The 56156-nt window shown below is 39.4% G+C and carries 69 protein-coding genes and 3 pseudogenes (1 of these 72 running past the window's edge); 8 read left to right on the forward strand and 64 right to left on the reverse strand.

Annotated elements, in window-relative coordinates; translation table 11 throughout:
• Together QM911_RS04590 and pbp2a are read right to left on the reverse strand one after the other, a co-directional pair.
• Positions 1–193: pseudogene (locus QM911_RS04590) on the reverse strand (sigma-70 family RNA polymerase sigma factor); the annotation flags it as partial.
• A 171-nt stretch (positions 194–364) separates the two neighbouring features.
• A complete protein-coding gene (pbp2a, locus tag QM911_RS04595) occupies positions 365–2590 on the reverse strand; it encodes a penicillin-binding protein PBP2A (protein WP_414313260.1) in 2226 nt (741 codons plus the stop codon).
• Between the two features lie 88 nt (positions 2591–2678).
• Here pbp2a and QM911_RS04600 point away from each other — a divergent pair, with 88 nt between their 5' ends.
• Complete coding sequence (locus QM911_RS04600; protein ID WP_414313261.1) at positions 2679–3554, forward strand: RluA family pseudouridine synthase; 876 nt, start codon at positions 2679–2681, stop codon at positions 3552–3554.
• A gap of 74 nt (positions 3555–3628) precedes the next feature.
• On the opposite strand, the gene gap is transcribed toward QM911_RS04600, so the two are convergent.
• The 52 genes and pseudogenes from gap to mnmA form a co-directional block, all read right to left on the reverse strand.
• Positions 3629–4639 carry a type I glyceraldehyde-3-phosphate dehydrogenase gene (gene gap, locus QM911_RS04605; RefSeq protein WP_000260668.1) on the reverse strand — a complete coding sequence of 337 codons (1011 nt, stop codon included), beginning with the start codon at positions 4637–4639 and terminating at the stop codon, positions 3629–3631.
• Positions 4640–4908: 269 nt separating this feature from the next.
• A complete protein-coding gene (gene adhE, locus QM911_RS04610) occupies positions 4909–7560 on the reverse strand; it encodes a bifunctional acetaldehyde-CoA/alcohol dehydrogenase (RefSeq protein ID WP_316108500.1) in 2652 nt (883 codons plus the stop codon).
• Between the two features lie 300 nt (positions 7561–7860).
• Positions 7861–8274, reverse strand: coding sequence for an MORN repeat-containing protein (locus QM911_RS04615; RefSeq protein ID WP_049504892.1), 414 nt, complete (start codon positions 8272–8274; stop codon positions 7861–7863).
• Positions 8249–8704 (reverse strand): low molecular weight protein-tyrosine-phosphatase, encoded by a 456-nt coding sequence (locus QM911_RS04620; RefSeq protein ID WP_414313293.1) that lies wholly within the window; start codon positions 8702–8704, stop codon positions 8249–8251. Before QM911_RS04620 ends, QM911_RS04615 begins: the two co-directional genes overlap by 26 nt.
• A 48-nt stretch (positions 8705–8752) precedes the next feature.
• Positions 8753–9073, reverse strand: coding sequence for a preprotein translocase subunit YajC (yajC, locus tag QM911_RS04625; protein WP_414313262.1), 321 nt, complete (start codon positions 9071–9073; stop codon positions 8753–8755).
• A gap of 116 nt (positions 9074–9189) precedes the next feature.
• Positions 9190–11166, reverse strand: coding sequence for a transketolase (gene tkt / locus QM911_RS04630; protein ID WP_414313263.1), 1977 nt, complete (start codon positions 11164–11166; stop codon positions 9190–9192).
• Positions 11167–11284: 118 nt separating this feature from the next.
• Positions 11285–11908, reverse strand: a complete 624-nt coding sequence (locus QM911_RS04635; RefSeq protein WP_414313264.1) for an HI_0552 family protein — start codon at positions 11906–11908, stop codon at positions 11285–11287.
• A 55-nt stretch (positions 11909–11963) separates the two neighbouring features.
• Positions 11964–12941 (reverse strand): RNA-binding cell elongation regulator Jag/EloR, encoded by a 978-nt coding sequence (jag, locus tag QM911_RS04640; protein ID WP_414313265.1) that lies wholly within the window; start codon positions 12939–12941, stop codon positions 11964–11966.
• Positions 12913–13789 (reverse strand): annotated as a pseudogene (locus tag QM911_RS04645) (YidC/Oxa1 family membrane protein insertase). Before QM911_RS04645 ends, jag begins: the two are co-directional and overlap by 29 nt.
• On the reverse strand, positions 13764–14135 hold the full coding sequence (gene rnpA, locus QM911_RS04650; protein WP_414313266.1) for a ribonuclease P protein component: 372 nt from the start codon (positions 14133–14135) through the stop codon (positions 13764–13766). Before rnpA ends, QM911_RS04645 begins: the two are co-directional and overlap by 26 nt.
• A gap of 329 nt (positions 14136–14464) precedes the next feature.
• The gene (locus QM911_RS04655; RefSeq protein WP_414313267.1) at positions 14465–15802 is read right to left on the reverse strand and encodes a PFL family protein; all 1338 of its coding nucleotides are present in this window, start codon (positions 15800–15802) and stop codon (positions 14465–14467) included.
• Between the two features lie 9 nt (positions 15803–15811).
• A complete protein-coding gene (locus QM911_RS04660; RefSeq protein ID WP_000644115.1) occupies positions 15812–16078 on the reverse strand; it encodes an ACT domain-containing protein in 267 nt (88 codons plus the stop codon).
• 465 nt (positions 16079–16543) lie between these two features.
• Complete coding sequence (rplQ, locus tag QM911_RS04665; RefSeq protein WP_000331493.1) at positions 16544–16930, reverse strand: 50S ribosomal protein L17; 387 nt, start codon at positions 16928–16930, stop codon at positions 16544–16546.
• A gap of 11 nt (positions 16931–16941) precedes the next feature.
• The gene (locus QM911_RS04670; protein WP_000568996.1) at positions 16942–17877 is read right to left on the reverse strand and encodes a DNA-directed RNA polymerase subunit alpha; all 936 of its coding nucleotides are present in this window, start codon (positions 17875–17877) and stop codon (positions 16942–16944) included.
• 42 nt (positions 17878–17919) lie between these two features.
• Positions 17920–18303, reverse strand: a complete 384-nt coding sequence (gene rpsK, locus QM911_RS04675; protein ID WP_001118385.1) for a 30S ribosomal protein S11 — start codon at positions 18301–18303, stop codon at positions 17920–17922.
• Positions 18304–18320: 17 nt separating this feature from the next.
• Positions 18321–18686, reverse strand: a complete 366-nt coding sequence (rpsM, locus tag QM911_RS04680) for a 30S ribosomal protein S13 (RefSeq protein ID WP_000090783.1) — start codon at positions 18684–18686, stop codon at positions 18321–18323.
• Positions 18687–18703: 17 nt separating this feature from the next.
• Positions 18704–18820, reverse strand: a complete 117-nt coding sequence (gene rpmJ, locus QM911_RS04685) for a 50S ribosomal protein L36 (RefSeq protein WP_001808836.1) — start codon at positions 18818–18820, stop codon at positions 18704–18706.
• A gap of 24 nt (positions 18821–18844) precedes the next feature.
• Positions 18845–19063, reverse strand: a complete 219-nt coding sequence (gene infA, locus QM911_RS04690; RefSeq protein WP_001029883.1) for a translation initiation factor IF-1 — start codon at positions 19061–19063, stop codon at positions 18845–18847.
• Positions 19064–19180: 117 nt separating this feature from the next.
• Entirely contained in the window at positions 19181–19819 is a 639-nt protein-coding gene (locus QM911_RS04695; RefSeq protein WP_001050432.1) for an adenylate kinase, read from the reverse strand.
• A 155-nt stretch (positions 19820–19974) separates the two neighbouring features.
• On the reverse strand, positions 19975–21285 hold the full coding sequence (secY, locus tag QM911_RS04700) for a preprotein translocase subunit SecY (protein WP_414313268.1): 1311 nt from the start codon (positions 21283–21285) through the stop codon (positions 19975–19977).
• A gap of 12 nt (positions 21286–21297) precedes the next feature.
• On the reverse strand, positions 21298–21738 hold the full coding sequence (gene rplO, locus QM911_RS04705; RefSeq protein WP_414313269.1) for a 50S ribosomal protein L15: 441 nt from the start codon (positions 21736–21738) through the stop codon (positions 21298–21300).
• A 146-nt stretch (positions 21739–21884) separates the two neighbouring features.
• Entirely contained in the window at positions 21885–22067 is a 183-nt protein-coding gene (rpmD, locus tag QM911_RS04710; protein ID WP_000057243.1) for a 50S ribosomal protein L30, read from the reverse strand.
• Between the two features lie 13 nt (positions 22068–22080).
• Positions 22081–22575, reverse strand: coding sequence for a 30S ribosomal protein S5 (rpsE, locus tag QM911_RS04715; RefSeq protein WP_000874203.1), 495 nt, complete (start codon positions 22573–22575; stop codon positions 22081–22083).
• 17 nt (positions 22576–22592) lie between these two features.
• Positions 22593–22949 (reverse strand): 50S ribosomal protein L18, encoded by a 357-nt coding sequence (rplR, locus tag QM911_RS04720; RefSeq protein WP_000624044.1) that lies wholly within the window; start codon positions 22947–22949, stop codon positions 22593–22595.
• 83 nt (positions 22950–23032) lie between these two features.
• Positions 23033–23569 carry a 50S ribosomal protein L6 gene (gene rplF, locus QM911_RS04725; protein ID WP_000086625.1) on the reverse strand — a complete coding sequence of 179 codons (537 nt, stop codon included), beginning with the start codon at positions 23567–23569 and terminating at the stop codon, positions 23033–23035.
• A gap of 187 nt (positions 23570–23756) precedes the next feature.
• Complete coding sequence (gene rpsH / locus QM911_RS04730) at positions 23757–24155, reverse strand: 30S ribosomal protein S8 (protein ID WP_000245504.1); 399 nt, start codon at positions 24153–24155, stop codon at positions 23757–23759.
• 213 nt (positions 24156–24368) lie between these two features.
• Entirely contained in the window at positions 24369–24554 is a 186-nt protein-coding gene (locus QM911_RS04735) for a type Z 30S ribosomal protein S14 (RefSeq protein WP_001085699.1), read from the reverse strand.
• A gap of 17 nt (positions 24555–24571) precedes the next feature.
• On the reverse strand, positions 24572–25114 hold the full coding sequence (rplE, locus tag QM911_RS04740) for a 50S ribosomal protein L5 (protein ID WP_000013542.1): 543 nt from the start codon (positions 25112–25114) through the stop codon (positions 24572–24574).
• Positions 25115–25137: 23 nt separating this feature from the next.
• Positions 25138–25443 carry a 50S ribosomal protein L24 gene (rplX, locus tag QM911_RS04745; protein ID WP_000497691.1) on the reverse strand — a complete coding sequence of 102 codons (306 nt, stop codon included), beginning with the start codon at positions 25441–25443 and terminating at the stop codon, positions 25138–25140.
• Between the two features lie 177 nt (positions 25444–25620).
• Positions 25621–25989 (reverse strand): 50S ribosomal protein L14, encoded by a 369-nt coding sequence (rplN, locus tag QM911_RS04750; protein WP_000616548.1) that lies wholly within the window; start codon positions 25987–25989, stop codon positions 25621–25623.
• A 25-nt stretch (positions 25990–26014) separates the two neighbouring features.
• Positions 26015–26275 (reverse strand): 30S ribosomal protein S17, encoded by a 261-nt coding sequence (rpsQ, locus tag QM911_RS04755; RefSeq protein WP_000440801.1) that lies wholly within the window; start codon positions 26273–26275, stop codon positions 26015–26017.
• A 24-nt stretch (positions 26276–26299) separates the two neighbouring features.
• Positions 26300–26506, reverse strand: coding sequence for a 50S ribosomal protein L29 (gene rpmC, locus QM911_RS04760; RefSeq protein ID WP_000772918.1), 207 nt, complete (start codon positions 26504–26506; stop codon positions 26300–26302).
• A 9-nt stretch (positions 26507–26515) separates the two neighbouring features.
• Positions 26516–26929, reverse strand: a complete 414-nt coding sequence (gene rplP, locus QM911_RS04765) for a 50S ribosomal protein L16 (RefSeq protein WP_000960948.1) — start codon at positions 26927–26929, stop codon at positions 26516–26518.
• Positions 26930–26932: 3 nt separating this feature from the next.
• Positions 26933–27586: a 30S ribosomal protein S3 gene (rpsC, locus tag QM911_RS04770; protein WP_000529936.1), complete on the reverse strand. Its 654-nt coding sequence runs from the start codon at positions 27584–27586 to the stop codon at positions 26933–26935.
• Between the two features lie 12 nt (positions 27587–27598).
• Positions 27599–27943: a 50S ribosomal protein L22 gene (gene rplV / locus QM911_RS04775; protein ID WP_000818137.1), complete on the reverse strand. Its 345-nt coding sequence runs from the start codon at positions 27941–27943 to the stop codon at positions 27599–27601.
• A gap of 11 nt (positions 27944–27954) precedes the next feature.
• Positions 27955–28236: a 30S ribosomal protein S19 gene (gene rpsS, locus QM911_RS04780; protein WP_000533766.1), complete on the reverse strand. Its 282-nt coding sequence runs from the start codon at positions 28234–28236 to the stop codon at positions 27955–27957.
• A gap of 104 nt (positions 28237–28340) precedes the next feature.
• Positions 28341–29174, reverse strand: a complete 834-nt coding sequence (gene rplB / locus QM911_RS04785) for a 50S ribosomal protein L2 (protein ID WP_000512914.1) — start codon at positions 29172–29174, stop codon at positions 28341–28343.
• A gap of 17 nt (positions 29175–29191) precedes the next feature.
• Positions 29192–29488, reverse strand: a complete 297-nt coding sequence (locus QM911_RS04790) for a 50S ribosomal protein L23 (protein ID WP_001055347.1) — start codon at positions 29486–29488, stop codon at positions 29192–29194.
• Positions 29488–30111: a 50S ribosomal protein L4 gene (gene rplD / locus QM911_RS04795; RefSeq protein ID WP_000024549.1), complete on the reverse strand. Its 624-nt coding sequence runs from the start codon at positions 30109–30111 to the stop codon at positions 29488–29490. Before rplD ends, QM911_RS04790 begins: the two co-directional genes overlap by 1 nt.
• A 24-nt stretch (positions 30112–30135) precedes the next feature.
• Positions 30136–30762 carry a 50S ribosomal protein L3 gene (gene rplC / locus QM911_RS04800; protein WP_004251088.1) on the reverse strand — a complete coding sequence of 209 codons (627 nt, stop codon included), beginning with the start codon at positions 30760–30762 and terminating at the stop codon, positions 30136–30138.
• 82 nt (positions 30763–30844) lie between these two features.
• A complete protein-coding gene (gene rpsJ, locus QM911_RS04805) occupies positions 30845–31153 on the reverse strand; it encodes a 30S ribosomal protein S10 (RefSeq protein WP_001284511.1) in 309 nt (102 codons plus the stop codon).
• 264 nt (positions 31154–31417) lie between these two features.
• Positions 31418–32041, reverse strand: a complete 624-nt coding sequence (locus QM911_RS04810) for a uridine kinase family protein (protein WP_414313270.1) — start codon at positions 32039–32041, stop codon at positions 31418–31420.
• On the reverse strand, positions 32038–32634 hold the full coding sequence (gene nrdG, locus QM911_RS04815) for an anaerobic ribonucleoside-triphosphate reductase activating protein (protein WP_414313271.1): 597 nt from the start codon (positions 32632–32634) through the stop codon (positions 32038–32040). The genes QM911_RS04810 and nrdG overlap by 4 nt, the downstream gene beginning before the upstream one ends.
• 5 nt (positions 32635–32639) lie before the next feature.
• Positions 32640–33140: a GNAT family N-acetyltransferase gene (locus QM911_RS04820; protein WP_414313272.1), complete on the reverse strand. Its 501-nt coding sequence runs from the start codon at positions 33138–33140 to the stop codon at positions 32640–32642.
• A gap of 37 nt (positions 33141–33177) precedes the next feature.
• A complete protein-coding gene (locus tag QM911_RS04825) occupies positions 33178–33318 on the reverse strand; it encodes a hypothetical protein (RefSeq protein ID WP_000521611.1) in 141 nt (46 codons plus the stop codon).
• 11 nt (positions 33319–33329) lie between these two features.
• On the reverse strand, positions 33330–35537 hold the full coding sequence (gene nrdD / locus QM911_RS04830; RefSeq protein ID WP_414313273.1) for an anaerobic ribonucleoside-triphosphate reductase: 2208 nt from the start codon (positions 35535–35537) through the stop codon (positions 33330–33332).
• 118 nt (positions 35538–35655) lie between these two features.
• Positions 35656–37209 (reverse strand): damage-inducible protein CinA, encoded by a 1554-nt coding sequence (locus tag QM911_RS04835; protein WP_414313274.1) that lies wholly within the window; start codon positions 37207–37209, stop codon positions 35656–35658.
• Positions 37210–37253: 44 nt separating this feature from the next.
• Entirely contained in the window at positions 37254–37388 is a 135-nt protein-coding gene (locus QM911_RS04840) for a hypothetical protein (RefSeq protein ID WP_265586415.1), read from the reverse strand.
• 193 nt (positions 37389–37581) lie between these two features.
• Complete coding sequence (mnmG, locus tag QM911_RS04845) at positions 37582–39498, reverse strand: tRNA uridine-5-carboxymethylaminomethyl(34) synthesis enzyme MnmG (protein WP_414313275.1); 1917 nt, start codon at positions 39496–39498, stop codon at positions 37582–37584.
• Positions 39488–39919, reverse strand: coding sequence for an NUDIX hydrolase (locus tag QM911_RS04850; RefSeq protein WP_414313276.1), 432 nt, complete (start codon positions 39917–39919; stop codon positions 39488–39490). The genes mnmG and QM911_RS04850 overlap by 11 nt, the downstream gene beginning before the upstream one ends.
• An 8-nt stretch (positions 39920–39927) precedes the next feature.
• Positions 39928–40383, reverse strand: coding sequence for an NUDIX hydrolase (locus tag QM911_RS04855; protein WP_414313277.1), 456 nt, complete (start codon positions 40381–40383; stop codon positions 39928–39930).
• Positions 40384–40522: 139 nt separating this feature from the next.
• Complete coding sequence (gene mnmA, locus QM911_RS04860; protein ID WP_414313278.1) at positions 40523–41644, reverse strand: tRNA 2-thiouridine(34) synthase MnmA; 1122 nt, start codon at positions 41642–41644, stop codon at positions 40523–40525.
• Between the two features lie 305 nt (positions 41645–41949).
• Here mnmA and QM911_RS04865 point away from each other — a divergent pair, with 305 nt between their 5' ends.
• Positions 41950–42753: a hypothetical protein gene (locus QM911_RS04865; RefSeq protein ID WP_414313279.1), complete on the forward strand. Its 804-nt coding sequence runs from the start codon at positions 41950–41952 to the stop codon at positions 42751–42753.
• Positions 42754–42931: 178 nt separating this feature from the next.
• Here the strand turns inward: QM911_RS04865 and QM911_RS04870 are convergent, their stop codons facing one another.
• The 5 genes from QM911_RS04870 to QM911_RS04890 form a co-directional block, all read right to left on the reverse strand.
• Complete coding sequence (locus QM911_RS04870) at positions 42932–43147, reverse strand: hypothetical protein (RefSeq protein WP_414313280.1); 216 nt, start codon at positions 43145–43147, stop codon at positions 42932–42934.
• 27 nt (positions 43148–43174) lie between these two features.
• The gene (locus QM911_RS04875; RefSeq protein WP_414313281.1) at positions 43175–43408 is read right to left on the reverse strand and encodes a hypothetical protein; all 234 of its coding nucleotides are present in this window, start codon (positions 43406–43408) and stop codon (positions 43175–43177) included.
• Between the two features lie 232 nt (positions 43409–43640).
• The gene (locus tag QM911_RS04880; protein WP_414313282.1) at positions 43641–44969 is read right to left on the reverse strand and encodes an HNH endonuclease signature motif containing protein; all 1329 of its coding nucleotides are present in this window, start codon (positions 44967–44969) and stop codon (positions 43641–43643) included.
• A complete protein-coding gene (locus QM911_RS04885; RefSeq protein WP_414313283.1) occupies positions 44966–46588 on the reverse strand; it encodes an AAA family ATPase in 1623 nt (540 codons plus the stop codon). Before QM911_RS04885 ends, QM911_RS04880 begins: the two co-directional genes overlap by 4 nt.
• 181 nt (positions 46589–46769) lie before the next feature.
• The gene (locus tag QM911_RS04890) at positions 46770–46970 is read right to left on the reverse strand and encodes a DUF5966 family protein (protein WP_414313284.1); all 201 of its coding nucleotides are present in this window, start codon (positions 46968–46970) and stop codon (positions 46770–46772) included.
• A gap of 240 nt (positions 46971–47210) precedes the next feature.
• On the opposite strand from QM911_RS04890, the gene QM911_RS04895 reads away from it, so the two are divergent.
• Both QM911_RS04895 and QM911_RS04900 read left to right on the forward strand, forming a co-directional pair.
• Positions 47211–47528: an IS110 family transposase gene (locus tag QM911_RS04895; protein WP_414313294.1), complete on the forward strand. Its 318-nt coding sequence runs from the start codon at positions 47211–47213 to the stop codon at positions 47526–47528.
• Positions 47529–47713: 185 nt separating this feature from the next.
• Positions 47714–47989, forward strand: a pseudogene (locus tag QM911_RS04900) (IS110 family transposase); the annotation flags it as partial.
• A gap of 196 nt (positions 47990–48185) precedes the next feature.
• Here the strand turns inward: QM911_RS04900 and QM911_RS04905 are convergent.
• On the reverse strand, positions 48186–48824 hold the full coding sequence (locus QM911_RS04905; protein ID WP_414313285.1) for a LysM peptidoglycan-binding domain-containing protein: 639 nt from the start codon (positions 48822–48824) through the stop codon (positions 48186–48188).
• Between the two features lie 241 nt (positions 48825–49065).
• On the opposite strand from QM911_RS04905, the gene sdaAB reads away from it, so the two are divergent.
• From sdaAB to QM911_RS04920, 3 genes are read left to right on the forward strand one after another with little or no spacing between them, the layout of a single operon-like run.
• Entirely contained in the window at positions 49066–49737 is a 672-nt protein-coding gene (gene sdaAB / locus QM911_RS04910; RefSeq protein WP_001191178.1) for an L-serine ammonia-lyase, iron-sulfur-dependent subunit beta, read from the forward strand.
• An 8-nt stretch (positions 49738–49745) separates the two neighbouring features.
• Positions 49746–50618, forward strand: a complete 873-nt coding sequence (gene sdaAA, locus QM911_RS04915; RefSeq protein ID WP_414313286.1) for an L-serine ammonia-lyase, iron-sulfur-dependent, subunit alpha — start codon at positions 49746–49748, stop codon at positions 50616–50618.
• A gap of 23 nt (positions 50619–50641) precedes the next feature.
• A complete protein-coding gene (locus QM911_RS04920) occupies positions 50642–51283 on the forward strand; it encodes an HAD hydrolase-like protein (protein WP_414313287.1) in 642 nt (213 codons plus the stop codon).
• Between the two features lie 87 nt (positions 51284–51370).
• Here the strand turns inward: QM911_RS04920 and QM911_RS04925 are convergent, their stop codons facing one another.
• Both QM911_RS04925 and QM911_RS04930 read right to left on the reverse strand, forming a co-directional pair.
• Positions 51371–51787, reverse strand: coding sequence for a DUF805 domain-containing protein (locus tag QM911_RS04925; RefSeq protein WP_414313288.1), 417 nt, complete (start codon positions 51785–51787; stop codon positions 51371–51373).
• 151 nt (positions 51788–51938) lie between these two features.
• Positions 51939–52364, reverse strand: a complete 426-nt coding sequence (locus QM911_RS04930; RefSeq protein ID WP_414313289.1) for a DUF805 domain-containing protein — start codon at positions 52362–52364, stop codon at positions 51939–51941.
• Between the two features lie 370 nt (positions 52365–52734).
• Between QM911_RS04930 and QM911_RS04935 the strand changes: the two genes are divergently transcribed.
• Positions 52735–53991 (forward strand): ISL3 family transposase, encoded by a 1257-nt coding sequence (locus QM911_RS04935; protein WP_414313295.1) that lies wholly within the window; start codon positions 52735–52737, stop codon positions 53989–53991.
• Positions 53992–54048: 57 nt separating this feature from the next.
• Here QM911_RS04935 and QM911_RS04940 read toward each other — a convergent pair whose 3' ends face one another.
• Positions 54049–55899 carry a polysaccharide biosynthesis protein gene (locus QM911_RS04940; protein WP_414313290.1) on the reverse strand — a complete coding sequence of 617 codons (1851 nt, stop codon included), beginning with the start codon at positions 55897–55899 and terminating at the stop codon, positions 54049–54051.
• A gap of 56 nt (positions 55900–55955) precedes the next feature.
• Positions 55956–56156: the 3' portion of a glycosyltransferase family 2 protein gene (locus tag QM911_RS04945; RefSeq protein WP_414313291.1), read on the reverse strand. The gene runs 834 nt beyond the window's last position; the window shows 201 of its 1035 coding nt (coding positions 835–1035); the start codon falls outside the window, past its right edge; the stop codon is at positions 55956–55958.

Below are 56156 nucleotides of genomic sequence, written 5' to 3' on the forward strand. Positions count from 1 at the left end.
TGCGAAATTTTGTTTTGAAGTAGACGTAAAGTTTCTTTTCTTCTTCCACTAGTTCTGGATGCTGTTCTAGAAGTTCATGGAGACAGATCATGCCTTCTTGGTCCCAATCCTCTTTCTCCCACAGGTGGAGATAGTAGTCTTTTCTACATTTATGAACAATTCCTTTTACCTTCGCATAATACTTTTCAAGCATTTGCTTTCCCCCTTCCTCTACTTGTAGTATAGCAGAGAAAGGGGGAAAGAGGGGCCGTCGTTCCTATCTTGTGCTGTTTTTACTCTCTAATGTTATGGCAGTTGTGAATACTGACAAGTGAGGGTAAAAAAGACAAAGATTTAAATCCTTGCCTTTTACCTTTTAAACGTATTAGCGAAACAGATCTACAATGGTATCCCAGACAGTCTGAGCTTTTTCTTTAATTTTAGCATCCGAAATCGCTCGTCCTGCTTCATCGACCAGATTTTGTGCTCGTCCACGAATATCTGATAGTATATCATCAGACTGTGCACTAGTATCACTGGTAGTTTGTTTAGGTGTATTTTCTGGTGCAATACCATTCATTTTATATGCATTTTCAACAGTAAAGGTGCTACCTGGTGTATATGGTAGGATTGTTTCCGCCATACTTCTAAAAATGTGAGCAGCACCATTCGAAGTCGAACCTGCTAGATAATGATTTTCATCGGTAGTAGGGAAACCAAGCCAATGGCTAATTACTATATCTGGTGTATAACCAATCACCCATTGATCACTGGTATATTCTGGATTAAAGGCTGTCTCTGTTGTTCCTGTTTTTCCTGCCATTACATAATCATCTGGAGACGAACTGATCCCTGTACCATTTGTAAAAGTACCTAACATCATACTGGTCATTTTATCAGCTACCGATTTGTCAACCACTCGTTTTTGAGTATTTTTATGAGTAGCAATCACTTGACCACTAGCATTTTCAATACGGGTGATAAAGTGAGCATCCGGCATGAGTCCTTCATTTGCAAACACTGCGTAGGCTTGGGCCATTTGAAGAGGGTTCGTTTCTACGCCACCACCTAAAGCTACTCCAAGCACACGATCTACATTGCTCATGTTGAGGCCAAACTTTTCACCCGCTTCAAAGGCTTTATCAATTCCAAGTTCTTTAACAGTAGCTACTGCAGGTAAATTTAGAGATTTAGCCAAAGCTTGATACATGGGTACTTCTCGTGATGTCTTGATTCCTGCGTAGTTGTCTACTTTATAATCACCATATTGCATGGTATGATTATCCAACTCCTTATTAAGAGACCAACCCGCTTCAACCGCTGGTGTGTACACTATCAAGGGTTTAATAGTAGACCCTGGACTTCTTTTGGATTGGGTTGCATAGTTAAAATTCCTGAAACCTGTCTTATCATCCCCTGCCACTCGACCAACGACTCCTCGAACTCCACCTGTTTTTGGTTCTAATGCGACACTACCAGACTCTGCATGTGTCCCATCTTCAGCTGTCGGAAAGAGCGAAGTATTTTGATAGATAACCTGCATATTTGCTTGGTAATTTTGATCTAGCTCCGTATAAATTCGATAACCGTTATTAACGATTTCTTCCTCTGTTAGATTATACTTTTCAATAGCTTCATTAACAACTGCATCAAAATAAGAAGGATAACGGTAGTCTGATATTTTCCCTTCATAACTATCTTTCAATTGAGAAGCCATATCAACACTTGCTGCTTCTGCTTCCTTATTTTTATCAAGGTAGCCGGCAGCCACCATATTTTGCAAGACAGTATCTCTTCGATTAGTTGAATGCTCAATAGAATTCAGAGGATTGTACAATTCTGGGCCTTTAAGCATGCCTGCTAAAGTGGCAGCTTCATCAAGATTTAATTCCGATGCCGAAACTCCAAAGTACTTCTTACTAGCATCCTCAACACCCCAAACTCCATTACCGAAGTAGGCATTGTTCAAATACATGGTTAGAATTTCTTTTTTACTGTATTTTTTGGTTAATTCTAAAGCAAGAAAGAATTCTTTAGCCTTTCTCTGAACAGTTTGGTCTTGTGAAAGATAAGCATTTTTCGCTAACTGTTGGGTAATTGTAGAACCACCACCCGAGCGACCAGCTGTTAGGATAGCAAGGAAAAAACGACCATAGTTAATTCCACTATTTTTATAGAAGCTTCTATCTTCTGTCGCAATAACAGCATTCTGCAAATCTTCACTAATTTCCGAAAGTTCAACATAGGTCCCTTTTTGACCTGACAAGGCACCAGCCTCATTCTCTTCTCTGTCAAAAATCACCGTTCGTGTTTTCAAAGCATTCTGCAAGTCTGTAACATTTGTCGATTTAGCCAAGGCAAATAAATAGACCCCAACAAACAAGCTTGCACTTAGTCCAAGAATTAGAAAGATTTTGGTCAAATGATAGCGACGCCAAAATTTTCGAATGGGGCCGACTTGCCCAACTTTCTTTCGCCCACCTCTTGACCGTCTTAAATTAGTCGAGGTATTTTCTTCATTATTAGCTTCGTCGATTTCTATTTCTTCTATTTCAGCTTCTTCTTTTTTAAATAAAGAAAGAAACTTTTCAAATAATGTATCTAATTTCATGCGTTTATTTTATCATCTTCCCCATAGGAAGACAAGAATTTAGCTAGTTTCTCTATCCAAATAATCTATTTTTTGTTACAATATCTGTATGAAATTTACCTTTGTTATCCCTGATTCTCTTCCTGAAATGACTGTCAAAATCTTCTTGGAGGAGCAACTACTCATTCCGAGAAAAATACGGCATTTCTTGAGAATTAAAAAGCACATTCTCATCAATCAAGAAGAAGTACACTGGCATCAAACTGTCAAAGCCGGAGATGAATGTCAACTGATTTTCGATGAGGAAGATTATCCTACAAAAGAAATTGTTTGGGGGAATCCTAATCTTGTCCAAGAAGTTTATCAGGATCAACATTTAATCATCGTTAACAAACCTGAAGGAATGAAAACTCACGGCAATCAACCAGATGAGATTGCTCTTCTCAATCATGTCAGCGCCTATATAGGTCAAACTTGCTATGTCGTTCATAGACTAGACAAAGAAACAAGTGGACTCGTACTATTTGCTAAAAATCCATTCATACTACCCATCCTCAATCGATTATTGGAGAAAAAAGAAATCTCCCGCGAATACTGGGCTCTGGTTGAGGGAAAAATAAGAACTAAAGAGCTTGTCTTTCGAGACAAAATCGGTCGCGATCGTCACGATCGTAGAAAACGGGTGGTGGATTTCAAAAATGGTCAATATGCTGAAACTCATGTAACTCGATTGAAACAATTTCAAAACAAAACTAGTCTTCTTCGTTGTCGATTAAAAACAGGACGTACTCATCAGATTCGAGTGCATCTATCTCACCACGGACATCCAATCCTAGGAGACCCGCTCTACAACCCACACTCAAAAACTAAGAGACTAATGCTTCACGCATTTAAACTATCCTTTGTCCATCCTCTGACCTTAAACAAATTAAGCTTTACTGCGCTATCAGATACATTTGAAAGAGAATTAAACCAAAATGGATGACACTATCATCCATTTTTTCTTATAGATACAAAAAAAAGCAAGACCTGTTGGCCTTGCTTTTATCAACTCAAGAATTATTTAGCGATTTTAGCGAAGTATTCAAGAGTACGTACAAGTTGTGCAGTGTATGACATTTCGTTGTCGTACCATGAAACAACTTTAACCAATTGTTTACCGTCAACGTCAAGAACTTTAGTTTGAGTTGCGTCAAACAATGATCCGTAAGACATACCTACGATATCTGAAGATACGATTGGATCTTCTGTGTAACCGTATGATTCGTTTGAAGCTGCTTTCATAGCTGCGTTCACTTCATCAACAGTAACATTCTTTTCAAGAACAGCTACCAATTCAGTAACTGATCCAGTTGGAGTTGGAACGCGTTGTGCAGATCCGTCAAGTTTACCGTTCAATTCTGGGATTACAAGACCGATAGCTTTAGCAGCACCAGTTGAGTTAGGAACGATGTTTGCTGCACCAGCGCGAGCACGACGAAGGTCACCACCACGGTGTGGTCCGTCAAGGATCATTTGGTCACCAGTGTAAGCGTGGATAGTAGTCATCAATCCTTCTACAACACCAAAGTTGTCTTGAAGAGCTTTAGCCATTGGAGCCAAGCAGTTTGTAGTACATGAAGCACCTGAGATAACTGTTTCAGTACCATCAAGAACATCGTGGTTAGTGTTGAATACAACTGTTTTAACGTCGTTTCCACCAGGAGCAGTGATAACAACTTTCTTAGCTCCACCTGGGTGCAAGTGTTTTTCAGCAGCTGCTTTCTTAGCAAAGAAACCAGTAGCTTCAAGAACGATTTCTACACCGTCGTTAGCCCAGTCGATTTGTTCTGGATCACGTTCAGCAGAAACACGGATGAATTTACCGTTAACTTCAAATCCACCTTCTTTAACTTCCACAGTTCCGTCGAAACGACCTTGAGTTGTGTCATATTTCAACAAGTGTGCAAGCATAACTGGATCTGTAAGGTCGTTGATGCGAGTAACTTCAACACCTTCTACGTTTTGGATACGGCGGAAAGCAAGACGACCGATACGTCCGAAACCGTTAATACCAACTTTAACTACCATTAGTGATTTCCTCCTTATGAAAATCATGAAAATTTTATTGTGAAAAGAGTAACTTGAATCACTACAAATCACCTTTCAACATACCTATTATATAACTATTTGAGTTTAATTGCAAGCGCTGGCCTTGTTTTTCTGATAAGCTTTGGTAATATTTTCATTTCTTTACTTAGCCTTGCAGCCTACTCCAATTCTATGCATTTCTTAATAAAAAATATATTCTCTAAGCATAAAAAAACCGAGGTTTATCCTCGGTTTTGGCTGATAATCAATTATTTACGGCGTCCTGGTCTTTCTTTGTAACCATAGTAAGCATCTTCGATGATTTCTTGCATATGGTCAACCATTGGAAGACGTGGGTTAGCAGGTGAACATTGGTCTTCATAAGCAAGGAAGGCCAATTCACGTGAATGTTCTTTCCATTCTTTTTCATCGATTCCTTGTGCTTTGAAGTTCATTTGGATACCTACGCGCTCACCAAGTTCGTAGACAGCTTTTGCGTATGATTCCACACCTTCTTCTGGAGTAGAAGCTGGAAGGCCAAGCATGCGTGCGATATCTTGGTATTTTTCATCTGCACGGTAGTAGTTGTACTTAGGCCATGTTGCTGTCTTAGCTGGACGTGTACCGTTGTAGCGGATGACGTATGGAAGCAAGATAGCATTTGTACGACCGTGGATTGTGTGGAATTGCGCACCAATCTTGTGAGCCATTGAGTGAGAAATACCTAGGAAGGCATTGGCAAAGGCCATACCAGCGATTGTTGAAGCGTTGTGCATTTTCTCACGTGAGTGGAAGTCTGCATTCTTAACTGAGCTTTCAAGGTTTTCGAATACAAGTTTGATTGCTTGAAGAGCAAGACCATCAGTGTAGTCACTAGCCATTTGTGATACGTAAGCTTCAGTTGCGTGAGTCAATACGTCCATACCAGTGTCAGCAGCAACAAATCCAGGAACTGTCAATACCAAAGCAGGGTCTACGATTGCCACAGTTGGTGTCAATGAGTAGTCAGCGATTGGGTATTTACGGTTGTTTGCTTTATCAGAGATAACGGCAAATGGAGTCACTTCAGATCCTGTACCAGATGTAGTTGGGATCGCGATGAATTTAGTCTTCTTACCAAGCAATGGGAATTTGAAGGCACGTTTACGGATATCCATGAATTTTTGTACAAGGTCACGGAAGTCCACTTCTGGTTGCTCGTAGAAGAGCCACATTACTTTAGCAGCATCCATTGGTGATCCACCACCAAGAGCGATGATTGTATCTGGTTTGAAGGCACGCATGATCTCAGTACCACGTTCAACTGTAGTGATATCTGGATCTGGTTCTACATCTGCAAAGATTTGGTAAACAACCTTATTGCGACGAAGGTCAAGTTGTTCGATGATACGATCAAGGAAGCCAAGCTCTACCATAGCGTGGTCAGTAACGATCATGACACGCTCAACGTCACGACATTTTTGAAGGTATTGAATTGAATCACGTTCAAAGTATGTTTTTGAAGGAAGTTTCATCCATTGCATGTTATTTCTCCGTCTTCCGACTTTTTTGATGTTCAAGAGGTTAATGGCGCTAACGTTATCCCCAACTGAGTTACGTCCGTAAGAACCACATCCGAGTGTCAATGATGGCAAGAAGGCATTGTAAACGTCCCCGATACCACCAAAAGTAGAAGGTGAGTTACAGATAACACGAATAGCTTTAACAGCTTTACCAAATTCTTTAGTCAATTCCTCATCAGCAGTATGGATGGCAGCTGAGTGTCCAAGACCGTTAAACTCAACCATTTGACGAGCTTTAGCAATACCATCTTCACGGCTTTCAGATTTCAAAACTGCGATAACTGGTGACAATTTTTCACGAGTCAATGGCTCATTTTCACCAACTTCTTTACATTCTGCAGCAAGAATGTTTGTTCCTTCTGGAACAGTAAATCCTGCTTGTTCTGCAATCCAAGTTGCTGGTTTACCAACGATGTCAGCGTTCAATTTTGCACCAGCACAGTTTTTGCTGTTAGCTTTTACACCGAAGCAGAACTCTTCAAGAAGTGCTTTTTCTTTTTTGTTTACAAAGTAAGTGTGGTAAGATTTGAACTCTGCTACAAATTCATCGTAAATTTCTTTATCAATGATAACCGCTTGTTCAGATGCACAGACCATACCATTGTCAAATGATTTAGACATTACGATATCGTGAGCAGCCTGGCGGATATTAGCTGATTTTTCAACATAAGCTGGAACGTTTCCGGCACCTACCCCAAGGGCTGGTTTACCACATGAGTATGCCGCTTTAACCATGGCATTACCACCTGTTGCAAGGATTGTTGCAATACCTTCGTGGTTCATCAATGCACTAGTTGCTTCCATAGATGGTTCAGTAATCCACTGTACACAGTTTTCAGGAGCACCTGCTTTAATCGCTGCATCACGAACGATTTGAGCTGCGTGAGCTGATGATTCTTGAGCTGATGGGTGGAATGCAAAGACAATAGGATTACGAGTCTTCAATGAAATCAACGCTTTAAAGATTGCTGTTGAAGTAGGGTTTGTTGTTGGAGTGATCCCACAAACAACACCAACTGGTTCAGCGATAAGAGTCAATCCTGTTACATCATCTTCTTCGATAACACCAACTGTTTTAGTGTGGCGCATGTTGTTTACTACGTGCTCACAAGCAAATAGGTTTTTAGTTGCTTTATCTTCAAATACTCCACGTCCTGTTTCTTCAAAGGCATGTAAAGCCAATTCTCCGTGAGCATCAAGTGCTGCAACTGAAGCTTTTGCTACGATATAATCGACTTGATCTTGGTCAAGTTTACGCATTTCTTCAAGGGCAACTAAAGCTTTTTGCACCAAACCATCGACATGCTTTTCAGCAGCGAGTTTCTTTTCTTCTGGTGTTACAGTTTTTTTATCAGCCATATTTTCCTCCATAGCTTTCAAGGATTGTAAGTCCTTTGTTAATTTTTTCACAAGTTTATTATAACTCTTTTTTAAACGTTTGTAAACAGTTTCATAGACATTTCACAAACTTTTTTTATTTGTTTGTGAAAACAATTTCAAATATACCTACATATGCACTTTTTCACTTAAAGTTTGTGAATTATTCCGTAAAAGTTTTATTTTTCACAAACTTAGTTGTAAAAGAGTCTTGTAAGCCGTTTTTATTTCCATGTAAGCGCTTTCTGCCGTTCTGGAAGAATACCTCCTTCTAGGAGGAGGTTATTGTGCTTGTTGAAATAAACCTTGTTTGAAGTCCCCTTCATAGACTACTTCTTGTTCGGTAGTCAGTTTTCCTTTTCCTTCAGCTTGGCCATTTACAAAGTCTCCCTCATATACCCAACCTGCTTTAGCTTGGTAGGTACCTTTACCATTGAAGGCACCATTGCTAAATTCTCCAGTATAGGTATCACCGTTTGAGAAGGTAACAGTGCCCTGACCATTCATCTTACCACGAACTAGGCTCCCGTCATAAATAATAGCATCGTTATCAAGCTTAAGAACGCCCTGTTTTGGAAGATTGGTCAGAAATACGAGACCTGCACAGACAACAATGACGATCACTGTCGCAATTTCTAAACGGGGACGTGTTAAATAGACACTATATTTTTCATAGAGTTTTTTTAAATTTTCCATGTTCACTCTCATTTTCTAAGCGACTTAACCAAGCCTGGCAACCAGTTAAAACTCGGTCATAAGTTTCTTCAAAATCACCTGTATACCAGGGATCTGGAACGCTTTCAGATGCAAAAGGCTGTATCTTGTATTGTTGTTCTTGTGGACACATCTGACGCAAATCAGCGAGATTAGACTCATCCATCCCAATGATATAGTCAAAATACTCAAAATCTTTTTTAGAAATTTGTTGGGAAGTTTTTGAAATATCATAGGGAACGCCATGACTTCGAAAGATGCCTTGCGTTCCTTTGTGGATTGGATTACCGTGTTCCCAGGAAGAAGTCGCACGACTTTGAATCTCATATTTATCGGTCAGGGATTTCATTACAAATTCCGCCATAGGACTACGACAAATATTGCCAAGACAGACAAAGACAACTTTTTTCATCATTGTTCCTCTCATTTATAGAAAAACGGGAATGCATTCCACCCCGTTTTATTCTTCAATAGCACTGCCTTCTTCGATAACTGCACCTTCAGGTGTGACAGCTTCTTTGACTGGCAAAACTGTTCTAATTGCACCTAATTCGAAAGTCAAGTATACTCCGTCTACATCAAGTACAATCGTTTTGTTTTCAGTATTAACTTCGTCGACTGTACCGTAGAGACCACCGATTGTGATTACTTCGTAGCCTTTTTGAAGTTTGTTGAGGCTCTCCATACGTTTTTCAGCTTGTTTTTTTTGAGAACGTTGCATGAAGAACATCAAGCCGAACATCAAAACAAGCATAATCAAGAATGTTAAATTCCCACCCATTATTTTTTCTCCTTTGTAATTCAGATAAAACTACTATATCAAATTTCACTTGTTTTTACAAGATTGCACCTTGATTTTAGGTCAATAAAAAACCAGAGCAAATGCCCTGATTTTTCTTATTTCAAGTTGTTTACAATTTCAACTAAGTTTTCAACTGTAAATCCATACTCTGCTAAAACTTTTGGTGCTGGGGCAGATGCTCCAAAGGTATTAATACCAAGAACTGCTCCATCAAGACCAACGTATTTATACCAGTTTTGAGTTGCTCCCATTTCGACTGCTACACGGCGACGAACTGCATTTGGTAAGATTTCTTCTTTGTAGGCTGCATCTTGTGCATCAAATACATCTGTAGATGGCATGCTGACTACGCGAACTTTGCCACCTTGACTTGCCAATTCTTTAGCGGCCGCAACAGCAAGATTCACTTCTGAACCTGTTGCAATCAAGATAGTGTCAAAGTCTGCTGCATTTTCATATACAACGTAAGCACCTTTCGCAACCTTGTCAAAGTCTGTTCCTTCCTCAACAGTCAAGTTTTGACGAGTCAAGACGAGAACAGTCGGTGTTTTCTCGCTCTTCACTGCTTGATACCAAGCTGCTTGAGTTTCACGCGCATCTGCTGGACGGAAAACATTGAGGTTTGGAATTGCACGAAGTCCTGCCAAGTGTTCAATCGGCTCATGAGTTGGTCCATCTTCTCCAACAGCGATTGAATCATGGGTGAATACATAAGTTACAGGAAGACCTTGTAGAGCTGACAATCGAATCGCTGCTTTAAGATAGTCTGAGAATACGAAGAATGTTCCACCATAAACACGAAGTCCACCGTGAAGAGCCATTCCGTTCAAGACAGTACCCATAGCAAATTCACGAACACCAAATTGGATGTTACGATTCAAGCGATTTGCATCGTCTTGAAGTCCATCAGTTTTGATGTAAGTCATATTTGAATGAGCAAGGTCAGCTGATCCACCGAGGAAGGTTGGCAATTTAGCAGCTACTACATTCAAAGCATCCTGACTTGAGTTACGAGTAGCTTGAGAGAAGCCATTTTCTAAAGCTGGGAAGTCTTCTGGAGTCACCTCAACTGGATCGCGTCCTTCGATGATTGCTTCCACTTCTGCAGCAAGTTCTGGGTGAGCTTCTTTGTAATCTGCGACTAGTTTTGTCCATGCTTCATATGCTGATGCACCACGGTCTGCAACATTTTCTTTGAAATCAGCATAAACTTCTGCCGGGATTTCAAATGGTTCGTAGTCCCACCCAAGGACTTGGCGAGTTGCAGCAGTTTCGTCTGCACCAAGAGGAGCACCGTGTACAGCGTTAGTCCCTTGTTTGTTTGGAGAACCATAACCAATAACAGTTTTCACTTCGATCAAAGATGGTTTGCCTGAAGCCTTAGCTTCTTCGATAGCTGCATGAATAGCTTCAAGGTCTGTTCCATCTTCTACCAAGGCTGTATGCCAACCGTAGGCATTGTAACGATCGCGAACACTTTCTGTGAATGAATCTTTTGTCTCACCATCCAAGTTGATATCATTTGAATCATAAAGAACAACCAACTTGTCTAGTTTTTGCAAGCCTGCATAAGAAGCAGCTTCGCTTGAGACACCTTCCATCAAGTCACCATCTCCACAGATAACGTAAGTGTAGTGGTCAAAGATGTTATAACCTTCACGGTTGTACTTAGCTGCAAGGAAACGTTCTGCTTGTGCAAAACCTGTCGCAGTCGCAATCCCTTGTCCTAGAGGACCTGTTGTTGCATCAACCCCTACAGTATGCCCAAATTCTGGGTGACCTGGAGTTTTAGAGCCCCACTGACGGAAGTTCTTTACTTCATCCATGCTCACATCTTCAAAACCAGAAAGGTGGAGAAGGGCATAAAGAAGCATTGATCCGTGACCAGCTGAAAGAATGAAACGGTCGCGGTTAATCCAGTTTGGTTGAGCTGGATTGATACGAAGTTCTTTAGTGAATAGGCTGTAGGCCATCGGTGCAGCTCCCATAACCACCCCTGGGTGACCTGAGTTCGCTTTATTGATAGCGTCAATACCTAGAAAACGAATCGCATTAACAGATAGATTTGACATAGAATTTCCTTTCTCTTTGAGGTGATAGGTCTATCACGCATCTTATTTTACTATTATATGAAAAAATATCTAGAATAGCAATAAAACAATTTACTATAAAATGAATCAATGGATTATACTAATTTCTAGTTGCTTGATAGTAAGGTAATAGTTTTTCAAAAGCTTTATCTAATTCATCTAAAAACTTGTCTAGAATTTGTCCGTCTGCCACTGAAACATCTACCTTAACTAAAACTTTTCGGACTTCCTGATAGGATAGTTTTTCTCTTAAAATTTGACGATTTTCCTCAGTAGCCTCCATCTTGTGACTTTCTCCATTTGAGTAGACTAGATAGTAAATTCCGTCTACTACTGGAACTTCTAGGACCTTGGCCTGTTTGTCTAAAGTTTTATCATCCTTCTTACGTTCTATAAAACTCACTTCTAGTGAAACTCCAAAATCAGAAGGGCTTCCATATAAACGAAGAGCCAACATAGGCTCTGTCACTTCTCCCTCACGCTGTAGATAGGCCCAGAAATGCGGTCGCAAACGTTGGGCTTGATTCATCCACTGACTCGTCCCTTGGAGGTCCCATTCTGGATGTCTTTCTTGGAAAGCCTTGGCTAAGTGTGTAAAGACCTTTCTAGCCTCCTGCCCCTTGTTCCTCAAATAAAGCATTTTTTCAGCTTCTTGACCTGCCCTCTCGGGTTTTTGATACTGTAAACCAGAGTAAGCTAGATATTCTCTCATTGTATTCAACATAAGATCAACCTCCCTTGGCTAGCAAAAAATCAGGATGCCCCTGATTTTTCTTTGATTATTCTGTGTCAACCACAACGTAACGATTTGGTTCATCACCTTCTGAATAACTAGTGACACCCTCCATACGTGAAATAATACGATGGATGATTTTACGTTCGCTACTAGACATTGGATCAGTCACCTGACTACGCCCCTCTTCTAGGACACGTGTAGCTAACTTCTGTGCATAGCTCTGCAAGACTTCTGCACGGTGCTCTACATAATCATTAACATTGATGGTAATATAGAAGGTTCTTGAATAGCGGTTATAAAGATAATTTTGTGCTAAGAGCTGAAGAGATTTCAAAACCTTACCATGGTAACCGATAATACGACCCGGTTCATTGGTATCAATTTGCATATTGATAGAACGGCGATTTGAGGTACTTGAAATTGCTCCCTCAACATCCATATCATCAATAATACCTTGAACATAGTTGGTCACTTCTTCAACCACCTGGTCAATATCGTAGGTTGGTTCAATCTTCAAGCCTAGGTTTTCTAAATCATCATTCTGTTCTTTTTCTGCTAGTTCCTGTTCAACTGCTACCTGCTCTTTAGGTTCTTCTGGTAGTAGATCTTTTAGAATGGCAATATGACCAGTCTCCTCTAAAATTGTACTAGCTTCTTTTTCATTTTTTAGAATTTCAGCCTTAACCTCATCAGAGATGCCTTGTCCTTCTTCCTCGATTTTCTTAATTGCCTCTACAACGTGGCCTAAGTCTACTGTTGCCTCACTAACAGTCTTAACGGGTTCGTTCTTGGCATTAACCTCCTTTGGAACTCCCTTCACTGCTTGCTGGTTTGCCTTAACGACAATTGTCTCACTAATAGCATCGATATCCACTTGTGCTGGTTTCTTCCCAAAAAGGCCAAAGAATCCTTTTTTCTCCCTTGCTACGACCTTAATGTGCGCCTTCATTCTAGGAATTCCCATTTCCTTCAATCCCGTCTGGATCGCTTCTTCAACCGTTGAACCTGTAAATAATACCATTACAAGATTCCTCCTTATTTTTACTTTTTCTTTTTCTGTGCTTTCTTGAGAGCTTTTCTCTTCTTGATTTCTAGATCTTTCTTAGCCTGTACTCCCGCCTCACGCTCTGCAATAATCTTGAATGGATTGTTGAGCAGATAGGTTTGGAGCACCTGATAAGCATTGGATACCGCCCAATATAAGGCAACCCCACTTGGTGAATACATGGCAAAGAAGAAAATCATGACTGGCATTGCATACATCATTCCTGTCATGGCGCCATTTTTCTCAACCATGGCCTTATTGGATAACCAGGTGCTAAGGAAAGTAAAGATAGCCGCCAAAATAGGCAAAACGAAAGTCGTATCAACACCACCAAGGTTAATCCATAAGAAATGACCCGTTTTTAGAAATTCTACCCTACTCAAAGCTTGGAACAAGGCCAACAAGACTGGCATTTGGATTAAGATTGGCCAGAGAGAAGCTGACTGTTTGACACCATGTTGCTTGAACAACTGACGCATTTCTTGGTCCAACTTGGTACGGCTCTCCATATCCCGTCCCGGATAACGTTCTCGCAACTCCTTAACCAGTGGTTGTACTTCTTGCATCTTTCTAGATGCCACCATTTGTATCTGAAAGACTGGTAAAAGAACGGTTCTGATTAGAAGGGTAAATAAAATAATCCCCAGACCAATACTTGTATCAAATGATAAAAAGCGAATGGTTTCAGCAAAAAAATAAACAAATTTACTCCAAAAACCTGTTGATTCAGCTGTAATCTCACTCGTCGTACCACTAGCCGTGCAGGCGCTCATCACAAATAAAGCAAGCACCATTAAGCTAGTCAACTGTAATTTCTTTTTCACTCCCATTTCCTTCCTGGTAAATCTTTGATAACTTTAATACGTGAAGTAGATTTTTTTCCATTTCCGCGTAGTCCAAGATCTCAACACCTTTTCGAGCAATCACAACAAAATCTACATTTTCAACCAGCTGATTTTTATGTTCAATCAGAATATGTCGAATTCTTCTTTTGATATGATTCCTCGTGACAGCGTTTCCTAATTTTTTACTGACAGATAGGCCAACTCGAAAATGCTGTTCAGTATTTTCTAATCGATAAATAACAAATTTACGATTAGCAAAACTCTCCCCTTTTTTAAATATTGCACTAAAATCTTTCTCTTTTTTTACACGAAAGCGTTTTTTCAAAATTCAACTCCATCTATTAAAACTACTACTATTATACCATAATTTTTCAAAAAGCCAATCATAGCAAGGTTTTAGCCCATTTTACAGAATGAAAAAACTGGTTTTATCCTTTAAATCATCTTATTTTTGAACAAATTTACAAATTTGAACATGCTACTTTCTTTATTTTCTCTTGAGATAAAACAAAAGTCACCCTTTGGAGTGACTTTTGTAGGAGATTATTATGAAAAAGTTAGGATTTTAATTAAATAAAGTTAGGAGGTCTTTATTTAATGGTTATAGTATACCTGTCTTTCCTTAAACCCAACTTAAAAAGATTCCACTTCTTTTTAATTTTTAAAACTATGAATTGGAGCCGGGATTTGCCCTCCACGTGCAATGAAGTCGACAGACGAGGCACCGTTAACTTTCATGACTGGAGCCGTTCCTAGAAGGCCACCAAATTCAATCATGTCGCCTTCTTTTCCTTTTGGAATAATACGTACAGCAGTTGTTTTCATATTGATGACTCCGATAGCAGCTTCATCCGCAATCATTGCTGCAATTGTTTCTGCAGGTGTATCTTCAGGAATGGCAATCATATCCAAACCAACTGAACAGATAGCTGTCATAGCTTCTAGTTTTTCCAAATTAAGGGAGCCATTTTGCACAGCAGCAATCATCCCCTCGTCCTCAGAAACTGGGATAAAGGCACCAGACAAACCACCAACTTGGTTGCAAGCCATAACTCCACCTTTTTTAACTTGGTCGTTCAAGAGAGCCAAGGCAGCAGTGGTTCCATGAGTCCCAACTGTCTCTAACCCCATTTCCTCAAGGACACGGGCTACAGAATCACCCACTGCTGGAGTTGGAGCCAAACTCAGATCAACAATTCCAAAATCAACTCCAAGTCGCTCACTAGCCATTTGACCGACTAATTGACCAATGCGGGTAATCTTGAAGGCTGTCTTTTTAACAGTTTCAGCAACAACATCAAAGCTCTGACCACGAACCTTTTCTAAGGCACGTTTAACAACACCTGGACCAGAAACACCGACATTGATAATGACATCTGCTTCACCAACCCCATGAAAAGCGCCTGCCATAAAAGGATTGTCCTCTACCGCGTTGGCAAATACAACCAATTTAGCCGCCCCCATATCAGATAAAGAAGCTGTTTCCTTGATAATGCGTCCCATATCCGCTACTGCGGTCATATTGATACCCGATTTAGTCGAACCAATATTTACTGAAGAACACACCTTATCCGTTTCTGCCAAAGCACGAGGAATGGAGTTAATGAGGATTTCATCACCTTTTTGATAACCCTTTTGTACCAAGGCTGAAAAACCACCAATGAAGTCAACACCAATTTTTTTCGCAGCTTTATCCAGTGCTTTAGCTAAGACTACATAATCCGTCGCATCGGTAGTAGCACCAATCAAGGAAATTGGAGTTACTGACACACGTTTATTCACAATAGGAATTCCTAACTCAGCCGCAATTTCATCTCCAACAGCCACTAAATTAGCTGCTTTTGTAGTAATCTTTTCATATATTTTGTCTGCAGCACGATTGATATCTGGATCGATACAGTCCAAAAGGGAAATCCCCATGGTAATGGTTCTAATGTCAAAGTTTTGCTCCTCAATCATTGCGATTGTTTCGGTAACTTGTCTAATATCCATAAATACCTCCTAGATATTGTACATAGCATCAAAAATAGCCGCACTTTGAATATTGATTTTGACATTCAAAGTCTGACCAAAAACCTCAAATTCGTTTCTAAGATGTGTAAAATCTTGTTTTTCATCACTAGATACCACAGCCATCATAGTAAAGAATTCGTCTAAGACTGTTTGTGAGATATCATCAATATTTAAGCCTAATTCAGCAATTTTTGTCGCAACACCTGCAACAATTCCAGATTTATCTTTACCAACAACAGTAATAATAGCTTTCATGATTAAACTCCATTTCTAACACAGAACGATATCCATTTTGGACAAAAATAAAATGAAAAAGGAGGATAGAGTAACTAAATCACTTAATAGTGAATAATTATCCAAGTTGAAACCCTAAAAAAAATCTCTTAGTTGATCTTGTACCAGGCTAATATTTTTTACCAAGTCGCTAGTTTAGAACTTAAAACTGATAATTTATTGGCACATAACCTCTTTATAGAATATTTTTGAGAAAATGAACATTGTTGATTTTCTTTTTCAATAGTATAGCATATTTCTTACTAAAATACTCAAAAACGCCTGCTTACGAAATTGTTCTTAAGTAAAAAACAATTTCGTAAACAAGCGTCTACCTTATCATCTTATGATGAGTGTTCCCGCTAGGACATAAGTCCTAGCGGTAGACCAGAGCTAGACTAAGAGCACAAGACTCCATCATCATAACACTCAACAAAATTGATGATTTTATACTAATTCGATGATCGCCATTGGCGCTGCATCGCCACGACGTGGTTCAGTTTTAAGGATACGAGTGTATCCACCGTTACGCTCAGCATAACGAGGTGCGATTTCTGAGAACAATTTTTGAAGTGCTGTAGTAGAAGTGTACTTATCAGTTGCTTCATCATAGTTTTCAGATGCGATTTCATTACGTACGAAAGCAGCTGCTTGACGACGTGCATGCAAATCACCACGTTTACCTAGAGTAATCATTTTTTCAACAGTTTTACGGATTTCTTTAGCACGAGCTTCAGTTGTCACGATTGATTCGTTGATCAAAAGGTCAGTTGTCAAATCGCGAAGCATTGCTTTACGTTGTGAGCTAGTGCGTCCTAGTTTACGGTAAGCCATTTATTCCTCCTTTATTTATCTTTTAATCCAAGACCCAAATCAATGAGTTTGACTTTCACTTCTTCCAAACTCTTGCGTCCAAGATTTCTTACTTTCATCATCTCTGCTTCAGATTTTTCTGTCAAATCATGCACAGTGTTGATACCGGCACGTTTCAAACAGTTGTATGAACGCACAGACAAGTCAAGTTCCTCAATCGTACGTTCCAAGATACGGTCGTCCGATTCAGTATCAGCTTCTTTCATCACTTCTGCTGACTTAGCAATCTCTGTAAGATTTGTAAACAAATCAAGGTGCTCTGTCAAGATACGTGCTGAAAGCCCTAAAGCATCTTCTGGAATAATTGTTCCATTAGTCAAGATTTCAAGGGTTAATTTGTCGAAACCATCATTGCTACCTACACGAGCAGGTTCAACTTGATAGTTGACTTTTGTAACTGGTGTATAAATAGAATCTACAGCAAGTGTTCCAACTGGTGCATTATCTTTTTTATTTTCATCCGCAGGTACATATCCACGACCACTGTTAACAGTCATTGTCGCTTTTAGAGAAGAACCTTCACCGATTGTAAAGAGATAATGATCTGGATTTACAATTTCAATGTCGCTATCTGTCAAGATATCTCCAGCTGTAATTTCAGCAGGACCTTGCACATCTAGTTCAATGATCTTTTCGTCTTTAACGTAAGATTTTACTGCAATACCTTTGATGTTCAGAATGATTTGCATCACGTCTTCGCGAACACCCGGAACTGTATCAAATTCATGCAATACACCTTCGATATTGATAGATGTTACAGCAGCCCCTGGAAGAGAAGCTAGAAGTACACGACGAAGAGAGTTACCAAGTGTTGTACCGTAACCACGTTCAAGCGGTTCGATTACAAACTTGCCATAATCTTTATTTTCATCAATTTTTGTTATATTTGGTTTTTCAAACTCGATCATTTAGTTACTCCCTCTTAAACGAAAAGCAGTGTAAGGTTATGATTATACACGGCGACGTTTTGGAGGACGAGCACCATTGTGTGGCACTGGAGTCACATCACGAATTGCTGTTACTTCAAGACCAGCGGCAGCAAGAGCACGAATAGCTGACTCACGACCAGAACCTGGACCTTTAACAGTAACTTCAACTGACTTAAGACCGTGTTCTTGTGCAGATTTAGCAGCAGCTTCAGAAGCCATTTGAGCAGCAAATGGTGTAGATTTACGAGAACCTTTGAAACCAAGAGCACCAGCTGATGACCAAGCAATTGCATTACCATGCACATCAGTAATCATAACAATAGTGTTATTAAATGTAGCGTGAATATGAGCAATACCAGATTCGATATTCTTTTTCACACGACGTTTACGTGTTGGTTTAGCCAAGACTTTTACCTCCTATATTATTTTTTCTTACCAGCAATCGCAACAGCTTTACCTTTACGAGTGCGAGCGTTGTTTTTAGTGTTTTGTCCACGGACAGGAAGTCCACGACGGTGACGGATACCACGGTATGAACCGATTTCCATCAAACGTTTGATGTTCAAGTTAACTTCACGACGAAGGTCACCTTCAACTTTAATTGCATCCACTTCACGACGGATAGCATCTTCTTGATCTGGTGTAAGATCGCGAACACGTACATCTTCTGAAATTCCAGCAGCTGCCAAGATTTTCTTAGATGTTGGAAGTCCGATACCGTACACATAAGTCAATGAAATTACTACGCGTTTGTCATTTGGAATGTCAACTCCAGCAATACGAGCCATGTTTTCTCCTTTCTATCTTATCCTTGACGTTGTTTGTGTTTTGGATTTGCTGGGCAAATTACCATAACACGACCATTACGACGAATTACTTTACAGTATTCGCAAATTGGTTTGACCGATGGTCTTACTTTCATTTCTTATCCCTCCAAGTTTTTCGATTATTTAAAGCGGTAAGTGATACGTCCACGTGTCAAGTCATATGGACTCATTTCGACAGTAACACGATCTCCCGCTAAAATACGAATATAGTTTTTACGAATTTTACCAGAAACTGTTGCTAAAATCTGATGTCCATTTTCAAGTTCAACCGTAAACATTGCATTCGGCATAGTATCAACTACTTTACCTTCAACTTCAATCACATCGTCTTTTGCCACGCAAAAGTACCTCCATAAATTTCGATTTGATGCCTCTAGACACAGAGACAACAATTATAAGTCAGACTAACTCAGTATAACATTTGTAGAGACATTTTGCAAGCATGAAAAACGCTTTTATTTCAATTTTGTCAATACTTTTTCGATATCTGCAAAGACATCATTGATATCTTGGTTACCTTCGATATCATGTACCAAACCTTTTGCACGATAGTGGGCAATAATTGGTTCACCTTGGGCAATATTAACATCCAAACGACGTTTTACTGTTTCAGGTTTGTCATCTTCACGTTGGTAATAATCTTCTTCTTTGTAGTCAACTGGTGGATTGAAAACTTTGTGGAAAGTTTCGCCAGTTTCACGGTGAATGATACGACCACTCAAACGCTCCAAAAGACAATCTGGATTTACTTCGATGTTAATAACACCTTCAAGCTCAATCCCTAATTCAGCTAAAGTTTTATCCAAGGCATGAGCTTGTTCAATTGTACGTGGGTACCCGTCCAACAAGAAACCAGTTTCTTTAATGTCATCTTGTGAGAGACGCTCTTTCACGATACCATTTGTAACTTCATCTGGAACCAACTCGCCTTTGTCGATATAAGACTTAGCTAAGACACCCATTTCAGTTTGGTTAGCCATTGCCGCGCGGAACATATCACCTGTTGAGATATGAGCAACATGAAATTGTTCAACAATTTTTGCTGCCTGTGTACCCTTACCTGCACCAGGTAAGCCCATAATCAAAAGATTCATGATTCAAACTCCTTTTTTGTTTTTAAATAGAAGCAAAAATTCATTTCAACTCCTATTTAAAAACAAAATAGAAGAGAGGAGATAAAAATCTGACAAGGTCTTTGATTTTTAAACTCCACTCTCTGAGCAATAGTGAATTTTCTTTTCTATTACAATTATTCTGTTGTATTCAGGAAACCAACATACTTGCGTTTCAATAAATAACCTTCCAATTGTTTAATTCCTTCAATACCTGTTGAGATAATGATCAAAAGACTTGTTCCCCCAAAAGCAACGACTTCTGAAAGACCGAATAAATCCTTAGCTACAATAGGTAAAATAGAAATGACACCTAGGAAGAGGGAACCGACTGTTGCGAGACGACGAAGAAGTTTTGACATATACTCTTCTGTCCCTTTACCAGGACGGACACCGTGGATATAAGCACCGCTCTTTTGCAAATTTTCTGCTGCCTTCTCTGGATTAATCTGTACAAATGTGTAGAAGAATGTAAAGAGGATAATCAACAGAGCGTACAGAGCGATACCTGTAGGGGCTGTTGTAGATAGCAACTCCTGAGCACTACGTACCCAGGCCCAATCAAGACCAGATGCACTTACAAATTGTAAAATTGCCGCTGGTGCTGCTGTAATTGAGCTAGCAAAGATAACTGGAATAACTCCTGCAGGGTTAATCTTCAATGGAAGATATGAACTAGATGGAGCACCTTGAGCTACTTTGGTATACTGAATTGGAATCTTATATTCTGCTTGTTGCACATATGTTGTGAAATAGATAATCAACAAGACAGCTACGATTAAAATTCCTACAAAAATGAGAGATGAGTTCAAGCGGTCGCTTGGTACGTTGACAAAATAGTCGACATAGATACCCTTGATCATATCAGGAATTGAAGCAACAATCCCTGCAAAGATAATCATGGAAACACCATTCCCATATCCCTTATCAGTAATCTGTTCACCCAACCAGGTAACAATCATACTACCTGCTGTTAGGATTGCTCCAATCACAAGGAAAACTTGTGGTGTTAGAGGAACAGTCAAGAGTTTAGCTCCAGATAAAGCATTAAAACCAGCTGTAATCCCGATAGATTGCACGAATGCAAGAACAAGGGCAATGTAACGAGTTGCTTGATTCAATTTTCTACGACCAACTTCCCCTTGTTTGCCCCACTCCACAAACTTCGGTAATAAATCCATTTGTAAGAGTTGGACAACGATAGAAGCAGTAATGTATGGACTAACACCAAGTGCAAAAACTGAAAAGTTTTTCATGGCATTACCAGACACCAAACTTAACATATTTAGAAAAGATAGACCACTCAAAGCATTCAAGCTATTGGCATTCACCCATGGAACCGTAATGCTAGTCCCGATACGGAAGACAAAGACGATAAAAATTGTAAAAAGAATTTTTGATCGAACTTGCTTGACTTTGAAGGCTTCTCTCAATAATTTAAAAAACATAGGTCACCTCTCTTAGATGACTTCTACTGAACCACCTTTAGCAGTGATAGCTTCTTCAGCTGATTTAGAGAATTTAGCTGCTTTTACAGACAATTTCTTAGTCAACTCACCGTTACCTAGAATTTTGATACCTGATTTTTCAGCTTTAATAATTCCTGATTCGATAAGAACAACTGGAGTTACTTCTGCACCATCTTCAAAGACGTTCAATTGGTCAAGGTTAACAATTGCGTATTCTTTAGCGTTGATGTTAGTGAATCCACGTTTTGGAAGACGACGGAACAATGGAGTTTGTCCACCTTCAAAACCAAGACGTACTCCGCCACCGCTACGAGCTTTTTGACCTTTTTGACCACGACCAGATGTTTTACCGTTACCTGATGAAGTACCACGACCAACACGGTTACGAGTTTTACGAGAACCTTCTGCAGGTTTCAATTCATGAAGTTTCATTATATATTTTCTCCTCTTTTGTAAAATGCTAGCGCCGATAAGAGAGAAAAGGTTGTCTCTCCTATCAACTCGCCTATACGTTTGTCATCAAAGATGACTATATCTAGTTTTAGGGGATGGTATACTGCACATCCCCTAAAATTTAATTAGTTTACTTCTTCAACTGTTACCAAGTGAGATACTGCAGTGATCATACCACGTACTGCTGGGTTATCTTCTTTAATAACAGAGCTGTTCAATTTGCCAAGTCCAAGTGCTACAACAGTTTTACGTTGTGATGGAATGCGTCCGATTGGAGACTTAGTCAAAGTAATTTTAATTTGAGCCATTTTATCCCCTTTCTTATGCCAAATCAGAAACTGAAATACCACGAAGGGCAGCAACTTCTTCAGCGCGTTTCAATTGTTTCAAACCTTCAACAGTTGCGCGAACAATGTTGATTGGAGTATTTGAGCCAAGAGATTTAGATGTAACATCAGCTACACCTGCCAACTCGATAACGGCACGAACAGCACCACCAGCGGCAACCCCAGAACCTTCTACAGCAGGTTTCAACAATACTTTAGCTCCACCGAATTCTGAAATAACTTCGTGTGGGATTGTTGTTCCAACCATAGGAACTTCGATTAAGTTTTTCTTAGCATCTTCTACTGCTTTGCGGATTGCTTCTGGAACTTCTTGAGCTTTACCAGTACCAAATCCTACGCGACCGTTGTGATCACCAACGACTACAAGAGCTGCAAAACGAAGACGACGTCCACCTTTAACAACTTTAGTAACACGGTTAACAGCAACTACGCGTTCTTCTAATTCAACTGCATTGTCTTTAAATGCCATTTTCTAGTGTCCTCCTATTAGAATTTCAATCCGTTTTCACGAGCTGCATCAGCCAAAGCTTTCACACGTCCGTGATATAGATATCCACCGCGGTCGAACACCACTTCTGAAATACCTTTAGCGTTTGCACGTTCTGCAACGAGTTTACCGACAGCAACGGCTTGTTCAGTTTTTGTTCCTTTTGAAACTTCTTTGTCAAGAGTTGAAGCACTTGCGAGCGTTACACCCGCTACGTCATCAATAACTTGAGCGTAGATGCCTGTATTAGAACGGAATACGTTCAAACGTGGGCGATCAGCAGTTCCAGAGAGTTTTCCGCGAACGCGACGGTGGCGTTTTTGGCGGAGTTTGTTTTTATCTGGTTTAGAAATCACAGTTTTCACCTCTTTAGTTTTAAATCGTGTGCTATGCACAAAGTTGGAAATGATATTGGTGGTTGAAAATCAACCACTCAATATTATTTACCTGTTTTACCTTCTTTAAGACGAACATATTCGCCAACGTAACGGATACCTTTACCTTTGTATGGTTCTGGTGAACGAAGGCTACGTACGTAAGCAGCTGTTTGACCAACTACTTCTTTTGAAATTCCGCTAACAACGATTGTTGTTGGGTTTGGAAGTTCAAAAGTAATTCCTTCTGGAGCTTCAACTTCGTCTGGATGTGATTTACCAACAGCCAAAACAAGTTTTGATCCTTGAAGTTGTGCACGGTAACCAACCCCACGCATTTCAAGTTGTTTCTTGAATCCTTCTGATACACCAATAACCATGTTGTTCAAAAGAGCACGAGTAGTTCCGTGGATAGTTTTCATTTCTTTTGAATCGTTTGGACGGTGAAGAGTTACTTCAGTACCTTCCACACGAATTTCAATATCTTTTGAGAACTCACGAGTAAGTTCTCCTTTAGGTCCTTTTACAGTTACAACGTTGTCATTGTTAGTGATTTCAACACCAGCAGGCAACACGATAACTTTATTACCAATACGTGACATGTTTTTATTCTCCTGTTAAATTGTCAGGCCATGTTGGCCAGTTTTCACGGGGTTAAATCGATTTCTCGATTTAAAGAAATATTTAGGTTTCAATTTCAAAGTGAATCTAGGCATCGTCTCGCAGACATAACTTTGGGTTAGGCAAGAGACGATAACGACGAGTCACAAAGAAATTGGGAGCTAAATATTACCAAACGTAAGCGATAACTTCTCCACCAACGTTCTTTTGGCGTGCTTCTTTATCAGTAAGCAAACCTTCAGAAGTTGAAAGGATAGCAATTCCAAGACCGTTAAGTACTTTTGGAAGGTCTTCACGTTTTTTGTAGACACGAAGTCCTGGTTTAGAAACACGTTTCAAGTTTGTGATAACTTTTTCACCGTTTGGTCCGTATTTAAGGAATACACGGATGATGCCTTGTTTGTCATCTTCGATGATTTCTACGTTCTTAACAAAACCTTCGCGTTTAAGGATTTCTGCAATCCCTTTTTTGATGTTTGATGCAGGTACTTCAAGTACTTCGTGTTTTGCTTGGTTAGCGTTACGAATACGAGTTAGGAAGTCTGCGATTGGGTCAGTCATAACCATTTTATTTTTCTCCTCTTACTAGTAGTTTGCAAGTTGCACTTGCTAGTTAATGATTGAGCTAAGCTCAGATAGTATTGACACATTCAAATAAGATAACTCTCATTTGAACACGAGCTACAACCTGGGCAAAAAAGATAGATTTGTCTTGGAGCATCGCTCCTGCACCAAATCTCCTATTTTTGCTATGGTTGTTACGCTCTTTGTATCATGATATTACCAAGATGCTTTTGTTACACCAGGGATTTGACCTTTATATGCCAATTCACGGAAGCAAACACGGCAAAGTTTAAACTTGCGGTAAACTGAGTGTGGACGTCCACAACGTTCACAGCGAGTGTATGCTTGAGTAGAGAACTTCGCTGGGCGTTTGTTCTTAGCAATCATAGATTTTTTAGCCATTAGTTATACCTCCTATATTATTTTGCAAAAGGCATTCCAAGGCCTGTAAGCAATGCACGTGACTCTTCGTCAGTGTTAGCAGTAGTTACGATAACGATGTCAAGACCACGAGTTTTGTCAACGTCATCAAAGTTGATTTCTGGGAAGATCAATTGTTCTTTCACACCAAGTGTGTAGTTCCCGCGTCCATCAAATGATTTTGTTGGGACACCATGGAAGTCACGCACACGTGGAAGTGAAACTGAAACCAATTTATCCAAGAATTCGTACATACGTTCACCACGAAGGGTAACTTTTGCACCGATCGCAACACCTTCACGAAGACGGAAGCCGGCGATTGATTTTTTAGCTTTAGTGATAAGTGGTTTTTGACCTGAGATAAGCGCCAATTCTTCAGCAGCTTTTTCAAGGCTTTTAGCGTTTGATACAGCTTCACCAACACCCATGTTCAAAACGATCTTATCTACTTTAGGCACAGCCATCACTGATGAGTAGTTGAATTGTTCTGTCAAAGCAGGAACTACTTCATTAAGATATTTTTCTTTTAAACGATTTGCCATTATACTTCTCCTTTCCTTCGTGATTAATCAAGCACTTCGCCTGATTTTTTGTTGTAGCGAACTTTTTTACCGTCTACAAATTTGTAACCAACACGACCAGCTACACCGTTTTTGTCCAAAACTTGAACGTTTGATACGTGGATAGCTGCTTCCTTCTCGATGATACCACCTTGAGGAAGTTCGTTAGTTGGACGTTGGTGTTTCTTAACGATGTTAACACCTTCAACGATAACTTTGTTTACTTTTGGAAGGGCAGTAAGGACAACAGCTTCTGTTCCCTTATCTTTACCAGCGATTACGCGAACTTTGTCGCCTTTTTTTACAAACATTTTTTTCTCCTTTTATTCTTACGCCCAATGGGCACCCTGGCTAAGCCAGGGGACTGTGTTTGTTTGTTTTTGCTCTGTGAAAATTAAAGCAATCCTTCGTCAGTTTCAACTCACCTAACTTAAGTTATGCTTTCGTCTTACTTCCTAGACTTGTTTTAATTTTCTTTGAGCAATCAATTAAAGTACTTCTGGAGCAAGTGACACGATCTTCATGAAGCCACCTTCACGCAATTCACGTGCAACTGGGCCAAAGATACGTGTTCCGCGAGGAGTTTTATCTTCACGGATGATAACTGCTGCGTTTTCGTCAAATTTGATGTATGAACCATCAGCACGACGAGCACCTGATTTAGTACGAACGATAACTGCTTTAACAACGTCACCTTTTTTAACCGCACCACCAGGAGTAGCTTGTTTTACAGATGCCACAATAACATCACCGATGTTCGCAAATTTACGTTTAGAACCACCAAGAACTTTGATAGTCAAGATTTCGCGTGCACCGCTGTTGTCTGCGACTTTCAAACGAGTTTCTGTTTGAATCATTTCAGTTTTCTCCTTTCAGGTTTGATTAGATGATAACCGCTTCTTCAACGACTTCTACAAGACGGAAACGTTTTGTAGCTGAAAGCGGACGAGTTTCCATGATACGTACGATATCGCCTTCTTTGGCAACATTGTTTTCATCATGTGCTTTGTATTTTTTAGAGTAGTTAATACGTTTACCATAGACTGGGTGGTTACGTTTTGTTTCAACTACAACTGTGATTGTCTTGTCCATTTTGTCAGATACAACACGTCCAACAAGAACTTTACGATTATTGCGTTCCATTGAAATTTCTCCTTCCCTAGTCTATTATTTCGCTTCAGATTGAACTGTTTTGATACGAGCGATTTGTTTTTTAACTTCTTTCAAGCGAGCTGTTTGTTCTAATTGACCAGTAGCAGCTTGGAAACGAAGTTCAAACAATTCTTTTTTCAATTCGTTTTCGCGCTTCGCGAGTTCTTCTTGAGAAAGACCACGAAGTTCTTTAACAAATTCTTTTACTTCATTAAGTTTCATGCCTTCTCCTTATTCTGCTTCACGTTTTACGAATTTACATTTAACTGGCAATTTGTGGCTTGCAAGACGAAGCGCTTCGCGAGCGATCTCTTCAGATACACCAGCAACTTCAAACATTACTTTACCACGTTTAACTGGTGCTACCCAACCTTCAGGTGCCCCTTTACCAGATCCCATACGAACCCCGATAGCTTTAGCTGTGTATGATTTGTGTGGGAAGATTTTAATCCAAACTTTACCACCACGTTTCATGTAACGAGTCATGGCGATACGAGCAGCTTCGATTTGGCGGTTAGTGATCCAGTGGCTAGTTGTAGCTTGAAGACCGTATTCACCGAATGCTACTTCTTTTCCACCTTTAGCTTCACCGCGCATTTTACCACGGAATTCACGACGGTGTTTAACACGTTTAGGTACTAACATTGGTTATTTACCTCCTTTAGTGTTTTTACGAGCTGGAAGAACTTCACCACGGTAGATCCATACTTTAACACCAAGTTTACCGTATGTAGTGTCTGCTTCTTCCCAAGCGTAATCGATATCTGCACGAAGTGTGTGAAGTGGAACAGTTCCTTCAGAGTATCCTTCAGCACGGGCGATATCTGCACCGTTCAAACGACCTGATACTTGAGTTTTGATTCCTTTAGCTCCAGCACGCATAGCACGTTGGATTGCTTGTTTTTGTGCACGACGGAAAGCAACACGTTGCTCCAATTGACGAGCAATTCCTTCACCTACAAGGTGAGCATCCAAATCAGGTTGTTTGATTTCGATGATGTTGATGTGTACTTGTTTTCCAGTCAATTTGTTAAGTTTAGCACGAAGTGCATCAACGTTAGCACCACCTTTACCGATAACCATACCTGGTTTAGCAGTGTGAAGTGAAACGTTAACTTTGTTTACTGCGCGTTCAATTTCAATAGTTGAAACAGCTGCGTCAGCAAGTTCTTTTTGAACGAATTTACGGATTGCAAGATCTTCATGAAGGTAATCCGCGTATTCTTTTTCAGCATACCATTTGGCATCCCAATCACGGATGATGCCGACACGCATACCAATTGGATGTACTTTTTGACCCACGATTTTACCTCCTTATTTTTCTGCAACAGCTACAGTGATGTGAGCTGTACGTTTGTTGATTGGTGAAGCTGAACCTTTCGCACGTGGACGGAAACGTTTCATAGTTGGTCCTTCGTTTGCGAATGCTTCAGATACTACCAAGTTAGCTTTATCCAAACCAAAGTTGTTTTCAGCGTTAGCTACAGCTGAGTTCAAAACTTTCAAGATGATTTCAGCAGCTTTGTTTGGAGTGAATGTCAAAATTGCGATTGCATCGGCTACGCTTTTACCACGGATGTTGTCAAGAACAAGACGTGATTTACGAGGTGAAACACGTACTGTGCGAGCCATTGCTTTAGCTGAAGTAATTTCTGCCATTTATGTTCTCCTTATTTTCTACGTGTCTTCTTGTCGTCTGCGGCGTGACCTTTGTAAGTACGAGTTGGTGCGAATTCACCAAGTTTGTGACCTACCATGTCTTCTTGGATGTAAACAGGTACGTGTTTACGTCCATCATAAACTGCGATTGTGTAACCAATGAAACTTGGGAAAATCGTTGAACGACGTGACCAAGTTTTGATAACTTTTTTCTTTTCGTCGTTAGCTTGAGCTTCAACTTTTTTCATCAAATGCTCATCGACGAAAGGTCCTTTTTTAAGACTGCGTCCCATTTTTATATTTTCTCCTTTAAATGTTGTACCACAGCGGCTTGCGCTCACAAGGAGCGCTACCGAGCTGGCGGAATTTTCTAGTTGCTTAAGCGACTAGTTTTAAATTATTTCTCGTTGCGACGACGAACGATAAGTTTGTCAGATTTCGCTTTCTTGTTACGAGTTTTAAGACCAAGAGCAGGTTTGCCCCATGGAGTAGATGGTGCTTTACGACCAACTGGTGCTTTACCTTCACCACCACCGTGTGGGTGATCGTTAGGGTTCATTACAGAACCACGAACTGTTGGGCGGATACCTTTCCAACGGCTACGTCCTGCTTTACCAAGGTTTACAAGTCCATGTTGTTCGTTTCCGACAACACCAACTGTAGCACGACAAGTTCCAAGAATCATACGAACTTCGCCTGATTGAAGACGAACAAGAACGTATTTACCTTCTTGTCCCAATACTTGAGCAGAAGCTCCAGCAGCACGAACCAATTCACCACCACGACCTGGTTTCAACTCGATGTTGTGAACCAAAGTACCAACTGGGATGTTAGCAAGTGGAAGAGCGTTACCTACTTTGATATCTGCTTCAGGACCTGAAACGATACGTTGACCAACTTCAAGACCTTTTGGAGCGATGATGTATGCTTTCACACCGTCAGTGTAGTGTACAAGAGCGATGTTTGCAGAACGGTTTGGATCGTACTCGATAGTTTTAACAACTGCTTCAACGTTATCTTTGTTACGTTTAAAGTCAACCAAACGGTAGAAACGTTTGTGTCCACCACCTTGGTGACGAACTGTGATACGACCGTTGTTGTTACGACCAGCCTTGTTCTTCAAAGCAACAAGCAAAGTTTTTTCAGGTGTGCTTGTTGTGATTTCAGCGAAATCCAAAGAAGTCATATTACGGCGACCGTTTGTTGTTGGTTTATAAACACGAATTCCCACGATATTTCCTCCTTAGATTATTCAGCTTCAGCAGCAAACAACTCGATTGCTTTTGAATCAGCTGTAAGTGTGATGATAGCTTTTTTAGTTTTGTTAGTAAAACCAGTGTAACGTCCAACACGTTTAGCTTTAGGTTTTACGTTGATTGTGTTAACATTTGCAACTTTAACACCTTCGAAAGCAGCTTCAACAGCTTGCTTGATCAAAAGTTTGTGCGCACGAGTGTCAACTTCAAATACATATTTGCCTGCTTCAAGTTGAGCCATTGAGCTTTCAGTGATAACAGGTTTTTTGATAACATCATACAAATTCATTATGCAAGAACCTCCTCGATTTTAGAGATAGCTGCTTGAGTAACAAGAAGTTTGTCACTATTTGCGATGTCAAGAACACTTGCAGTTGTAGCAGTCGCAACTTTCACGTTTGGAAGGTTACGAGCTGAAAGAGCTGCGAATTCGTTTCCTTCTTCAAGAATAACAAGGACTTTAGAATCGATGCTCAAAGCTGCAAGAACTTTTGCAAATTCAGCAGTTTTTGGAGCTGTAAATTCAAGAGAATCAACGGCTACAAATTTGTTTTCAGCAACTTTTTCTGAGTAAACAGATTTAAGCGCAAGGCGACGAACTTTTTGAGGAAGTTTGTACGCATAGCTACGTGGAGTTGGTCCGAAGACGATTCCACCACCACGCCATTGTGGAGAGCGGATAGAACCTTGACGAGCACGTCCAGTTCCTTTTTGACGCCATGGTTTGCGTCCGCCACCTGAAACAGCTGAGCGGTTTTTAACTGCGTGAGTTCCTTGACGAAGGCTAGCACGTTGGCTGATGATCACATCAAACACAACAGATTGGTTTGGTTCGATACCAAAGATCGCATCGTTAAGAACAACTTCGCCCGCTTGTTTACCAGTTTGGTCGAATAATGTTACATTTGCCATTTTGACTGTATTCCCCTTTCCTTATTATTTACCAGCTTTAACTGCTGACTTGATAGTGATAAGAGATTTCTTAGCACCTGGTACGTTACCTTTGATAAGGATAACGTTCTTTTCTGGAACAACTTGTACAACTTCAAGGTTTTGAATTGTTACACGGTCGCCACCCATACGTCCTGCAAGGTTTTTACCTTTGAATACGCGGTTAGGTGCAACAGGTCCCATAGAACCTGGACGACGGTGGTAACGAGAGCCGTGAGCCATAGGTCCACGTGATTGTCCATGGCGTTTGATAACACCTTGGAAACCTTTACCTTTAGATGTACCAGTTACATCAACAATGTCTCCAGCTGCGAAAGTTTCAACTGTGATTTCAGCACCAACTTCCAAGCCTTCAACGTTTTTGAATTCACGAATGAAGCGCTTAGGAGCCGTGTTAGCTTTTGCTACATGTCCTTTAGCAGGTTTGTTGCTCAATACTTCGCGTTTGTCATCGAAACCAACTTGGATAGCGTTGTAACCATCTGTTTCAACAGTTTTAACTTGAAGAACAACGTTTGGAGTTGCTTCGATAACTGTTACAGGGATCAATTCGCCAGCTTCAGTGAAGATTTGAGTCATTCCCACTTTTTTCCCTAAGATTCCTTTTGTCATGAGAAAATAGTTCCTTTTCTATATTTTTTATTCAAAAAGTTTTTAACGAGCGTTTTTTATGCTCAAGGTTTCAAACTTTAGATTAAAGTTTGATTTCTACGTTTACACCACTTGGAAGATCCAATTTCATCAAAGCGTCAACTGTTTTTTGAGTTGGGTTGATGATATCGATCAAACGTTTGTGTGTACGCATTTCGAATTGTTCGCGAGAGTCTTTATATTTGTGAGTCGCACGAATAATTGTGTAGAGGCTACGTTCAGTTGGAAGTGGGATTGGACCTGCAACTTCTGCACCTGTACGAGTAGCTGATTCTACGATTTTAGCAGCCGCTGTGTCAAGCGTACGGTGTTCGTAAGCTTTCAAACGGATACGGATTTTTTTGTTTGCCATCTTTTTCTCCTTTTCGTCTATTTAAGATAATAGGCTAGCTCCACAAGAAAACCGACGCGCGTTGCGTGGCAATGCAACCGAGCGTGTCGCAACCTCTTGCATCAAAGCTAAGGCTGTAATTTACAGCACCATAATAGAATAACACAAAGCCCCTGCGATTGCAAGGGATTTGACAGGTTTTTTTAAATTTTTTAAATGAAACTGTTTTCTTATTCCATTTTAATGAATTTGCATATTTAAGTGCTGGATTTTCTGACTTTTCTTCTATATATTGTTAGTTTTAATTTGAAATTTATCATCTGATTGATCTACCAAGATATCAGCTCTTGACTCGGTTTCTTTATAGTATTGTAGATACTGTTCCCGTCTCATCTGCTGACTAGCCAATATAATGGATGCATCGCCATTTCTCACAGTCGTATCTCGAGCTAGACGTCTCTTTAATTCGGTCTCCTCATCTGTGTAAAAACAAACAGTTTTATCAAAGAGTTCCTTGGGTAGAAAACCCACAGACATCCCTTCGACTATCAGAATTGGTTTTGCTCCCGATAAGACCTCACTAGCCTTCCAGGGTTCCTCAATTGTTAAGATGTCCATACCCGCTTGCAGAGCAAGAATATCTCTTTGTAAACTTGCCAGCTCATGCGCTACCAGTAAACATGCTGTCACCTTTTGGTCTGGCGTCTCTTTAGGTACCACTAAATGTCGTCCCGAAGTAATATAGGGATCTGTCTCTAGTAAATTTACCTTTTGTGAATCAAGTTCTTGATACAATTCTTGAGCAAAAGTTGATTTTCCTGAGGCTCCATGACCGTAGATACCCAGTGTTTTTACTTTTCCCAACTCTATTTCTGATACTAGTCTTTCTATTAACTCTTTTTTCTTCATTCTCTCTTTACCTGTTCATAGCTTTCTTTTCCGTCATTTAGTTTGTTCCAAATCACTACCTGCCCACTTTTGAGAGATTTTTGAACATCGATAATCCGCTGGTTAGAAGAGCCTCGGAACTGAAGCATGAGATTCCGCTTGCTTTTATCATAGCGACCATCGACTAAGATATCAATCATAGATAAAAGTTCGAGTTTGTCAGGAGTTTCCAACATCATTTCTTCCCAAGTGTAGCCTGTCCAAGACCAGATGTCTTTTTCTGGCAATTCCTTTCGAATGCGTTTTACAAGGGGCAAAAGAATACCTGTATTGAGGAATGGCTCTCCTCCCAGCAAAGTCAATCCTTGAACATAGGGCTGGGCTAAGTCTGCCATGATTTGTTCTTCCAACTCTGGAGTATAAGGAATTCCTGCATTGAAAGACCAGGTAGCTACATTGTAGCAACCTTCACAGTGAAACATACAGCCTGCTACATAGAGAGAATTGCGCACCCCTTCTCCATCCACAAAGTTAAAAGCCTTATAGTCAATGATACGCCCTTGACTAAGCTTCTCACTCTTCCACTCGCCTGGTTTTGGTGTATTCCATGTCATACTTTCTACTCCAACTCTATCCAGTAGCGCTCCGTTCCATTTCGAACATCCTCCAACTCTCCACCATTAGCTAAGATAACAGCTCTGCTGGCAGAATTTTCCGTGCTACAAGTCACAAGCGCTCGTTTAATATTCTTTTCTTTAGCAATTTGTAAACCTTGGCGGAGAGACTCTTTGGCGTAGCCCTTGCCTCTTTCGGAAGGGCGAATAGAATATCCTATATTCCCTGCATAATTCAGCAATCCCTCATTCAGTCTCAATCGTAAATTTAAAAAACCTAAAGCACGGCCTGATTCATCAAACAAAACGAACTGAATTGATGGAACGCGATTTTCAGGTAGCCCTATTCCCATTTCTTTATTGCGGTTACTTTCCAGCCACTCTTCATAAACAAAATTCTCAGTATCCCAAAATCCACCATCGTGGGCTGATTGAGTCTGTTCAAACTCTGCCATCATCTCTAAAACAGCTTCTTTATCTGCCAATGTTGGTCTGCGTAGTATCATCTTTACCTCCAGCTAAGAGAAAAGCGAGAGCGGACTCTCACTTTTTCTTGTTCTTGTTTAAAAATTGTTCTCTAAGGCTAGCCACTCGATCTTTTTTATTGACTCCACCCTTTGAATGTTTCTCGTGGAACCGTTGGACCAAGGCCTTGCCCTTATCGTCTAATTGATATTTTCCCATTCTATTTCTTTCTAATTTCTTACTTCATGTCCTGCTGTTTTGATAGTAGAACCGTTCATGTGTTTGACACGCGCAGCAATTTCCTTATGACGTCCGTTGACCATTGGACGTGCTTGAGGGTTCCCAAGATAGCCACAAGTTCGTTTAACAACGTCTACTGTTTTAGGATCATTATTCCCACAGTTAGGACAAGCAAAGCCTCTCTCAGTTGGCTCAAAATCTCCTTCAAAATCACACTTGTAGCAACGGTCAATCGGAGTATTAGTTCCTAGATAACCGACACGGTCATATGCATAATCCCAAACAGCTTCCAAGGCCTTTGGATTTTGTTGGAGAACTGGGTACTCACAGTAGTGGATGAAGCCACCTGAAGCACCCGCTTCTGGGTAGACTTTCTCAAAGTCCAATTTTTCAAAAGGTGTTGGATTTTTGCGGACATCATAATGGAAGGAATTTGTATAGTATTCTTTATCTGTAATATCTGGAATAGAGCCAAATTTCTCTGTATCTAAACGACAAAAACGGTCCGTCAAACTTTCAGATGGTGTTGAATAGATAGAGAAGTGATAACCATATTGGTCAGACCACTCTTCTACACGGCGCTTCATATCACGAATAATATCCAGTGTAAATTCCTTAGCTTCAGGGTTATTTTCCCAATGATTTCCAAAGAAGATGGTTGCTACTTCGTAAAGGCCGATATAGCCAAGCGATACTGTAGCACGTCTATTCTTAAAGAGTTGATCAACACTTTCTTCTTTCCCGAGGCGACGTCCGAAGGCTCCGTATTGGTAGAGGATTGGTGCATTAGCTGGAGTTGCTTCCTTAGTCCGCTCCACACGATAAACCAGTGCATCTTCTGCGATATTCATACGCTCGTTAAAGATTTCCCAGAACTTGTTCAAGTCGCCTTCAGATTCGAGGGCAATACGGGGAAGATTGACCGTTACCACCCCTAGGTTCATACGGCCAGAGTTAACTTCAACTCCATTTTCATCCTTCCAACCTTGAAGGAATGAACGACATCCCATAGGAACCTTGAAAGAACCTGTCAACTCAACAATTTTATCGTAAGACAAGACATCCGGATACATGCGCTTAGTTGCGCACTCAAGAGCCAACTGCTTGATATCGTAGTTAGGCGAACCTTCTTCCAAGTTAAGTCCTCTTTTTAGGGTGAAGATGAGTTTAGGGAAGATGGCTGTACGGTGTTCTGAACCAAGACCTTTTATCCGAATGTTTAAAATTGCCTTTTGAATTTCACGTTCAAAACGATTGGTTCCTAGACCAAAACCAAGAGAGGTAAAAGGTGTTTGACCATTTGAAGTGAAGAGGGTATTGATTTCATACTCTAAAGATTGCATGGCATCATAGATGTCTTTTTTTGTTTTTTTCCAGGCGTACTCCTCACGCTTGTCAGTCAGAACCCACTCCTCTGCATCTTTGAGATGCTTTTGGTAATTTTTCTCTGCATAAGGAGCCAAAACTTCATCAATACGGTCTGCTGAACAGCCTCCATACTGGCTTGATGCAACGTTGGCGATGATTTGCGATATCTGAGCAGTCGCAGTCTGAATAGACTTAGGACTCTCTACCTCAGCATTCCCAATCTTAAAACCATTTTCCAACATGCCCTTGAAATCAATCAAACAGCAGTTGGTCATCGGAGTGTAAGGGCTATAGTCCAAATCGTGATAGTGGATATCCCCTTTTTGGTGGGCATTAGCCACATGCTTAGGAAGCATTTGAAGACCGATTGATTTTCCAACAATTCCTGCCGTCAAATCACGCTGGGTATTAAAAACATCACTATCTTTATTAGCATTCTCATTGACAACTGCCTGGTCTTTGTTGAGAAGTTTATGGATACTGAAGTTGATATCTGTTGCTTTTGAGCGCTCAAAATCCCTTTGAGTTCGGTAAGTGATATATTCCTCTGCCAAGGCATATTCTTTAGCTTCCAATAACTCATGTTCTACGATATTTTGGATTTCATAGATTTTTACACCTTGAGGAAAGCGACTATGAATCTCTTCTACAATACGTTCAACTAGAGTATTAAGACGCTTTTCTACCAAAGGGGTGACATCCATGACTTTTTCTGCAGCCTTGTGAAGCGCTTTATCAATCTTATCCACATCAAAAATGACGCGTCTACCGTCGCGTTTTTCAACGAATAAGGTTGGATCAGGGTTTGTTTTCTCTTCCAATACAATCATATCCAGGCTCTTTTCTTAACTATTCTTTCTTAAAGTATTATATCACTATAAAAATAAAAATCAATATCTAGTGTAAAAATTCATATTTTCATGAAATTTATACTAGATATTGATTATTTTATTTTAATTTGTAAAGTTTAAAGTCTTTGAATTCACTTTGAACTGGTTGATAACTTTCTGCTAGAAGCTGTTCTACTTCCGTCCAGAGAGCTGTTTTGGTATTGACCACAATCACTTTAGGCTGATTATACCGTAAATCATTGACAAGCTTGGTACGATTTTCAGATAGACCAGTATACAATTTCGGTGTTAGTAACGAACTAGCTGCTAAACGTTCGCTGGCCTGATATGCACTAGCCGAATCATCCCACACATAAATGCGGTCCGATGTTTGCGTTTGCCTCTTAACCGTACTTTCCATACGAGCACGTTCTTGATATTGTTCTGAGTGAAGGACATAGCGTGCTACCAGAGGGGCCAAGAATAGGTAAGCCAGGGCCAAGATAGACAGGTAAGCATTCCCTTTAAGGAAGATTGCCCATACTGAAGGTACTTCTTCATATCTTCTACGGCGATTGGCTCCTTCTAGTCTTCCAGTTCGAATATGGGTCAATAAAAGAATAGACAAGAAAGGAAGAAACTCAGCTAGACGACTACCGTGAATCGGTTCTGTAGAGAAAATTTCTAAACAAGCTAACAATAGGATTGCTACTGAAGCAAAAATGGATAAGACGTATTGCTTGCTTGGTTTAGATTGGAAAAGTCCTGTCAATACGAGCCTTAATCCTCCAAGACCAATTGTTAACAATCCATAAAAAAGGAGATTTTCTAGCAAGACTGGATTGGACATAAAATTCAAACTATCAATTGGATAGAGAATTTGGCTAATAGCACTTCCGAAGCTCCCTTTATACACCGTATAGTAACCAATTGGATAAAAGAAAAGTGAGAACCCAAGACCAGCTGCAAAGAATTGATAGAACCCATGAACCAAGCGACCACGCCCAATATTAAAGGCTAACAAAGCAAAGGATAAGATCAGAGCATATAAAGTTGTGACTAGCGGGGCAAAGAAAAACGCTAGAGCCAGGCTAATCCCAATACGCACGAAACCTTTGTCATGATTATACTCTACCAAATACCTTGTTACTAAACTAAGAGCGTAAAACAGGAATGGAAGGGCCAAAATGGTGGCATAACCACCGCCAAAGCTAAGTCCTCCAGCAAGAAGATAAAAGATGGTCAACACTTGTTGCGACTGCTTGTTCTCCTCCGTCAAGGTATAAGTTGAACGGAAAAGAAAAATTCCAGCACCCACTAGAGCAAGCCAAGAAAAGGCTGCAAACAAAATACTACCCTTGCTTAGATACTGTAAAAAATAATAGAGAAGACCACTCGTTCCAAAATAGTCTGTGTAGATATCTCCACCCTGGTGCATCGCCCATCCCATATAAAAATCTTGTGCCTGCTCTGGGCTAGTTAGTCCTAGCAAGAAAGGAAGAACTACAGATACAAGTACAACTAGAGTGCTCCAGATTAGGATCTTAAATAATGGTAAGGGAGCAAATGAACTTGGTTCATCCTCGAAGCGCTCCTCTCTCCCAACTAAATCATCCTGAATTCCCGTCCAAGATGGAGTTGGTTCCTCTTCTAATCTGCCATATACGTTCATTCATTCTCTCCTATATTTTAATTTGTTCTAGTATATCAAAAAGTCTAGAGCTTGTCAGCCTGTGGTGGCCATTTGTCTAACTTTTGACAGAGACTAGTGAAGCGCTCAATCTCATAAAAACGATGATAGGAAGCATTTTTATAGTGGTCTAAAAAATTTTTTTCTTCTACCGTCAGCATAATCATTCCTCCTTTTCTCTTTATTCGAAAAAAGAAGAAAAATCTAAAAAAGCTGAATTCCCTAAAAGAGAATTCAGCACTTTGTCTTTATACTCTTCGAAAATCAAATTCAAACCACGTCAGCGTCGCCTTACCGTACTCAAGTACAGCTTGCGGCTAGCTTCCTAGTTTGCTCTTTGATTTTCATTGAGTATTAGTCAGCCTTTTTTTCTAAGTTTTTTGAAATGCTTCGATTTTTACCTTCCAGATACACCATCAAAATAGAAATATCTGCTGGGTTTACTCCCGAAATACGGCTGGCTTGACCGATGGTTTCTGGATTAATGAGTTTGAACTTCTGGCGAGCCTCAGTCGCAATGGAGTCAATATCGTCCCAATCAATATTTGCTGGAATACGTTTTTCTTCCATGCGTTTCATCTTGGCAACCTGATCCATGGCTTTTGAGATGTAGCCTTCGTACTTGATTTCCGTTTCAATCAATTCGATAATCTTGTCATCCAATTCTTCAGCAGCAGGTCCGATGAAGGCAACCACATCTTGGTAAGAGACTTCTGGACGACGGAGGAACTCCTTGGCAGTGACTGCATCAGTCAATGGTTTGAATCCCATCGCTTCGACCTTGGCGTTAGTTTCCTTGACTGGCTTGAGTTTAATGCTGTCTAAACGCTTCATTTCATTTTCAAATTGATTTTTCTTGATTTCAAAACGTGCCCAACGTTCATCATCAACAAGCCCAATCTCGCGTCCCATCTCAGTCAAGCGCATATCGGCATTATCATGACGGAGAATGAGGCGGTATTCAGCACGACTGGTCAAGAGACGGTAGGGTTCAATGGTACCCTTTGTTACCAAGTCGTCAATCATCACTCCGATATAACCGTCGCTTCGTTTCAGAATCAACTCAGGCTTACCTTGGATTTTCAGAGCCGCATTGATACCCGCGATAATCCCTTGGCCAGCTGCTTCTTCGTAACCTGACGTTCCATTGGTCTGACCAGCAGTAAAGAGACCTGAAATTTTCTTGGTTTCAAGCGTTGCACGCAATTGATGAGGTAAGACCATATCATACTCGATAGCATAACCAGTTCGCATCATCTCTGCATTTTCCAACCCTTTGATGGAATGTACCAAGTCACGTTGCACATCCTCAGGAAGGCTGGTTGAGAGACCTTGGACATAAACTTCTTCTGTATTGCGCCCTTCTGGCTCAAGGAAGAGTTGGTGGCGTTCCTTGTCCGCAAAACGCACAATCTTGTCCTCAATCGACGGACAGTAACGAGGTCCCACTCCCTTGACCACACCTGTAAACATAGGCGCACGGTGGAGGTTGTTTTGGATAATCTCATGGCTGGTACCATTGGTGTAAGTCAACCAACATGGCACTTGGTCTTTGACATAATCTTCATCACGTGAAGTATATGAGAAGTGATTAGGCGCTTCGTCCCCTGGCTGAATCTCTGTCACGTCATAGTTGATAGAGGAAGCCTTGACACGTGGAGGGGTTCCTGTCTTGAAACGACCGATTTCGAGACCAAGTTCCTTGAGATTGTCAGCAAGGTTAATCGAAGCTAGGCTGTGGTTTGGACCTGATGAGTACTTGAGGTCTCCGATGATGATTTCCCCACGGAGGGCTGTCCCTGTAGTCACAATTACAGCCTTAGCAGCATACTCTTGATGAGTCGCCGTACGCACACCGACAACCTTGCCATCTTCCACCAAAATCTCATCAATCATAGTTTGACGTAGGGTTAGATTTTCTTGGTTTTCAACTGTCTTGCGCATTTCCTTAGAGTAAAGTTCCTTGTCAGCCTGCGCACGAAGGGCACGAACAGCTGGGCCTTTCCCAGTGTTAAGCATCTTCATCTGGATATAAGTCTTGTCAATGGTCTTGGCCATTTCCCCACCGAGAGCGTCGACTTCACGCACGACAATTCCCTTGGCAGAACCACCGATAGAGGGATTACATGGCATGAAAGCCAGCATTTCAATGTTGATGGTCGCAAGCAGAACCTTACAGCCCATACGGCTGGCAGCCAAGGAAGCCTCGACCCCAGCGTGTCCCGCACCAATTACAATAATATCGTATTCTTCCGTAAAATTATAAGTCATTTCTTAACCTTTCAAAAATTTCTCGCAAATAAGGAACTAACTTCTCCTCCTCTAGAGCTTGATCCATGGTAGCCCATTTAAAGTGCGTATGCTCTTCAGGATCTAATCTGATAATTGGCTTCTCCCCAACCCACTCTGCTTTATAAACTAAGCGAGTAAAGACAGTATCCTTTGAGGTATCCAGTTGACTATCTTCGTGAAGAAGTTTGAGCGAACTACTATCTAGCCTAACTCCCGCTTCTTCAACACATTCTCTAAGAGCTCCATCTCGCGGAAGTTCACCCTTTTCAACCCCACCACCAGGAATATCCCAGTAAGTTGGATAAACGTTGGGTTGTCCTCTTTTAATTTCCGAACGCTGAATGAGCAAATAATCACCACCACTATGAACAAGCACATGGGCAATAAGCTTAACCATCATTTTCTCTCCTATTCGTTAAGATGGATGTGTCGTAATTGTCCGTCCCAATTTGGTAAGGTAGTTTTTAAAAAGGCTGGAACTAGCTGGAAATCCTCTAGCTTATCCAAGTCAATCCACTCGCAGGGTTGCGTTTTCTCATCTTCCTGCATGGTCAATGGGGCATCCTCTAGCAAGTCCACTAAATAATGGAACTCGATATTATGGTAATTAACGCCGTCTTCTTCAAAACGATTTTCAACCACAAAAGCTAACTGAACAGCTTTAGATGCGACACCCAGTTCTTCCCTCACTTCGCGGACTACTGCATCTTCCGTTCTCTCATTGACTTGAATAGCTCCACCAATGGTGTAATACTGGTTCTTATCTTTGGTGACTAGAAGTTTGCGATGTTGGACAATCAAGGCTGTCGCCCGAACTCCAAAAACAGTGTTTCCCACCTTTGTCCGAAAGTCTGGTTGAGTCATTTTTATCCTTTCCCTTAAACGACACAAAAACAGTCAAAACTCCAAAGAAGTGCAGGGCAAAAAGCCTGCAACATCCATGAGCTTTGACCATCATTTCTATTGCTTTTATTATTGTAGCAAATTGAGAAAATTTGTCAATCTAAATGTACTGACAAACTTTGCCATCGCGGTAGGCATTGTCAATCAAACCGCCACCGAGACATTCTTCACCGTCGTAGAAGACAACTGCCTGTCCTGGTGTAATGGCGCGTTGTGGCTCCGCAAAGATGACCTCTGCCTTATCTCCTTTGACATGTACAGTCACTTTAGAGTCAGGCTGACGATAGCGGAATTTAGCCGTGCATTCTAACGTAAATTCCTCTGGCATATCACGAGTAAAGTGGACCTGACTGGCTTCTAAGCTAGTTGACATAAGCGAGTCATGGTAGAATCCTTGACCTACATAGAGAATGTTCTGACTCAAATCTTTGCCGACAACGAACCAAGGGGCATTGTCCCCGCCGTGTTGCCCACCTATACCGAGTCCGCCACGCTGACCGATCGTATAGTACATCAGACCAGCATGCTCACCCATATCGCGACCATCCACAGTCATCATTCGACCAGGCTGAGCTGGTAGGTAGTTGCTGAGAAATTCTTTAAAGTTCTTTTCTCCGATAAAGCAAATCCCTGTCGAATCTTTCTTCTTAGCAGTCGCAAGGCCTGCTTCTTCTGCTAGTTTGCGAACTTCAGGCTTTTCTAGATGTCCCAATGGGAACATGGTCTTTTGTAATTGTTCTTGTGAAAGTTGACTGAGGAAATAGGTCTGGTCTTTGCCATTGTCTACGCCACGAAGCATGTGAACGATGCCATCCTCATCACGCACCACTCGGGCATAGTGCCCAGTCGCTACATAGTCTGCTCCCAAGGTCATAGCATAGTCCAAAAAGGCCTTAAACTTGATTTCCTTGTTACACATAACGTCTGGATTTGGCGTGCGTCCTGCACGGTATTCCGCTAGGAAATACTCAAAAACGCGGTCCCAGTACTCTTTTTCAAAGTTGACAGAGTAGTAAGGAATGCCAAGTTGGTCTGCCACTGCAGCCACATCCTTGTAATCTTCGGTCGCCGTACAGACGCCGTTTTCATCTGTGTCGTCCCAGTTCTTCATGAAGATACCGATCACATCGTAGCCCTGCTCCTTGAGCAAGAGAGCCGTCACCGACGAATCAACACCACCACTCATCCCCACGACAACACGTGTTTTAGAGTTATCACTCATGGTAGTTCTCCCATCTATTCGTTTATTCACGATTGAAGGTCGTGTTTGCTATCACGATTGAAGGTCGTTTGAGCAGTTTTCATTATAACATGCTTGGTTAGAGAAGACAAGGAAGAGGCTGGCAATCTATCAACCTCTTCTGTCAATACATGAAAATCAGGATACAAAAGAAATCAATTCATTCCTAAATCTCTATTCTCTTTAAAAACTTATTTTTAAAATCAACTAAAAATGATATACTGTAATAAGGAGGAATGCGCACATGATTCCATATATACACCATCATCCATGTGCGTAGGACTAATGTGAACAACTACAAAGATATTCTAAAATCAAAAAATACTATTTTTATTATTACACTTATTGCAGGTATTGGACTTTTGACAGGCTTAGTCCTCCATCAAGAAAAAATCCAAGCAGAGAGAGGGAATGTTGCTCTCATCAAACAACAAAAAAATCAACAAGATGTCGAACAAGTAAAAAACGCCATTAAAGACTTCAATATTGATTCTGAAACCATTATAGAAGATTGGAAAAAAATTCAAGAATTAAAACCAACTACTGATGAAGGCAAAAAGACATTAGCAGACTTTCTCGCTTCTACTGCCGATAAAGTCACAAATCATTATAGTGAAAAAGCTTTGAAATTAGATATAAAGGATTCTGATAGCCAGTTTCAAGATAAACAAACACTTGAGACAGCCATCACTTCCTTGCAAAGAATAATAGACATCATTAAAAACATTAATTCTGCCAGCGACCAAGTTGCTCTTGAAGAAAAGATAAAACCAATTCAAGAACTAATCTCTAAATTTCAAAAACAAGTTGAAGCCTTGACCAAAAAAGAACAACAAAAGTCTAACCAGACTGAAACGACTAGTAGCGTTCAGGGAGTAGAAACCTACAATTCAGAAGATAGCAACTACACTCCAACCTACACTGAATCATATGGAAGCATTAATAACTCCCAAATACCTGCAACTGAGCAATATTCAACTGATAGTGCTAGCAGTGGAGGAGATAATGGCGCTAATACAGGAAGACAAACTGCTGATTCTTCAGGTTCTCAATCAGAGTCTAATAGCGATACAACCAGTTCGTCTAACTAATAATCTAGATGGCGAAATCCCATAAACTTGTAAGTCCTCAGCACCAATGTTTATAATGGTCTCTCATCAAATGTAAACACACAAAAAGAGCCGTTTAAGGCTCTTTTTTAGGATTCTATGATATTTGTAGTAGGTAAATTCCCTATAGATATTATGGAGCCAATTATTGATAAAAACTTTAGTCATCATCATCTCTATAAAAATATTTTCTATACACCCTTGATAATACCAAAATTAATGCCAATATCACACCAAGAGCCATAATAATAGAACTTATTAGATTTATTTTAGTATGTCCAATCACTAGTCCAATAATTGGACTAGTGGACATGCTTAGATATAATAAAAATGACAAAAAATGAATTTCACCAATTCCTGCAAAAAAATGTTTCATTTAAAAATCCCAATTTTACCTTTCATCTTAATAATCCACTAGCAAATCTATTGACTTCTCTTTTTTTTTGAAAAATCTTGATAGCAAGTTTACTCCACTTAATGCCACTAAGATTTCAATGGGCAAAAAATAGTAATCCCATATCAAATGAGAAATCAGCAATGTTAGAAATAGTATACAGTCAATATAACTATTCTTAAAATAATCTGTAATTACATAGTACAGAAATGCCACAACCACTGAAATTAAAATAACCATCATAATACTATTATCCAGTCCTTCTCACTAACGCTTTTCCAAAATTTCATTTTTGGGGGACTTAGTAATGAAATTCCAATTAGCAATAACCTTATTAAAACTTTACTATCCTAAATTTAGTTAACTTCAGAGTTATGAGAAATTTAATGAAATTCTAATATACTAAAACTAGATTTTTAAATAATATATTTACTTAAAGAAGAATTACTACTTAAATAACTTTGTATAAAATTTTTTATCTTAGTATTTGATTAATTATAGGATTTAGATCCTCTAAGTGTTGAGAATTAATATCAAATGAACCTTCAATAAGCAAAATACAAAAATTGCCATTGCTAAGAGGAATTACAATTTCTGTGCCTGCTTTATTTTCAGGTTTCACAATAGATAACAATAATGATTCATTAACATTGAAATATTTATGAGAGTTTATTAATTCTGAATATTTCCCTTCAGGTCTAAAATTAAAAACCATTTGTTCACTTTGAAAAACTCCTCTAAAATCGATTAATTCTAAATAGCTGTTTTTAAGTTCATAGATACCAATAAATAAAATTAAAGGCAGTACTCCTTTAATGAGTTCTAAACAATTAGCTCGATGGTTAATTAACTCTTCTTGTACTTTAGCCTCTAAATTCTTAATTGAATCTGCTAACCTATCACTATAATTAACCAAAATATTGAGGTATTTTGCTAAACAAGTCAAAAATTCAGTATTCTCATTAATTGTTAATATGCACAAGTGTCTCAAATAACTCTCATCAATAAATTTATATCCTTCAGAAGCAACATAATTATCTAAACATAAGAAATAACCTTTAAGTTCAGTAATACTGTAGACATCACTATTTAGATGAATAACTTGTTGGAACTCATCCATAAGTTTGAGAAAAGCAATATTGGTTAAATCCAAGTACTTTTGTCGGAGTTTATATAAATCAATGTTCTCTCTTATGTACATCACCTGTTCTTGAGGAACAACATTTAAATCTGCAAAATTGATATCAATAGTAGATTCAAACGGCTTTTCTACATTAACTTTAATTATTATTGTTAGATAATCAAATGGTGAAAAACCATGAAAATATGGATTCAACACTTTCGATGGGATTCCATCATTTTTTCGCATATTACAATTATAACAAGTTGGGACCAAATTGATGGGGGTAATCGAAAGAAATGGAAACTTACTCTTAGGAAGAATATGGTCCAGTGTGACTTGGCTATACGCAAACGAACAATCACAAATTGGGCATCGTTTCTCAACTAGCTGTTCCATATATTCTCTGTACTTAAATAATGTTCGTCCACTATAATATTCCGAATAGTAATTTTGAATACTCGAAAAAGTATAATTGTCATCATCTTTACTTGTTATTCGTAAGTTAGAAAGGTTATCATAACTGTCGTTATATTCTTTTTCATAGTATGATAGCAACGAAACAATAGCATTAAAACTATCTTCATCATCAATGTCTAACATTTCTACAAAATCTACCGATTCATATCTTAATGTATCTAAAATCTCCTTGACAGTGATATCCATTCCTTCAATTCTTCTCATTCGCTAGTTCCTTCTAAAAATAAATTAATCAGTAATCTGGCCTCACTACCAGAAAAATCTAGTAATTTCCTAAGTTCACTTTTACCATTTTCAACAAATTTCAATCTTTCAATTAAATTATAGTATCCTGATTGTTGAAGACCAATATTGAATATCTGATCATTAATTACATTTATATTTTCTCCAAACGTGTTAAAATTAACTGACTTTATCAGATATTCTCCACGATAGTCACGATAAGTCTGCTTTACACACCTATTAGGAAACTCTTGAAGAGTAATTGGGGAATGTGTGATAATAAAACCTAAACCATTTACTGAACTTACAATATCAGAAATGAGACGGACATATGATTTAATCATCGGAGGATGTAGAAATAACTCAGGTTCATCAATAAATACAACCGTTCTTTCCGTTAATTTCAAAATAAGCTGTGTTATTGTTAATAAAAATATTTTTTGTCCTGAACTAAAATTTTTGATTTTTTGATATGTCTCATCATAGTTTTCATAATCAAATCCACTTGTGGTTGAATCCTCGCTCTCAACTTCGTCAGATCTAGTTAAATCATTTTTAAAAATATAAATAAGGTTATATCCCCATTCTTCAAAAGATATACGTTCTGTTGCTTCTAGCCAAAGTTTAGACTTATCTACACTAAATTTAATCTTTTGTAAACTTTCCATGATATCATCAGTGATTCTATCGCTAATTTTTGTATTTCCATCTACTTCTCTATCATAATTTAAAAAACCGATATATTCAAACCTTTCTCTCTCCTCTGGATTTAATTCGATTTCAAACTTCTCATCAAATGGGCTGAATGAACTGTACAAAATTTTCTTCATGATATTCGCATCCTCTTGTGTGTCAAATTCGCTATTTTCTATTGTAATTTCAGAAGATTTATTGAAAATAGCTTTTGATAATTCTCTGATAAATCTTGTTTTACCGCTCCCATTTCCTCCAATGATACAAAATACATTATTAGAAACTGATATTGGTAATGTTCTATCATTTACCCTAAACGAAATGTTATCCTTTGGTTTTACATCAACTTCAAAAGCTGTTTGGCTTCCTTTTTTTATTGTAAATTTATAATCAGAAAGAAAGGATTTTTTGACTGTCAATCTATGCAAGCTATTCAATAATTCTTTCCATTCTAATAATGTTTGAGTTCTAAAAAATGAATTATCAAACATACCTATTAAATACTTAGGACTGACATCAGTATCAAAATCACTATTTAGTTCAACACCATATAGTGATTTTTCATATTCTTTTTGTAACTTTTTGTATTTTGTTAAGAAATCATTGCTTTTATAGACAATATCTCCTGTTAATGTAAACCATCTGTCCAATCCGACATCGTCTAAGGTATTTGATAAGAATTGATAATAATCTTTTGATTGTGCAAATAAAAAAAAGTTACCTTCATTTTCAATTTGATTCTCTTTAATTCTACAAAAATTTTCATCTGTATTTGGATAAATCTTTACTAAATGACTTACCTCTCCTGAATCTCCATTAAAAATAAATTCTGCTGTTTGTTTGTAACCATAATCATCCCATGAGTTAACACGAAAAGAAATCCTAGACAAAAATTCTTCAATATTCATTTTAATTCTCCTGCTTCAAATAATAACTTTAATAGTATTATAACAAATTTATCAATTAACAATATTACTTCATACTAAAAAGCATAAAATAGAAAATATTACAAAATTTTATACTTTTAAATAATTAATAGATAATGAGTATATTACTTTACTAACCAAGTATTTATATTTACATATATTCTTACAATAAAATATTTAATAATGATATTCCAAACATACTTTCTGAACTTCTACTTTTAACAATTTTCGCCACAACTCCTGCTTCTATCAAAATATTAAAACAAATATAGAAAGTGGAAAAACCCCAAATGCCATTTGCTACCAAATCTTCGGCGTAGAGAGATATCTCTGTGAACAAGAGGTAAATGCTATAGACTTCCATAAAAAACTCTAAGCAGGCAGAGCCTGCTAACTCATGACAGAAAAAGAAGTTTAGCTTATAATGAAGCTGAGCAATACAAATCCGTGTTGTTTAATAGGGCTTTTCCTAGCCTGTATAAAAAACTGGATGAACAAGAGTCATGAGATAACTCGAATATGCCTTGAGCATGAAAATAAAATTACTAGTAGCCTCTTGTTCTATTGTTCAAATATTTAACAGGAGGTTTTTATAGTGGAAGTCATGATTGAAACGTGTTGTGGAATTGATGTCCGCCAAAAATCCATTGTTTGTTGTATTCTAGATGGTCCACTAGATAGCAATAAACCAAAGAAAATTCAGAAGAAATTTGGGATAACTACTGTAGCTCTTCACAATGTCTTAGATTGGATGGTAGAAAATCACGTCACACATGTCATTTTTGAAAGTACTGGGCAATATTGGCTCCCTCTCTTTAATATCTTTTCAGATTCTGATCTCGTCTTAGTACTTGCCAATCCTCAACATATCAAGAATGTACCTGGTCGTAAGACAGGCGTGAAGGACGCTAATACTCAATGAAAATCAAAGAGCAAACTAGGAAGCTAGCCGCAAGCTGTACTTGAGTACGGTAAGGCGACGCTGACGTGGTTTGAATTTGATTTTAGAAGAGTATAAACTGTGCTGCCACTATTCTAGCTGAGATTGGACCAACTGTTACAGCCTTTCCATCCGATGCACACTTAGCATCATAGGCTGGACTCTGCCCAGGGTCTTATGAAAGTGCTGGCATTAAAAAATCCTCGCACATCACGCAAGGAAATCGCTATATCAAACAGGCTTTGACCATGTCGGGATTGATTGCAACACATTCTAAGGATCCAGTTTTTTCTTCTTTTTACAATCGAATTTGCCAAAGAGGAAGCAAGATGAAGGCGATTATTGTTTGTGCCCATAAGATTCTCAGAATCATTTACAAACTATTCTCCACTAAGCAGACTTATCAAAAAGAAAAGGCGCTAGGACTGAGGAAACAGTTTTAACGCCCAAACTAAAAAATTTCAATTACAGTATAGCACAAGAAGCGATTTTTTGCGCTTTTTTTACTGTCTTTTTTCAAATAAACCACACAGTGTTTCTTTCAGTTTGATGGTTTTCAAGACTGAAATCACTGTGTGGTTTTATTTTTAAGCTAGTTTTTACCCAGCCTCTTTTGCATCTTATTTTGTTCGTCAGTTCTTAGTACCAACCGTTGTTAAGCCAGAAGTTCTTAGCTGCAGTCCATGAACCGTAACGTCCTGCAACGTAAGCGTCTGCTACACGTTCTTGGTTTTCTGCTGAATAGTCACCGTTCAAGTATGAATCTGTCAATTGGTAACGTCCGATGTAACGTCCGTTTGTAGCTGTGTAGCTACCGCCTGATTCTTTTTGAGCGATCCATTCTTTAGCTTCTGCTTCAGATCCGCTTACAGTTGAAGTTGATGCTGAAGTTTCTGTTGTAGCAACAGTTTCTTCTGCTACAGTTACGCTTGCTGCTGGTGCTTCATAAGTTGTTGTTTCAGTAGCTGCAGGAGCTGCTACTGGAGCTTCTGCTGGAGCTTCTGCTGTCGCAGCTGAAGTAGTTGAAGTTGCTGGTGATTCACCATCAATCACCAATACTTGGTCTACATAGATCAAATGAATATCTTTAATCTTATTTTTTTCTGCCAATTTTTCAACAGTTGTATTGTATTTTTCAGCGATTCCTGATAGAGTGTCACCTGATTTTACTGTGTAAGTTGTTGTTTCTTGTGCAAAAGTAAGTGATGGTGCAAGGAAAGCAAGCGCTGCTGCTACTCCTACAAGTCCTGTTTTAATTTTGTTAGTTGTTGATTTCATATTAAAAGATTCTCCTTCTTTCTTATATTTCCATCATACCCTACTATTATTACTGTTTCTTGACGGTTTTATGTAGAAATGTTACAAGACTATGTTTTATTTCACTTAAATAGCCTCTTTTTGTTACAAAAGGCTTGATTTTATAGGCTTTATGGGGATTTTAGATATTTTATCATGGAATTGAGCGCTTGTATCTAATCTTTGATATAATAGAGTTAAGAATCTTTTTAAGGGGAAACAGATGCAATCACTTCGTTTTCAATCTGTCTTTGATATCATTGGCCCAGTCATGATTGGCCCATCTAGTAGTCACACGGCAGGAGCTGTTCGTATCGGTAAAATCGTCTCTTCTATCTTTGACGATACTCCAACCGAGGTCGAGTTCCAGCTTTTTAATTCTTTTGCAAAAACCTATCGAGGGCACGGAACTGATCTCGCCCTGGTCGCTGGAATCTTAGGAATGGACACAGATGATCCAGAAATTCCAAATAGTTTAGAAATTGCCCACAAGCGTGGCATCAAAATTGTCTGGACCATCCAGAAAGACAGTAACGCCCCTCACCCAAATACTACGAAAATCACTGTTAAGAATGAGCACAAGACCATCAGTGTGACAGGAATTTCAATCGGCGGTGGTAATATCCAGGTAACAGAGCTCAATGGCTTTGCCGTATCCCTCAACATGAACACTCCTACCATTATCATCGTTCATCAGGATGTTCCTGGTATGATTGCTCATGTAACAGAGGCCCTCTCTCGCTTTGACATTAACATCGCCCAAATGAATGTAACCCGAGAAAAAGCTGGTGAGAAAGCCATTATGATTATCGAAGTTGATAGTCGCAACTGTGATGAATCTATCGAAGAGATTCGTAAAATTCCTCATTTGCATAATGTCAATTTCTTTCAATAGGAGAAAATATGTTTTACTCTATCAAAGAATTAGTCCAACAAGCCGAACTTGATTTTCAAGGCAATGTTGCTGAGCTCATGATTACGACCGAGTTTGAGCTAACAGGTCGTGAACGTGAAGAAGTTCTCCTTCTCATGGAGCGCAACCTTGAAGTCATGAAAGCTTCAGTTGAGCTTGGTCTTAGTGAAAAGAAATCTCGTAGCGGTTTGACAGGTGGAGATGCTGCAAAGCTTGACCACTACATCAAAAAAGGAAAGACCCTATCAGACTTCACTGTCTTGTCTGCAGCTCGTAATGCTATCGCCGTTAATGAACACAATGCCAAGATGGGACTGGTCTGTGCAACACCTACTGCTGGTAGTGCAGGCTGCCTTCCAGCCGTTCTCACTGCTGCTATTCAAAAGTTGGATTTAACTCATGAACAACAACTAGACTTCTTATTCGCTGCAGGTGCTTTTGGTCTCGTCATTGCTAACAACGCGTCTATCTCGGGAGCCGAAGGTGGCTGCCAGGCCGAAGTCGGTTCAGCTTCAGCCATGAGTGCCGCTGCCCTAACCCTAGCTGCAGGCGGAACGCCTTATCAGGCGAGTCAGGCTATCGCCTTAGTTATCAAAAACATGCTCGGTCTTATCTGTGACCCAGTTGCAGGTTTAGTTGAAGTTCCTTGCGTCAAGCGGAATGCCATGGGAGCAAGCTTCGCCTTCATCGCAGCCGATATGGCTCTGGCTGGTATTGAATCCAAAATTCCAGTTGATGAGGTCATTGACGCCATGTATCAAGTAGGATCTAGCTTACCAACTGCCTTTCGTGAAACTGCTGAAGGGGGGCTCGCTGCCACACCTACAGGTCGTCGCCTTCAAAAAGAAATCTTCGGCGAATAATTTCATCATTATGAGGAGAATCAATGTCATCTATATCTGCTATCTTTTTTGACTTAGATGGAACGCTAGTTGATAGTTCTATCGGTATCCATAATGGTTTCACCTATACCTTTGACCAACTTGGAGTTTCTAGTCCTGGTGCCAAAACCATTCGAGGTTTTATGGGGCCCCCACTAGAAACCAGCTTTGCTAGTTGTTTACCAGCTGAGCAAATAGAGGAAGCCATCCAGCTCTATCGTTCTTATTATAAGGAAAAGGGTGTTTACGAAGCCCAACTCTTTCCACATATCAAAGATTTACTCGTAGAACTAGCTGAGCATTATCCTCTTTATATCACTACTACGAAGAATACACCAACCGCAGTTGACATGACTAGCAATTTTGGGATTGACCACTTCTTTGATGGCATTTATGGTTCAAGCCCTCAAGCCCTACACAAGGCAGATGTCATCCGTCAAACTTTGACAACTCATAACTTGGAGCCAGAAAAAGTTGTTATTATCGGAGATACCAAGTTTGATATGATTGGTGCCCAAGAAACTGGCATTAAAAAATTAGCGGTAACCTGGGGATTTGGGGAGGAGAATGACCTCATGGGCTATCATCCTGACTGGGTTGCTCATCAGCCGGCAGACATTTTACAGCATCTACAATTAAAACGTTAAAACAAAAGACTCCCAGCCTAAAAGTTAGGTTTGGGAGCTTTTTGTCTGCTCTTAATGTGGAGAATGACATTCCCTGTACTCATCCAATTATTCAAAGGGGGTAGCTTCTTCGCTTTCAACTTCTTTAGGTCTATTGATTGTTACTATTTCTACTTCCCTACTTGGCATAGCTAGCAGAACTAATAGAGCAAAACGTCCAACCATTGGAACAAAGTGAAGGAAGATAAAGGCCCAGTGGAAACCTCCATCACGCAAACGTCGAATCTTTAACGCTAAAGTAGGCAACAAAAGGAGTAGAGCCAAAATGGCATAAATACTGACAACCAATATAACTAAAGTAAAGTTCAGAGAAGGGCCTTGGTTTATTTCTTTATTGAAGATAAGGATATACAGGGGGAGGAACAAGATATGATTCATCAGCCAAACCCACCAATACTCTGGACGTGTTGAGCGTCCTACAAAATCTACATAACCTTTTAAAAAATTTATATAAGCCCTAAACAAGATATTTCTCCTTTTTAACAACTGTATACTATAAAGCAGCCTCATTGTTCTAAAACACTCCCAAATCTATTTTAGATATGGGAGTGTTAGATATTTGCTTAACAATATAAAGAAAACTCTAAAACAGTTTCACTTGCAAAACCTAAACTTCTTAGTTTTTGTCTGATTCTTCGAATGGTGAAACTTCTACAACTTCTTCAGTTTCATTGATGGTTACTACTTCTACTTGTTTCGTTGGCATGGCTAACAAAACTAAAAGAACAAGAGGTCCAACCATCGGAATAAAAATGATAAAGATTAGAGCCCAGTGGAAACCAGCATCACGTAGTCGACGAACTGTCAATGCAAGTCCAGGTAAGAAAAGTGCTATACCGAAGATCATATAGATAATAGCAATTCCACCCAAGGCCATAAGAGCAGCCTCATTTCTTGGATTTGCTAGTGCCTTAAAATATACTGAGTAAAAAGGGACAAGGAGGATCATATTTGTTAGCCAAATCCACCAATACTCTGAGCGTGTTGAACGGCCTGTAAAATCTACATAACCTTTAAAGAAATTCTTATATGCGTTAATCATAAGTTACTCCCTATTTTTTTAATTCATACGAAATGAAAATGAAAGAGCAAATTAGAAAGTTCGTTATAAACCATATCTAAGTACAGTCAAACGATGCAGACCTCAGTTACTTTGATTTTCAAATAGTATAAATTTAGTTTACCATAAATGTTCAACAATGACAAGTTTGTTCAAGAAATTGGTAAAGGAGTAGCAGTTATCAAGAAAAGGTATAATTCCACTCACTTCTAACATGAAGCTAGGAATCAGGCTCTATAATATTTGTAGTGGGTAAATCCCCTATAGATATTATGGAGCCTATTTTGTGTAGAAAAAAAGTCCCATAAGATCTATAATGAAAAGCGACGAAACCATCATTAGAAAGAATCATATGGAACAATTACATTTTATCACAAAACTCCTTGATATCAAAGACCCAAACATAAAAATTGTAGATGTCATCAATAGGGATACACACAAGGAAATCCTAGCTAAACTAGACTACGATGCCCCATCTTGTCCTGATTGCGGAAATCAAATGAAGAAATATGACTTTCAAAAACCGTCTAAGATTCCTTACCTTGAGACGACTGGTATGCCTACTAGAATTCTCCTTAGAAAGCGTCGATTTAAGTGCTATCATTGCTCGAAAATGATGGTCGCTGAGACTTCTATCGTCAAGAAAAATCATCAAATCCCTCGTATTATCAACCAAAAGATTGCGCAAAAGTTGATTGAGAAGACTTCTATGACAGATATTGCTCATCAGCTGGCCATTTCAACTTCAACTGTCATTCGCAGGTTAAATGACTTTCACTTTAAGCATGACTTTAGCCGACTTCCTGAGATTATGTCTTGGGACGAGTATTCTTTTACCAAGGGAAAGATGAGTTTCATTGCACAAGATTTTGACAATCTCAACATTATCACCGTGCTTGAAGGTAGAACCCAGACTATCATCCGAAATCACTTTCTGCGCTACGATAGAGCCGTTCGCTGTCAGGTGAAAATCATTACTATGGATATGTTTAGTCCTTACTATAACTTGGCTAAACAGCTTTTTCCTTATGCTAAAATCGTTCTAGATCGTTTTCACATTGTGCAACATCTTAGCCGTGCTATGAGTCGTGTCCGTGTTCAAATCATGAATCAGTTTGATAGAAAATCCCATGAATACAAAGCTATCAAGCGCTACTGGAAGCTCATTCAACAGGATAGTCGTAAACTAAGTGATAAACGTTTTTATCGCCCTACTTTTCGCATGCACTTAACAAATAAGGAGATTCTAGACAAGCTTTTGAGCTATTCAGAAGACTTGAGACACCACTATAATCTCTATCAGCTCTTGCTTTTTCACTTTCAGAACAAGGAGCCAGACAAATTTTTCGGACTCATTGAGGACAATCTTAAACAGGTTCATCCTCTTTTTCAGACTATCTTCAAAACCTTCCTCAAGGACAAAGAGAAAATTGTCAACGCCCTTCAATTGCCCTATTCCAACGCTAAATTGGAAGCAACCAATAATCTCATTAAACTCATCAAACGAAATGCCTTTGGTTTTAGGAACTTTGACAACTTTAAGAAACGAATTTTCATCGCTCTGAATATAAAAATGAAGAGGACATCAATTGTCCTCTCCAGATGTTAGTTTTTATTCAACCCACTACAGTTGACAATGAGCCAGGAATCATACCCTTTTACTTTTTTAATGAATGTGAGTTGTTTCGTTAGCAAAACCGATAATAGCTTGCTTCAACTCTGAACCTTGCAAGGCACGGAATTCTTCAATCTTTTGATTGATGACTTCAAGTGGCATGACATTAACCTTACCAACAAAAATCTTATCCATGACTTGATTATCAACTAATTCAGTAGATACCAACAACTCCTCATAGAGTTTCTCACCTGGACGAATCCCCACTTCTACAATCGGAATTTCATTTTCAGTACGTCCGCTGAGAAGAACCATTTTCTTGGCCAAATCATAAATCTTAACTGGTTTGCCCATATCAAGGATAAAGACCTCTCCATCTTTAGCATAAGCTCCTGCATGGATCACCAAACGGCTAGCTTCTGGAATGGTCATAAAGTAACGAGTCATACGGAAGTCTGTCACAGTCACTGGACCACCCTCTGCAATCTGACGCTCAAATACTGGAATCACACTACCACGGCTACCAAGAACATTCCCAAAACGAACCGCACAATAGGTAGATTGACTACGTTGGTTGAATCCTGTAACAATCAACTCTGCCACACGTTTGGTAGCTCCCATTACGTTTGGTGGATTAACGGCCTTATCGGTCGAAATCATAACCATCTTCGGTACCTTAGCGGCATCAACTGCCTTGGCAACATTGTAAGTTCCGAGGATATTATTCTTAAAGGCTTCTTTTGGATTACGTTCCATCATTGGCACGTGCTTATGGGCAGCAGCGTGGTAAACAATGGCTGGTTGGTACTGCTCAAATACTTGAAGCAAGCGATCGTAGTCTTGGATGTCTGCAATCACAGGAACATAGTCAATTCCTTGGAAGCTACGAATCAATTCATGATAAATCAGATAAATAGAGTTTTCCCCATGACCCAAGAGAACCACGCGCTCTGGATTAAAGCGACTAATCTGACGGCAAATCTCAGACCCGATAGAACCTCCTGCACCTGTCACTAAGATGGTTTTTCCAGTAATTTCTGGTCCTAGACGCGACTCATCTAGTTGAATTTCTTTACGTCCCAAAAGGTCCGTAATGTCGATTTTTTGGAAACCACCTACCTGAGGATGCAAGCCCTGTACAAGAGACTCAATCTTGGGCATCTTATAACACTTCAAGCCAAGTTGGTTACACATTTTTAGGATGCGTTCATATTCTGATGGATCGAGAGAAGGAATCGCAACGATAACTTTTTCAATCTGATGACGTTTAGAGAGCTCTGGCAACTGTTCATAAGATCCTAAGACTGGGATCCCACCTAGTTTTTGACCTTTTTTCTTTTCATCATTGTCCAAAATACCCACTAACTCAAGATCACTCGTAGGATGTTGGTAGCTGTTCATAAAGAGAGCTCCACCGTCTCCCGCACCAATCAAGAAGGTACGACGATGTTCCCCTTCTCCATCACCCTTTTTGCGTCTTGAATAGATCAACTGCCAAGTAATACGTGGGAGCAAGATTAAGAAGGTGCTGAGCAAGATAAAGAGAACGATGAAACGCACAGAGAAAAGTGGCAAGAAGGCATAGCAAAGGAGATAGGACAAGACACTGCTGACACTTACTCCAATGAATATCTTCATAAAGTCTGTGATTTTGCTATAACGACTAATGCTAGCATTGAGCCCCCAGAATCCAATCATGATTTGATAGAAAAGGAAGGTCAAGCTTGTATAGATGACATAGTCCACAGGAGCTGGATTGATCAATCCATAAAACAAGATATAAGAAACAATGATTGAGGAAATCATGCTGGCAGCATCAAAAATCCCCCAAAAGACTTGTTTTTGTTGTTTATTTAATACTTCAACCAGATCAATTACATAATCTGTCATTTTTTTATTCATGTGAATGGTATCCTCCTACACAGAGAAAATGTTTAATTAAGCACGCTTAAGAAATTTTAATTTAAATACTGAATTTCGTATTTATAACCTTTTCTCCATTTAAAACCTTTGATTAATCCAACTATTGTACCTATACCATAGGTAAAATGAATAGAAAACAACATAAAAGGCATTAACAGTAATACTTCGTTTTTATGCTTCAATAAAGCAAGTATCGTCAAAGATATCACAAGTAAACTATATACTGTTAACAGAAG

Origin of the sequence: Streptococcus infantis (assembly GCF_047460825.1) — a bacterium.
Taxonomy (GTDB): domain Bacteria; phylum Bacillota; class Bacilli; order Lactobacillales; family Streptococcaceae; genus Streptococcus; species Streptococcus infantis_V.

Coding starts and splice junctions, on each gene's coding strand:
- QM911_RS04835 (WP_414313274.1), bottom strand. CDS start 37,209: ATGAACGTATATGGCAGATTAGAAGAGGAACCAACTCCATCTTGGACG.
- QM911_RS04840 (WP_265586415.1), bottom strand. CDS start 37,388: ATGCTGACGGTAGAAGAAAAAAATTTTTTAGACCACTATAAAAATGCT.
- rplC (WP_004251088.1), bottom strand. CDS start 30,762: ATGACAAAAGGAATCTTAGGGAAAAAAGTGGGAATGACTCAAATCTTC.
- QM911_RS04895 (WP_414313294.1), top strand. CDS start 47,211: ATGATTGAAACGTGTTGTGGAATTGATGTCCGCCAAAAATCCATTGTT.
- rpsJ (WP_001284511.1), bottom strand. CDS start 31,153: ATGGCAAACAAAAAAATCCGTATCCGTTTGAAAGCTTACGAACACCGT.
- QM911_RS04695 (WP_001050432.1), bottom strand. CDS start 19,819: ATGAATCTTTTGATTATGGGCTTACCTGGTGCAGGTAAGGGTACACAG.
- QM911_RS04940 (WP_414313290.1), bottom strand. CDS start 55,899: ATGAATAAAAAAATGACAGATTATGTAATTGATCTGGTTGAAGTATTA.
- QM911_RS04870 (WP_414313280.1), bottom strand. CDS start 43,147: ATGAAACATTTTTTTGCAGGAATTGGTGAAATTCATTTTTTGTCATTT.
- mnmA (WP_414313278.1), bottom strand. CDS start 41,644: ATGAGTGATAACTCTAAAACACGTGTTGTCGTGGGGATGAGTGGTGGT.
- rpsQ (WP_000440801.1), bottom strand. CDS start 26,275: ATGGAACGCAATAATCGTAAAGTTCTTGTTGGACGTGTTGTATCTGAC.
- QM911_RS04825 (WP_000521611.1), bottom strand. CDS start 33,318: ATGGGAAAATATCAATTAGACGATAAGGGCAAGGCCTTGGTCCAACGG.
- QM911_RS04855 (WP_414313277.1), bottom strand. CDS start 40,383: ATGACTCAACCAGACTTTCGGACAAAGGTGGGAAACACTGTTTTTGGA.
- QM911_RS04600 (WP_414313261.1), top strand. CDS start 2,679: ATGAAATTTACCTTTGTTATCCCTGATTCTCTTCCTGAAATGACTGTC.
- QM911_RS04885 (WP_414313283.1), bottom strand. CDS start 46,588: ATGAATATTGAAGAATTTTTGTCTAGGATTTCTTTTCGTGTTAACTCA.
- QM911_RS04850 (WP_414313276.1), bottom strand. CDS start 39,919: ATGATGGTTAAGCTTATTGCCCATGTGCTTGTTCATAGTGGTGGTGAT.
- nrdG (WP_414313271.1), bottom strand. CDS start 32,634: ATGACATGGAATACACCAAAACCAGGCGAGTGGAAGAGTGAGAAGCTT.
- QM911_RS04930 (WP_414313289.1), bottom strand. CDS start 52,364: ATGATTAACGCATATAAGAATTTCTTTAAAGGTTATGTAGATTTTACA.
- adhE (WP_316108500.1), bottom strand. CDS start 7,560: ATGGCTGATAAAAAAACTGTAACACCAGAAGAAAAGAAACTCGCTGCT.
- rpmD (WP_000057243.1), bottom strand. CDS start 22,067: ATGGCTCAAATTAAAATTACTTTGACTAAGTCTCCAATCGGACGCATT.
- rplV (WP_000818137.1), bottom strand. CDS start 27,943: ATGGCAGAAATTACTTCAGCTAAAGCAATGGCTCGCACAGTACGTGTT.
- QM911_RS04810 (WP_414313270.1), bottom strand. CDS start 32,041: ATGAAGAAAAAAGAGTTAATAGAAAGACTAGTATCAGAAATAGAGTTG.
- rplQ (WP_000331493.1), bottom strand. CDS start 16,930: ATGGCTTACCGTAAACTAGGACGCACTAGCTCACAACGTAAAGCAATG.
- QM911_RS04620 (WP_414313293.1), bottom strand. CDS start 8,704: ATGAAAAAAGTTGTCTTTGTCTGTCTTGGCAATATTTGTCGTAGTCCT.
- rpsS (WP_000533766.1), bottom strand. CDS start 28,236: ATGGGACGCAGTCTTAAAAAAGGACCTTTCGTCGATGAGCATTTGATG.
- secY (WP_414313268.1), bottom strand. CDS start 21,285: ATGTTTTTTAAATTATTGAGAGAAGCCTTCAAAGTCAAGCAAGTTCGA.
- rplX (WP_000497691.1), bottom strand. CDS start 25,443: ATGTTTGTAAAAAAAGGCGACAAAGTTCGCGTAATCGCTGGTAAAGAT.
- rplP (WP_000960948.1), bottom strand. CDS start 26,929: ATGTTAGTACCTAAACGTGTTAAACACCGTCGTGAATTCCGTGGTAAA.
- QM911_RS04790 (WP_001055347.1), bottom strand. CDS start 29,488: ATGAATTTGTATGATGTTATCAAAAAACCTGTTATCACTGAAAGCTCA.
- jag (WP_414313265.1), bottom strand. CDS start 12,941: ATGGTATTATTTACAGGTTCAACGGTTGAAGAAGCGATCCAGACGGGA.
- sdaAA (WP_414313286.1), top strand. CDS start 49,746: ATGTTTTACTCTATCAAAGAATTAGTCCAACAAGCCGAACTTGATTTT.
- nrdD (WP_414313273.1), bottom strand. CDS start 35,537: ATGATTGTATTGGAAGAGAAAACAAACCCTGATCCAACCTTATTCGTT.
- rpsE (WP_000874203.1), bottom strand. CDS start 22,575: ATGGCATTTAAAGACAATGCAGTTGAATTAGAAGAACGCGTAGTTGCT.
- rplE (WP_000013542.1), bottom strand. CDS start 25,114: ATGGCAAATCGTTTAAAAGAAAAATATCTTAATGAAGTAGTTCCTGCT.
- QM911_RS04935 (WP_414313295.1), top strand. CDS start 52,735: ATGGAACAATTACATTTTATCACAAAACTCCTTGATATCAAAGACCCA.
- QM911_RS04880 (WP_414313282.1), bottom strand. CDS start 44,969: ATGAGAAGAATTGAAGGAATGGATATCACTGTCAAGGAGATTTTAGAT.
- rplF (WP_000086625.1), bottom strand. CDS start 23,569: ATGTCACGTATTGGTAATAAAGTTATCGTGTTGCCTGCTGGTGTTGAA.
- rplN (WP_000616548.1), bottom strand. CDS start 25,989: ATGATTCAAACAGAAACTCGTTTGAAAGTCGCAGACAACAGCGGTGCA.
- rpsH (WP_000245504.1), bottom strand. CDS start 24,155: ATGGTTATGACTGACCCAATCGCAGACTTCCTAACTCGTATTCGTAAC.
- QM911_RS04660 (WP_000644115.1), bottom strand. CDS start 16,078: ATGAAAGCTATTATTACTGTTGTTGGTAAAGATAAATCTGGAATTGTT.
- pbp2a (WP_414313260.1), bottom strand. CDS start 2,590: ATGAAATTAGATACATTATTTGAAAAGTTTCTTTCTTTATTTAAAAAA.
- QM911_RS04635 (WP_414313264.1), bottom strand. CDS start 11,908: ATGTTGAATACAATGAGAGAATATCTAGCTTACTCTGGTTTACAGTAT.
- mnmG (WP_414313275.1), bottom strand. CDS start 39,498: ATGACTTATAATTTTACGGAAGAATACGATATTATTGTAATTGGTGCG.
- QM911_RS04615 (WP_049504892.1), bottom strand. CDS start 8,274: ATGGAAAATTTAAAAAAACTCTATGAAAAATATAGTGTCTATTTAACA.
- sdaAB (WP_001191178.1), top strand. CDS start 49,066: ATGCAATCACTTCGTTTTCAATCTGTCTTTGATATCATTGGCCCAGTC.
- QM911_RS04735 (WP_001085699.1), bottom strand. CDS start 24,554: ATGGCTAAAAAATCTATGATTGCTAAGAACAAACGCCCAGCGAAGTTC.
- tkt (WP_414313263.1), bottom strand. CDS start 11,166: ATGTCAAATCTATCTGTTAATGCGATTCGTTTTCTAGGTATTGACGCT.
- rplD (WP_000024549.1), bottom strand. CDS start 30,111: ATGGCAAATGTAACATTATTCGACCAAACTGGTAAACAAGCGGGCGAA.
- QM911_RS04905 (WP_414313285.1), bottom strand. CDS start 48,824: ATGAAATCAACAACTAACAAAATTAAAACAGGACTTGTAGGAGTAGCA.
- rplO (WP_414313269.1), bottom strand. CDS start 21,738: ATGAAACTTCATGAATTGAAACCTGCAGAAGGTTCTCGTAAAACTCGT.
- gap (WP_000260668.1), bottom strand. CDS start 4,639: ATGGTAGTTAAAGTTGGTATTAACGGTTTCGGACGTATCGGTCGTCTT.
- yajC (WP_414313262.1), bottom strand. CDS start 9,073: ATGGGTGGGAATTTAACATTCTTGATTATGCTTGTTTTGATGTTCGGC.
- QM911_RS04875 (WP_414313281.1), bottom strand. CDS start 43,408: ATGATGGTTATTTTAATTTCAGTGGTTGTGGCATTTCTGTACTATGTA.
- QM911_RS04920 (WP_414313287.1), top strand. CDS start 50,642: ATGTCATCTATATCTGCTATCTTTTTTGACTTAGATGGAACGCTAGTT.
- QM911_RS04890 (WP_414313284.1), bottom strand. CDS start 46,970: ATGGAAGTCTATAGCATTTACCTCTTGTTCACAGAGATATCTCTCTAC.
- QM911_RS04655 (WP_414313267.1), bottom strand. CDS start 15,802: ATGGATATTAGACAAGTTACCGAAACAATCGCAATGATTGAGGAGCAA.
- QM911_RS04670 (WP_000568996.1), bottom strand. CDS start 17,877: ATGATCGAGTTTGAAAAACCAAATATAACAAAAATTGATGAAAATAAA.
- rpmJ (WP_001808836.1), bottom strand. CDS start 18,820: ATGAAAGTAAGACCATCGGTCAAACCAATTTGCGAATACTGTAAAGTA.
- rpsM (WP_000090783.1), bottom strand. CDS start 18,686: ATGGCTCGTATTGCTGGAGTTGACATTCCAAATGACAAACGCGTAGTA.
- rpmC (WP_000772918.1), bottom strand. CDS start 26,506: ATGAAACTTAATGAAGTAAAAGAATTTGTTAAAGAACTTCGTGGTCTT.
- QM911_RS04820 (WP_414313272.1), bottom strand. CDS start 33,140: ATGATACTACGCAGACCAACATTGGCAGATAAAGAAGCTGTTTTAGAG.